Annotated in this window: 37 protein-coding genes and 1 tRNA gene; 17 read left to right on the plus strand and 21 right to left on the minus strand. The window is 39.4% G+C overall.

All coding sequences use genetic code 11. The annotated features are described in order from the left end of the window. Positions 1-177: 177 nt before the first annotated feature. Positions 178-1596: a sodium:alanine symporter family protein gene (locus tag J8L97_RS13340; protein ID WP_211050347.1), complete on the plus strand. Its 1419-nt coding sequence runs from the start codon at positions 178-180 to the stop codon at positions 1594-1596. Positions 1597-1713: 117 nt separating this feature from the next. Then, positions 1714-1790: transfer RNA gene (locus J8L97_RS13345), tRNA-Pro, on the plus strand. A gap of 471 nt (positions 1791-2261) precedes the next feature. On the opposite strand, the gene J8L97_RS13350 is transcribed toward J8L97_RS13345, so the two are convergent. The 4 genes from J8L97_RS13350 to J8L97_RS13365 form a co-directional block, all read right to left on the minus strand. Next, positions 2262-2789, minus strand: a complete 528-nt coding sequence (locus tag J8L97_RS13350) for an endonuclease V (RefSeq protein ID WP_211050349.1) — start codon at positions 2787-2789, stop codon at positions 2262-2264. Continuing rightward, positions 2768-3181 (minus strand): hypothetical protein, encoded by a 414-nt coding sequence (locus J8L97_RS13355; RefSeq protein ID WP_211050352.1) that lies wholly within the window; start codon positions 3179-3181, stop codon positions 2768-2770. The genes J8L97_RS13350 and J8L97_RS13355 overlap by 22 nt, the downstream gene beginning before the upstream one ends. 396 nt (positions 3182-3577) lie before the next feature. After that, a complete protein-coding gene (locus J8L97_RS13360) occupies positions 3578-4876 on the minus strand; it encodes a hypothetical protein (protein WP_211050355.1) in 1299 nt (432 codons plus the stop codon). 164 nt (positions 4877-5040) lie between these two features. Then, complete coding sequence (locus J8L97_RS13365) at positions 5041-5277, minus strand: helix-turn-helix domain-containing protein (RefSeq protein ID WP_138597627.1); 237 nt, start codon at positions 5275-5277, stop codon at positions 5041-5043. Positions 5278-5630: 353 nt separating this feature from the next. On the opposite strand from J8L97_RS13365, the gene J8L97_RS13370 reads away from it, so the two are divergent. Both J8L97_RS13370 and J8L97_RS13375 read left to right on the plus strand, forming a co-directional pair. After that, positions 5631-6221, plus strand: a complete 591-nt coding sequence (locus J8L97_RS13370) for a hypothetical protein (RefSeq protein WP_211050357.1) — start codon at positions 5631-5633, stop codon at positions 6219-6221. A 27-nt stretch (positions 6222-6248) separates the two neighbouring features. Continuing rightward, entirely contained in the window at positions 6249-7286 is a 1038-nt protein-coding gene (locus tag J8L97_RS13375) for a hypothetical protein (RefSeq protein ID WP_211050359.1), read from the plus strand. Between the two features lie 84 nt (positions 7287-7370). On the opposite strand, the gene J8L97_RS13380 is transcribed toward J8L97_RS13375, so the two are convergent. Next, the gene (locus J8L97_RS13380) at positions 7371-7562 is read right to left on the minus strand and encodes a hypothetical protein (RefSeq protein WP_211050361.1); all 192 of its coding nucleotides are present in this window, start codon (positions 7560-7562) and stop codon (positions 7371-7373) included. Between the two features lie 95 nt (positions 7563-7657). Between J8L97_RS13380 and J8L97_RS13385 the strand changes: the two genes are divergently transcribed. From J8L97_RS13385 to J8L97_RS13400, 4 genes are all read left to right on the plus strand, one after another. Further along, positions 7658-7927 (plus strand): helix-turn-helix domain-containing protein, encoded by a 270-nt coding sequence (locus J8L97_RS13385; RefSeq protein WP_211050363.1) that lies wholly within the window; start codon positions 7658-7660, stop codon positions 7925-7927. 26 nt (positions 7928-7953) lie between these two features. After that, on the plus strand, positions 7954-8382 hold the full coding sequence (locus J8L97_RS13390; protein ID WP_211050365.1) for a hypothetical protein: 429 nt from the start codon (positions 7954-7956) through the stop codon (positions 8380-8382). A 650-nt stretch (positions 8383-9032) separates the two neighbouring features. Then, the gene (locus tag J8L97_RS13395) at positions 9033-9254 is read left to right on the plus strand and encodes a hypothetical protein (protein ID WP_211050367.1); all 222 of its coding nucleotides are present in this window, start codon (positions 9033-9035) and stop codon (positions 9252-9254) included. Then, on the plus strand, positions 9247-10128 hold the full coding sequence (locus J8L97_RS13400) for a site-specific integrase (protein ID WP_211050370.1): 882 nt from the start codon (positions 9247-9249) through the stop codon (positions 10126-10128). The genes J8L97_RS13395 and J8L97_RS13400 overlap by 8 nt, the downstream gene beginning before the upstream one ends. A gap of 15 nt (positions 10129-10143) precedes the next feature. On the opposite strand, the gene J8L97_RS13405 is transcribed toward J8L97_RS13400, so the two are convergent. The 4 genes from J8L97_RS13405 to J8L97_RS13420 all read right to left on the minus strand — a co-directional run bounded on the left by J8L97_RS13405 (position 10144) and on the right by J8L97_RS13420 (position 16455). Continuing rightward, the gene (locus J8L97_RS13405) at positions 10144-12006 is read right to left on the minus strand and encodes an ATP-binding protein (RefSeq protein ID WP_211050372.1); all 1863 of its coding nucleotides are present in this window, start codon (positions 12004-12006) and stop codon (positions 10144-10146) included. A 54-nt stretch (positions 12007-12060) separates the two neighbouring features. After that, the gene (locus J8L97_RS13410; RefSeq protein ID WP_211050374.1) at positions 12061-13590 is read right to left on the minus strand and encodes a DNA cytosine methyltransferase; all 1530 of its coding nucleotides are present in this window, start codon (positions 13588-13590) and stop codon (positions 12061-12063) included. A 168-nt stretch (positions 13591-13758) separates the two neighbouring features. Next, positions 13759-15018, minus strand: a complete 1260-nt coding sequence (locus tag J8L97_RS13415) for a site-specific integrase (protein WP_211050376.1) — start codon at positions 15016-15018, stop codon at positions 13759-13761. A 1026-nt stretch (positions 15019-16044) separates the two neighbouring features. Beyond that, positions 16045-16455 carry a hypothetical protein gene (locus tag J8L97_RS13420; protein WP_247688672.1) on the minus strand — a complete coding sequence of 137 codons (411 nt, stop codon included), beginning with the start codon at positions 16453-16455 and terminating at the stop codon, positions 16045-16047. Between the two features lie 428 nt (positions 16456-16883). Between J8L97_RS13420 and J8L97_RS13425 the strand changes: the two genes are divergently transcribed. Then, positions 16884-17042, plus strand: coding sequence for a hypothetical protein (locus tag J8L97_RS13425; RefSeq protein ID WP_211050378.1), 159 nt, complete (start codon positions 16884-16886; stop codon positions 17040-17042). A gap of 63 nt (positions 17043-17105) precedes the next feature. Here J8L97_RS13425 and J8L97_RS13430 read toward each other — a convergent pair whose 3' ends face one another. Both J8L97_RS13430 and J8L97_RS13435 read right to left on the minus strand, forming a co-directional pair. Then, on the minus strand, positions 17106-17708 hold the full coding sequence (locus tag J8L97_RS13430) for a hypothetical protein (protein WP_192507014.1): 603 nt from the start codon (positions 17706-17708) through the stop codon (positions 17106-17108). Continuing rightward, complete coding sequence (locus J8L97_RS13435; RefSeq protein WP_192507013.1) at positions 17692-17868, minus strand: hypothetical protein; 177 nt, start codon at positions 17866-17868, stop codon at positions 17692-17694. Before J8L97_RS13435 ends, J8L97_RS13430 begins: the two co-directional genes overlap by 17 nt. 195 nt (positions 17869-18063) lie before the next feature. Between J8L97_RS13435 and J8L97_RS13440 the strand changes: the two genes are divergently transcribed. Then, positions 18064-18378 (plus strand): cupin domain-containing protein, encoded by a 315-nt coding sequence (locus J8L97_RS13440; RefSeq protein WP_192507012.1) that lies wholly within the window; start codon positions 18064-18066, stop codon positions 18376-18378. 42 nt (positions 18379-18420) lie between these two features. Here the strand turns inward: J8L97_RS13440 and J8L97_RS13445 are convergent, their stop codons facing one another. Then, positions 18421-18813, minus strand: a complete 393-nt coding sequence (locus tag J8L97_RS13445; protein WP_211050379.1) for a hypothetical protein — start codon at positions 18811-18813, stop codon at positions 18421-18423. A gap of 500 nt (positions 18814-19313) precedes the next feature. On the opposite strand from J8L97_RS13445, the gene J8L97_RS13450 reads away from it, so the two are divergent. Both J8L97_RS13450 and J8L97_RS13455 read left to right on the plus strand, forming a co-directional pair. After that, positions 19314-19724, plus strand: a complete 411-nt coding sequence (locus J8L97_RS13450) for a hypothetical protein (protein ID WP_211050380.1) — start codon at positions 19314-19316, stop codon at positions 19722-19724. A 66-nt stretch (positions 19725-19790) separates the two neighbouring features. Next, complete coding sequence (locus tag J8L97_RS13455) at positions 19791-20705, plus strand: M14 family metallocarboxypeptidase (RefSeq protein WP_211050381.1); 915 nt, start codon at positions 19791-19793, stop codon at positions 20703-20705. 37 nt (positions 20706-20742) lie between these two features. Here the strand turns inward: J8L97_RS13455 and J8L97_RS13460 are convergent, their stop codons facing one another. Next, positions 20743-21333 (minus strand): CBS domain-containing protein, encoded by a 591-nt coding sequence (locus J8L97_RS13460; RefSeq protein ID WP_210997120.1) that lies wholly within the window; start codon positions 21331-21333, stop codon positions 20743-20745. A 411-nt stretch (positions 21334-21744) separates the two neighbouring features. Here J8L97_RS13460 and J8L97_RS13465 point away from each other — a divergent pair, with 411 nt between their 5' ends. After that, entirely contained in the window at positions 21745-22701 is a 957-nt protein-coding gene (locus J8L97_RS13465; protein WP_192507007.1) for an FHA domain-containing protein, read from the plus strand. 30 nt (positions 22702-22731) lie between these two features. Here the strand turns inward: J8L97_RS13465 and J8L97_RS13470 are convergent, their stop codons facing one another. Then, positions 22732-23250, minus strand: a complete 519-nt coding sequence (locus tag J8L97_RS13470; RefSeq protein ID WP_211050382.1) for a DUF962 domain-containing protein — start codon at positions 23248-23250, stop codon at positions 22732-22734. A gap of 162 nt (positions 23251-23412) precedes the next feature. Here J8L97_RS13470 and J8L97_RS13475 point away from each other — a divergent pair, with 162 nt between their 5' ends. Beyond that, complete coding sequence (locus J8L97_RS13475) at positions 23413-24708, plus strand: amidohydrolase (protein WP_211050383.1); 1296 nt, start codon at positions 23413-23415, stop codon at positions 24706-24708. A 387-nt stretch (positions 24709-25095) separates the two neighbouring features. Here the strand turns inward: J8L97_RS13475 and recD are convergent, their stop codons facing one another. From recD to J8L97_RS13505, 6 genes are all read right to left on the minus strand, one after another. Further along, positions 25096-26961: an exodeoxyribonuclease V subunit alpha gene (recD, locus tag J8L97_RS13480; RefSeq protein ID WP_247688673.1), complete on the minus strand. Its 1866-nt coding sequence runs from the start codon at positions 26959-26961 to the stop codon at positions 25096-25098. 47 nt (positions 26962-27008) lie between these two features. Next, positions 27009-30542, minus strand: coding sequence for an exodeoxyribonuclease V subunit beta (gene recB, locus J8L97_RS13485; RefSeq protein ID WP_211050386.1), 3534 nt, complete (start codon positions 30540-30542; stop codon positions 27009-27011). Next, on the minus strand, positions 30529-33786 hold the full coding sequence (gene recC, locus J8L97_RS13490) for an exodeoxyribonuclease V subunit gamma (RefSeq protein WP_211050389.1): 3258 nt from the start codon (positions 33784-33786) through the stop codon (positions 30529-30531). Before recC ends, recB begins: the two co-directional genes overlap by 14 nt. A gap of 108 nt (positions 33787-33894) precedes the next feature. Beyond that, the gene (locus tag J8L97_RS13495; protein WP_211050391.1) at positions 33895-34920 is read right to left on the minus strand and encodes a GGDEF domain-containing protein; all 1026 of its coding nucleotides are present in this window, start codon (positions 34918-34920) and stop codon (positions 33895-33897) included. Between the two features lie 133 nt (positions 34921-35053). Then, positions 35054-37051, minus strand: coding sequence for an EAL domain-containing protein (locus J8L97_RS13500; RefSeq protein ID WP_247682572.1), 1998 nt, complete (start codon positions 37049-37051; stop codon positions 35054-35056). 111 nt (positions 37052-37162) lie between these two features. Beyond that, complete coding sequence (locus tag J8L97_RS13505; RefSeq protein WP_211050393.1) at positions 37163-38206, minus strand: alkene reductase; 1044 nt, start codon at positions 38204-38206, stop codon at positions 37163-37165. Positions 38207-38356: 150 nt separating this feature from the next. Here J8L97_RS13505 and J8L97_RS13510 point away from each other — a divergent pair, with 150 nt between their 5' ends. After that, positions 38357-38938 (plus strand): TetR/AcrR family transcriptional regulator, encoded by a 582-nt coding sequence (locus tag J8L97_RS13510; RefSeq protein WP_211050395.1) that lies wholly within the window; start codon positions 38357-38359, stop codon positions 38936-38938. A 197-nt stretch (positions 38939-39135) separates the two neighbouring features. Here J8L97_RS13510 and J8L97_RS13515 read toward each other — a convergent pair whose 3' ends face one another. Next, the gene (locus tag J8L97_RS13515; protein ID WP_211050397.1) at positions 39136-39705 is read right to left on the minus strand and encodes a hypothetical protein; all 570 of its coding nucleotides are present in this window, start codon (positions 39703-39705) and stop codon (positions 39136-39138) included. Between the two features lie 404 nt (positions 39706-40109). Between J8L97_RS13515 and J8L97_RS13520 the strand changes: the two genes are divergently transcribed. Then, a complete protein-coding gene (locus tag J8L97_RS13520; protein WP_211050399.1) occupies positions 40110-41741 on the plus strand; it encodes a trypsin-like serine protease in 1632 nt (543 codons plus the stop codon). Between the two features lie 86 nt (positions 41742-41827). Then, entirely contained in the window at positions 41828-43027 is a 1200-nt protein-coding gene (locus J8L97_RS13525; RefSeq protein WP_211050401.1) for a hypothetical protein, read from the plus strand. Positions 43028-43188 lie beyond the last annotated feature (161 nt).

Genomic DNA, 43188 nt, shown 5'->3' on the forward strand with positions numbered 1-43188 from the left:
CATTCATTATTTTTCAAATTTAGAAACATACAGGCATACGCACCACAAGCGCACAAGTTACCCACAAAAAGCTGTGCATAACTTTAGATTTGACCTCGCATGATACGACTTTAATTAAAGAATGTGCTAGATTACGCCCCCTGATTTATTCGTTCATATAGAAGTAGGCTTTGTTTTATGGCTGATGTATTAAACTTTGTTAGTGGGTTGCTTTGGAGTCATGTACTTATATACCTATTAATAGCAGCAGGTTTTTTCTTTACCTTTCGTTTGGGTTTTATCCAGTTTCGTCAATTTCCTTATATGGTTAAAGTCATGGCAAATAGCCGTACGGGAGCTGGTGAAGGAATTTCCTCTTTTCAGGCGTTTTGTACCTCATTAGCCGCTCGCGTTGGTACCGGTAATATGGCGGGTGTCGCTGTAGCGCTCTATCTAGGTGGCGCGGGTGCCATTTTCTGGATGTGGCTAATAGCATTAATAGGTATGGCCACCAGTTTTGCAGAAAGCACACTCGCACAACTATATAAAACAAAAGACAGCGATGGTAACTTTCGAGGTGGCCCTGCTTATTATATGGAATATGGTTTAGGCAAACGATGGATGGGCATTCTTTTCTCTTTGTGTTTAATCTTAGCTTTTGGTTTAGTCTTTAATGCAGTACAAGCAAATTCAATTGCCGCAGCATTCGAAGTCGCATTTGACATACCTAAGCATATAGTTGGTGTACTGTTAGTTATTGGCTCTGCTTTTATCATTTTCGGTGGCTTAAAAACTATCTCGCGTTTCGCCGAACTTGTTGTGCCACTGATGGCGTTAGCTTACTTGCTTGTTGCACTGTATGTTTGCTTTATTAACTATGATTTATTACCTGCAGTATTCAAGCAGATCATCTACAGTGCACTCGGGTTTGAGCAAGCTGGTGCCGGTGCTATTGGTTATGCCGTGATGCAGGCGATGATCCAAGGGATCAAACGTGGACTCTTCTCAAATGAAGCTGGTATGGGGAGTGCCGCCAATGCAGCAGCAACCGCCTCACCAAACCCAAACCACCCAGCCTCTCAAGGGTATGTACAAATGCTTGGTGTGTTTGTTGATACTATTATTATCTGCTCAGCAACGGCTGCTCTTATTTTACTGTCAAACCAGTTAGTACCAGAGTCAGGCGTTACAGGCATTGCATTAACTCAAGCAGCCTTGGTGCAACACGTGGGTGAATGGGGTGCGATTTTTATCGCTATTGCGATTTTGTTCTTTGCATTTACCTCAATTGTCGCCAACTATTCTTATGCTGAAACCAACCTCATGTTTTTAAACACCAAGTATAAACATAGTATGTTGATTTTCAGAGCCTGTGTATTAGGTATGGTAATGTTTGGTGCAATAGGTGAGCTTGGTTTAATTTGGACAATGGCAGACATATCGATGGGTATGATGGCTATAGTAAACGTTGCAGCATTATTTATGCTCTCTGGATTTGTGATTTGGTTATATAAAGACTATTGCAGCCAATTAAAAGCTGGCGTGATCCCTGTTTTTAATCCTGACAACCATCCAGAAATGAAGAAAACCCTACCTCAAGGTATTTGGAAAAAGTAAAACTGATGAATAATTGCCTGCTTAGTGGGCAATTACTTCTTTTGCGCTCAATTAATGTTCAAACAAACCAGTTACTTATTGCCTTTTAAATTTTTATAAGTATAGTTAAACGCAAGTCGGTATGTGGCGCAGCTTGGTAGCGCACTGTCATGGGGTGTCAGGGGTCGCAGGTTCAAATCCTGCCATACCGACCAGCTTTTCTTTACCCTACTCAATAAGTTATATCATTTTCTCGTCTTATTTTTCGCACTCGGTTTCTTCTATAGTTAACTTTATATCGCATATTTATCTTAACTTAATTTCTATTTTTTGAGTTAGATTAGGGGTTGATTGGGGGGGATATATAGGAAGACAGCTAATGGCACCTTTGTTACCTTCCTCATGATAGAATTTTATAAAAGCTTTTCAGATAAATAAGTTATAATAGACGGGCAATGAATCATGGCAGATCATATATGACCTTATGCTTTTAGCAATTAGATTAGTATTTTGCCTAACAGGTACATTCGAGCTAGGAGCAGACAGCCACTCTAGCGCGTTTTTGGACAGAAACGTGTTAGAGTACTTATTCTGTAACGCCTTGATAACTGGCAAATTTTACTGGGTTGATTTATGCGCGCAGAGCGCAAATGCATAAAGCGATACAGTAAAATTTGTCCGATTAATCAATTTGTTAACTTTCTTCTACACGCTGTATCCGCTAGCTTTAATAAACTAGGAATTCGATTTTTACCATGCATTGATTTTATATACCCCTTAGCAACATCAAGCTCTACGCCGACGGTAGTTACATATAGTGGCTTTGAGCTTTTCCCACGCAATAGATTTGTATTGTATGGGGTATCTTTATATGGCTTTTTTGCTACTCCGATGATTTTAGTTTCTCCGTTTAAAGCATCATATAAATATTTACCTAATCCAGGACAACTTTTTTCTCCTAAGCTAACATAGCCGTCAATCACAATAACACTTGGTTTTAGCTTGTGTTCTTCTATAAGTGATAATATACACGGTAGTTCTCGTCGATAGAACTCTCCAGATTTATACTCACTTACCTTATTGATTTCAGTGTATAAGATTTTTTCAGCCTTCTCTTCGAACCACTCTTTAAAAAGCACTCCGGCAACTAATGCGCCTTGCTCACCATAATCAACATCTACAGCTAAAATCATTAAAAATTTACCTTTTCCCAATTCCCACCTTCATTCATTCTAAACACGGCATCCCACTCAGTATTTACAATCTGCCCCCAATACCTAAAACAAACTTCAGATTCTTTTAGTTTTATGAATGCCAATTCAAGCATAAAATTCTCAACACCAAATTTTGATTTAGATGCTTCTTTTTCACACGACTCTTGAACTAGGTTATCTAGAAGGTTGATGTTTTCTATTACTTTTTTAGCTAAGTTAAAGTAATTTTCAGGAATATTGCCTTTTATTTCGGGAAAATAAATTTCGAATTCATGCTCAATACACTCGAAAGCAATGAAATAGTCATCACTTAAGCATTCGACATTTTTCGTTCCAAGTGCATCAAGCAATGCTGCGGGCTTAAATCTATTTTTTGGGAAATGATTGGTCATAATTAGAAAGTTAACATGTTTATAGCGAGCTAATTACGCGTTTTTCAACCACAACGTAGCTCGTTTTACTTATTAGATTACTTTTAACAAACTTGTTAACTAATTGCCAGTGTTATTAAAATTTAGTAGCTATCGCTTTTACCTCAGGATAAAGACGAGCGATTGGGTCGTTTTCCTGACTATAGGAGCAACTCATTAAAACTGGACATAAAATCATCACTGAAAAGTAGTATTCTAATGTCCAAAGCTCGCTCTTTTGAAGCATTCGCCTAAGCACATTTTGGGGCATAAACGAGTTCGCTTCAAGGTCCGCTCATGGAGCTTTTGCGATTTTCAGGTTTGATTAAATACTATTAATCTCTTCTGGCAGACCAAGTTAAGACTTACTTAAATAAATTACACCTTTCGTTGGTTTGAAAATTCCGGTATTTCCCTTTGGCAAAGCCAGTACCTCTTCACCGTTCGTAATCCTAGCCTTGCATTTTCCGCAACTTGCCTTTGAGTTGGCTTTTTACCAGTGTCATTAAGCAGCTCTTTATATACACTCTCAACAAGCTCTTGGGTGCTCTGCCTCTTCTTAGTAGCCGTATTTTTGGCCGCTTTTTTCTGCCTTTGCTTTATTTCGTCACTTGATAGCTTAACTTTGGGCTTCGTACACAAGTATTCAGGACGGTAGTCAAGTAAGTCTTCTAGGTATTCAGCTAGTGTTTCTTTTTTGTATTTGTAGAAAGTGCTTTTTGCCGTTTTTGTCAGTCCGTCTAACTCTTCGAATGAAAAACCTATCAGCTCATCATTTATTTTTACCAGCTTTTCAAAAGCAGTGTCTTTATTTAAATGTTGCAAGGCAACAAATAGAATGAATGCTGTTTTATCACGTTTGCCTTTAGGAACCTTGCCTTGCTTACGAAAATGAATTTGAAGGGTGTTTATACATTTGAGCCACCAATCCTTAATGTTGTGACCGTAACGCCTTTGAGTTTGTTGTTTGGGCTTATTGCTTTTAGGTTCATTTGGCAACCTAACAACTCTCAATTCTTTTTCTAGTCTCAAACTATCTCTTAATGACTCCAAATTGAGATAGTTCAGTAGCTCTTCAAATTGGTACTTAGGGCCACCGCCAAAAAACCTTGCTTGTAAACCCGTTCGCCCATGAACAGAGCCTGGTATACGCAGATTTCCATAAGCCCTTCTTGATGCGGTTGTGTCGATGTAACATAATGCGCGTATGCTTTGTAAACTTTCAATTAATATATCTGCTATCGCTTTCCACAGTTTTTTATTAATTTGAGAAGCGTCAACAGGAGCGTAAATCCAGTATAAGTGAATCCCGCCAGAACCCGAGCAAACATAACCAGTAAATGGTGGTATCTTATTCTTTTGTAAAATTTGAATAACTTTTTCAATTAAGTCATGTTCAAGCTCTCGCACCTTGCTTGCGTCAACTTTTTCAGTAATATCAATATCAATCCAATTAGCCCTGAAAATAGCCAAATTTATCGCTCGTGGCCAACTATAAAACTCGTTTGGACTATAGTAGTTATTAACCGCCTCGCTTTTGCTGTTCAATACACCTTGAACATACCTAGTTGTTTTTCTTTTAAAAGCTTTTAAATCTGTGACCTTACCGGACTTTCGGTTTCCCAATAAAAAGATCTTTTTACCTGATTCGTGGTTATGACTAAAAAGTGCCCTCACATATTTAGGTGAATGAAAATCTATTAACTCGTGAAAGTCTTTTGGTGAGGCAATAGCGTACTCTGGCCACAACAAAGGTGGCCTTTCTTGTAAGGCAAGCATATAATTTGAAGATGCAAAGTGCGGTTGGGGTATCGCCGGTCAAGCAACCCCTTTCGCCTTCTTTACATCTTCACCCCTTCAAAACGAGCAAGCCATTGCTCAACGGTTTCCCGTATGAACAAACGTGATTTGCCCAACTTTATTGAAGGTGGTGCTAAACGCTGTACCTGGTAGCTTTCTGGGTTTTCACCAGCTTTGATCGCTTTTGATTGAGCGCTAATTCGGTTGTGGATTGTACGAGGTGATAATTGTAATAGCTCAGCTAAGTCTTTAACTGAAATGGTTTGATATGATGACATGACAGCCCTCCAATACGTTTAAAGGAGCGAAGGGCATTATTCTTTAATTGCTTCATTACCTGAACATTGCATAAGCAACATCCACTTCCTCTTTACGTATTGAAGGCAGCCATAAAGGCGCCTGTTTTCAGTCACCAAAGTGACTCCCTTCGCAGGAACGCAGCAAATGTGCGCATTTGTGAATATAAATGATTGAGTGTGAGGTATCAAGAGGTTGAGAGTAACTTTTTCGCTAGTAATTTACTGGTCTTCTAATTTAAGATAACCGGGTAAATAATTGGATAAAAATAAATATAAGCAGGCAGTGCACTTTAAAGATATTCAGCCCTAAGTGTGCGCTACGTAAGGAAACCATGAAACAAAATCTACATTGGCGCTATTATCTCTCGCTAGAATCAGATGTATACGCTTTGTCGCGCTACATACACTTTGCCCCTGACAATTTCAAAACATACTCCATAGAGCTGGCCAAACTCTATCTTGCAATTTGTGCTGAAGTTGAGGTGGTACTCAAAGAGATATGTGATATATGCCCCGCCAAAAAGGGGAGAAATGCAAATATCAATATTTATCGTCATTGGATAGTAGAAAATCAACGAGGGCTGATAGCGGAGGAAGTGCAGTCCTTTGAGTTCGAATTGCAATACATCCCATGGAAAACATTTGAAGAGGGTAAATCCCCTGCTTGGTGGTCGAACTATAACAGCGTAAAGCATGAACGCAGAGAACACTTCCCCAAAGCAAACCTCGGTAACGTATTAGAGTCTCTCGCGGGGCTTTATATTGCGAATCTATACCTAGAAAGAGAGTTATTAGAACGATCTGGCTACAGTCACTTTCCCAAGAGTATTGGTGAAATATACTCGGGGCTTCCTCTCGGCCAAAAACTATTTCAACCTTTTGGACTACCAGCAGACTTAATGAACTGGGTTAGCCCACAATAAGCAACGATACTTAACGTGGAAAAAGTAATGGATATTAATAAGTTAAAGGAATACTTTTATAACAACTTGGGCACCATATTTTGGTCATCAATATTACTACTTGGTGGGTCGATTTTTACCATCTACTATGCCCATATCCGCTACATGCCAAGTTTTGATTTTCAATCTTCGACGATGCTCTTCGGAGCAAGTGCAGTTACAGCTTTTTTGTTGTTTTTAATAATCATAGTGGTTTTTATCTTACCTGGTGAATATTGGTATCGAGTCTTCGGGAAAAGGGTTCAGGAAAGTACACACTATAAAAACAAAAGTGAAAATTACAAAAAAGCCTTTTGCGCAAGTTTGTTCCTATTCCCACAAGCGACTATGTTCACAGCTTTGTTTCTCGTTAAGGAACCACATTGGGAAAGCCTTTTTGAAATAGGCATTATGTTATTGGCCATAATGACTTACATTTCTACAAAAATCGCTTCTCTTTTTGAAGTTCCTAAAAAAGGTCAAAATAAGTTGGTTGAGACGATAGAATACTGCTGGACATCATTTATAAGCATTGTAGCGTCATTATATCCCCTGCTGTTACTTACTTCATTATCAGAGGGGGCTGTTGATTTACAATTAAATGAAATGACCATTATCGCAATTGTTACAATATTAGGTATAAATACGATAGTCGCGATGAGACCGAATAGGATTTCTGCATTTATATTCTATGGAATTATTTCATCATGTACCCTATTAATTGTCTTATTCAGTTTCAATGCAATCACCACAATCCCCAAAGAAGTAATAAAGCTCTATGGATTTGGTAACTTTGAAGTCAAAACCCTAACATTGAAAAAAGAAGCATGTAACTATTTAAAAGCCCAAAACCTGCACGCTTTTAGCAAATCAATCGATTTCTGCATCTATAAAGACGTTATTATCTTATCTAGCCTAGGTGAAAACTACTTCATAAAAATTGGAGAGCTAGAACACATAGTTGCCAAAGATCTTGTCTTATCCTGGTCTAAAGAGAGAAAACCAAATAAAACACAGGCTGAAAACGATGAACTTGCAAAGGAGTAGCATCTTTTGTCTAGCTTAAAGAGGCTAAAGGGCTAAACCAATCCATATTTCAGCCCTCTTTACAACTTAAAGAAGATATAACTTTTAATAATAAAACTCTCCTCTATCGTCAGCCTCCCGGGCTTCTTGCTCAGTATATTCGTCACCACAAAAGTTTACGTTACCCATTCCATCACTGTGCTCATCAATAAACTTGTCTTGGTCTGATTTTTTATCGTCATCGATCATGACTTCAAGCGCTATTAACGCGGTTGCTTTCAATACTTTTAAAAACATAGTTTAACCTCTCACATTAAAACTAAGGATTCCTGAGTATCAGAATACCATTAAAGCTAAGAGACTCTTAGTTTTCAAGCATTAATTAATTTCCGATGAAAACAAATGACGAGTCGCCCTTTCCAAAGCGCTTAAAAGAAGCACGAAAGAGGAAAGGTTTATCTCAAAAACAGTTAGGTATTTTTGCAGGAATGGACGAGTTCTCAGCGTCTGCAAGAATGAACCAGTATGAAAAAGGTGTTCATTCGCCTGATTTTAAAACAGTCAAAGCACTCGCTAAAGTTTTAGACGTACCAACTGCCTTTTTGTTTTGTGAAGAGGATGAACTTGCGATACAAATAACCCAGTACCGTGATAATTTATAGCCTACTAAAATTGATGCTGCCATCTGATGAAAAAACTTGCTTTAACAATATTATCCGTGTTTTCTATTAACTCATTCGCATGTGAGAACATATCGATATATCGTTTGATAGCAAACCCCAAGTTATTTGACGGGAAATGCATCGAAACAGTTGGTGTCATAAAGGTCGATTTTGAAAGTTGGAAGCTATTTACCGACCGAGATAGCTATGAGTATTATGTTATTGAAAATTCAATTGATCATAACTTTTATCCCGACTATCAATCTGAAAAAAATACAGATGAAGTGATAGCCGGTTTTACTCAAGCATATGAAGGTAAATTGGTCAGATATAAAGGTGTGTTTAAAGCGGGCAAAGCCAACGGTAAATTAGCAAGTCCAACTGGGAGTTTTACAGCTCACGAAGCTATTACAATTCTGTTGAAATATGGTGTTCCAACCATGAAGGAAAAGTAAAGACAAACACGATTTGCTTTTGTCGTGAGTTTACGTTTTCCTATTCACGCGACGAAACCAAACCGTAAAAAATACAACCAACCCCAAAAAAGTAAGTTACTGACGATCACCGGTCCCATTTTTCTAGCTCCAAAAAAATCACAGCTTTAAGTTTGATTGAGTTTTTGTACGCCTGCAAATTTGCTAAAAACCAAGCCCTTTTTAACCGAGGCATCATGAGCAATTTCCTCCTCTTTTAAAAGGGGCTACGCCCCCCGCTATGTCGAAGCGATAAATCGCTCGCGTCATAGCGGGGGGCTTGGTTTTGTTGAGCTTATGCGCAGATTTTTATTTGCAGATTGAAAGCGGCCTTATTTAACGCTAACCTAAACTTGATTTAGCCCTTTGGGCATTGAAGAAAAACGGCGCTGCTCAGCTGCCGACAACACGTAGTGAGGACCCTCACTGCTTTAATATTTATGTCATGCCGCGCCACATTTATGGCGCTTTTCAAATTCGGCGCTTCGTTGCTGCCGCTTCCACGTATCTGAAGTTTTTATTTTAGGCGAGATCAGTCCGAGCCTTGCGCTGTTGCGCTTAACTGGGGCGAATAGGCTTTAATGCCGCTGAGCAACTTTGTTGCCAGTTAATCTTACAACCAAGGAACAAGCATGACTTTTAACCCAAATACTGAAGTCGCTTTATTAAAAGCGCAAACAAAACTACGTGCCCGTAAACGTCATAAATCATCCAAGCTCGACAAGTATCGCACTCACCTTTGCAAACTATATGACGAGGGTGCAACTAAAGCTGAGTTACAACGCTGGCTAGCCATGAAAGGTATCGTTGTACAATGGACGACTGTTAAGCGGTGGCTCGATAAAAATGCCTAAATTTGCTAAAGCCAGCGCACAAGCCAAAAACGTTATCAAAGGGCTGACCAAAGCAAAACATATACGCTCTTTAGGCACAGCTAGAAACTACGAACAGGCGCTAAAAACAGTTGCTAGCTGGTCAAAGGATATTGGTATAAACGGCATTCAATCTATGACGACTGAGCAAGCTCGAACGTATCTTGATTACCGCGCTGAAATCGTTGGCCAAAAAGCCTTAGATATGGAACGCCAAGCTATACAGACCATGATGCAATTAAATGGTAAGTTAGCGCCTAAACAACCCCTTTATCGTGTAAAGTCATCACTAGATGAAATTAAGCGCTCCCGCGTTTATACCTCAAACCAAGCTGAGGCTATTTCACATCGGCAAACAGCAAAGCATCAACTCGCTACACAAATCGCCTATGCAGCAGGACTGCGCGCCCATGAGTTACTAACACTTGCCAAAGCTAGTGAGCGATGTCCAGACAGACGCCCTGCCCTAGCTTCAAAATGGCATGGTCGAAGCGGCGAGCTATATACCGTGAAAGGTAAAGGCGGCTTAATTCGCCATGTGCTTATTCCAACTACACTCGCCCATAGGCTAGAACTACAACGTTTAGTGCAACCGATAACCGTTGTAGACAGACAAATTAACTACTTTCAGCGTTACGATATCGCTGGCGGTAAAAAGTGGTCTGATTCTTTCTCTAAAGCCTCTAACCGCGCACTGTTATTTTCGACTGGCGCACATGGTCTTAGACATAGTTATGCTCAAGAACGAATGGTTGAGTTAAAAATCTTGGGGTATAAATATGAAACGGCCTTAGAGACCGTTTCGCAAGAGATGGGGCACTTTAGGCCTGAGATTACAGAAGTTTATTTGATCTAAATTGATTTAGCACTTCTAGCTATTAAACTCTTTATAAGCACCCATGAACTCCTTATGGTACTCTTTAGACTGCTCCAGTAGTTCACGATAAGTTTTTACAAATACTGAACCTTGCTGAAAATAAGTAGCTTCTTTTTCTTGGAACATATAATCGTCAGAGTTTTTCTCCCCTCCGACAACAAAACAAACTACCTTTGAAAACCCTGTTGCTGAAGCATATTTGTGTTTCAAAAATGCCCCATATTGATATGCTTGTTCCAACGCTTTTAAGTCTACTTTATAGGTGCTTCTCTTTATTTCGATTACGTAAAGTATCTCGCCAAGAGCATTGCTACATAAAAAATCTATTCGCTTATTACTTTCATCCAACTCATCTTCAGGGAAAGATTCTTTCAATAATGAAGAGTATGTAACCTCATCCTTAAACTCCAATATACGAGGGTCCAACAACCATGAGAACTTTTTGAAAAAATCATGTAGAGTAGGCACTTCCCTAGTATTTGTCGTCAAGTATCGCTCAAATTGGTTAATCACTTCAACTCGAGCTATTGCCAAATCACGGTATTGCTTTGCCTCTATAGTCTTCCAATCATCCATCAAACGCAATAACATAGGTATATCATCACCAGTTTCAGAAATATCGGCTATTTTAGAGGCGTATTCTTTATAAGCTTTATTGTCAAACTTCCCCATTACAGAACTGATGAGTTCCGCAGATTCAGTAACATCGATATTAGTGTTTTCAAGGATCGGATTTATTATTTTTTCTCCAAGCTCTTTCTCGAATGTTGGAAGTTTATCTTTCCAGCTATTTAAGTTAATTTGATGTTTGGCTTCTACAGCATCTAGTTTTGCAGCTGCCTTTTTAGGACGCCATTCCCTGCCTACCAACCTGATTATTTTTTGAAGATATGTTTGCAGTTCCCTTGTTTCTTCATGCTCCCAATTTAACGAATGTCTATCTGTTGATATCACGTCATCATCAAAGTCATCGATAAAATCAACTTCTAGGTACCCTGTGACATAACTGTGAAAAAGATCATTATCTCGAGCACCATAAAAGCTTGCTACATTAACAATTTTCCCTCTCGATGTGAGATAAATGCCCCTCATTTCAGTATCTTTTACCGGTGTTTTGAGGGTGATCACAGAGCCTTTCATTTTCTGCCAATGAGTATAGTTTTCATCATACTTACTATCAGGAAAAGTCCACTCAAACTCAGTGTTAAGAGTTTGAAACTTTAAGTCATTTGTGATGTGGACCTCAGTTTCTGGATCACCATTTTTTGTAATTCGTGTATCCATTTCGCTAAAGATAATAAACTTCTTAGATAAACTAAGAGCAATGTCATCAAGATTGAAACTGCTTTTCCTTCGAATTTGTTTCAACTTGATTATTGTTCCAGGTGGAATTGCTGTTGGCTCGTTGAATGCGATAAGTTCAGGAGAATACTCATTACCTCGGCTATCTTTTATTTCTTGAAGATTCATAATGAAATGATTTTTTAAACCATTTTTTATCGAAACGACTTCTATTTCATCACAAATACCAAATACAGAAAGCTTTCCTAATCCCTTCTTACCAATAACAGGTCTACCTTTAGAGCTAGTCTGCTGTAGAGTTTCACGACGTCGATTTCTACCGATAACGAGATATTTATTGTTTAATTCATCAAAGGTCATTCCCTCTCCATCATCTACATAGATGATTTCTTTACTTTCATCACTTTCTACAAAGTCGATAGTTACGGTGTCTGCATCGGCATCCCAAGAGTTACTGAGTAATTCTGATAAAACACTAGGGAGCTTTGAATAAAGTGAAACACCCAAATGCTCAATAGTATTTGGGTCAAATTTAAGAATGAGAGTATCTGCCATGCTAATCCTGTAGCTAGTTTATTTGTATTGGCGCCAGTCTACTCTAGAAGAGAGTTAACTTTCAAGTAACCTCATAACGACTTTTCCTATCTGCTGTGCTAAATAAGGTGGCACGGCATTTCCGACCTGAACATACTGCTGAGTTCTCGTACCTTCGAACAAGTAGTTATCTGGAAATGTTTGTAATCGAGCAGCTTCACGTACTGTTAGGCTACGACATTGCTGAGGGTCATAATGAATAAAATAATGTCCATCTTTCGAGATATGGCTTGTTACTGTGGTCGATGGTTTGCTTGCTGCTTGAGTTCTAAAACGGTCCGCATGCGCTCCTGTATTCCAGTTCTCATGAGCTGGCGCTAACTCAGGAGGGTAATCTCTCGATTTTGGAGAGATACCTTTACTGAGTCTAGTATATGCCGCACTATATGCATAACGAAGTAGATCACTTTCCATATGCCCTCGAGTTTCATGGTTTAACACGCAAGTCGGTTGGTTATTTCTATACCATTCAACCAAATACTCGGGCATCGCTACTGGATGATTAACAGGAAGAGAAGCACTTCTCGGTAGGTTCTTTAGTGGTTTTAAATCTAAATTACCCGCCTCGGAAAATTGCCTTTTGAGTAACCTTTTCACTCGCGTAGCATTTTTTGAAACTTGTTTCTCCCACTCTTTTACATCGTCTTTACGCTTAGAAAAGCCACTTCTTAATACAGGTAAATCAGCAATCACTTGCTCTACTATGACTTGCTGTTCTCGTGGCATTAACGTTCTTGGCACTCTTGAAATATCTTCACGAACACCGAGTAGAATAACGCGGTGACGAGCTTGAGGAACTCCGTAGTTTTCTGACCTAATTAGATAGTCACATGGGTCATCATATGAAGGGTTATTTGGGTATTCAGCTTCGGCTACCAATGAAAACACTTTGTATCTAGGACTAGCAATTTTTGTCACTCGACCAGGAGCTCTTAGATCTTTTAAAATTCTAGGGAACATGATCTCGCCATCGACTTTAGCAGATAAAATACCACGCACATTTTCCATTACGAAAACGTCTGGCTGAGCGATAGAAATCACCTTTAAATATTCTTTATACAGAAAGTGTCGATGATCTTTTTCAGCTTTGTAATCCAAAATACCAGCATTACGAGAACGTCCAGCCAATGAGTATGCTTGGCAAGGAGGGCCACCAATAACAACTTTAGGGCGGTTACCATGAGCTGCCACAAGTTCACGAATACGTTCGTGAATAACAGTGTTATGCTCACCTAATGCATGAGGTGTAAACAAGGCTTCTTGCTGTGCTTCCTGCGCCTCACTAGGGAAACGTTCAAACAATTCGTTTCGTGTGATTTGCCCGTTTAAATATGCATTATAACTATCTGAGCCATTTTCTCGTTCACAGATTTTTCGATAAAAAGCTCGTGTCGTAAGCGTTCTATGAGCTGAAGGTTCTTTTTCTACAGACATGCCAATTTGAAAAGGCTTGTTGCCATTTTCATGCACACAAGAAGATACGCCTTCACCCAGCCCACCTGGGCCAGCGAACAAATCAATTACGAGAATTTCACCAGTTTCCATTACTACAAATACAATCAATTAAAAGCTAGGCAATCATACCAGGCTTGATCCTCCTTACAATCTATTTCTTCCATTAATGCCCGTTAATTTTAAATAAAAGTAATAGTTGTTTGCTTAGTAGCCAGCCTAACTAGCAAAAGCTAGTTGATCACATTTTCGGTAAAGAGGTCATTCGTTAATAAGCTTGTCTCCCCAAGCCATAAGTGCTTTACTTCTTTTCTCCATATACTCCTGTAAGTTATAAACCTTTTGCATCCCTTGTAACTGGTGGTTAAGTATCTTCTCAACCACTATCGGATCAGCGCCAATATCATCATCACCAAGCCGTGTAGCCATTGTTCGGCGAAGGTCATGGGGCACAAACTTAGGTACTCCTAACTCTTTCTGCTTGCGATTGACAGCCCTTGAGAGTGAGTGTCTGTCAATGGGTTTTTCACTTGGTTCTGCATGTATACATGTCGTGCTTGGGAAAACATATTTTGAACCTAAATGACAAAATGAAGCGCGTAGTTCATCAAGCATAATCAGCATATTTTGAGTAATTGGCACCTTGTGTATTCGTTCACCGCGTTTGTTTTGCTTTACTCGTTCGGCAGGAATGGTCCACATCATTTTATCAAAGTCGAATTCTTGCCACTGCGCACCCGTAACCTCTATCGGCCTACAGCCGGTAAGAACAATAAACTTTAGCGCATAGAGCACTTGGGTGCTTACACCGAGTTTAGGTAAGCGCTCAAACACTTGTATCAGCTCTTCAAATTCAAGAGCGCGTGTACGCGGTTTTTCAATACCACCAACGCTCTTTTTCTTACCAGTACTTATAGGGTTGCCCTGCATTAAATCGCGTTCAACGGCGAAGTCGAACATCTGTTTAAGAATTGAAAGGGTTTTATTCGCCTGAGTGCCTGCACCTCTGTCGGTAATTGGGTCTAATACTTTGCTTAAAATGTCTCGGCGGGTAATGTCTTTTAATTTAACGCCCCCTATCGCTGGTAGCACGTCTTTTTCAAACATACGCTCAATTTCTATTGGGTCTTTACGATTAACCTTGATATAGCGCTCTAGGAACTCTGTAGCTAATTCTTGTACCGTTGGCGCTTCAGCTTCTTGTTTTTGAGCTTTGGTTCTTTCTTTTTGTTCAAGGAATACATCAATACCGCGCGCTACATCACCAATATATTGTTTTGCTAGCTCACGAGCTTTAACAACGCTCAAGGCTGGCGCACGGCCTAATGCTAAACGTCTTTCTTTTGAACCTCGACCACCTAATCGATAATAAAGGTAGTAAACTAAAGAACGCTTTCCCTCTTTGTTAGGCTTGCCAACATTAAGATAAAAACCTGATAGCTCAGTATCTGTTATTCGGGTGATCTCTAATGGAATATTTTTGATCACCGACTCTGTTAATTTTACTTTAATTGACGCCATTTATCGCACACCTAACACATAGCTAATAAATTTATCGCACAGTTATCGCACCAACTGGTTTTAACTCACGATTCATCACGTTGCTTCATTATGTATAATTTACAGTGTAATTATTAGCAACGGCAATAAGTTAGGCTTTATTTAGATACATCACGATAGGTCACGTTTGGGCATGGTTGTACACGTTTGAACACAGTTAATTTTTATGGGGTGTCAGGGGTCGCAGGTTCAAATCCTGCCATACCGACCAATCTTTCTTCTCCAATTCAAACACTTAAGTCACTTTCATAACTTCCTAATCTACACCTAGTGCAAAATACGTTCAAAACCTCAGTCATAAAACACTTCAATATACACAGCAGTCAGGTTGACTCAAAAGCAATTAAGTTACCTGCAGTAAGTAATGTATATTTTCCATCCGCTTATATAGACCTCCATGAGTCAGGGGAGGCTTCGGAAAAAGGTAACATTGGTAACCTTTTCTAAATAAACTCTTTAACCAACTGATTTTACTGTGCTTTTATAAAAGCAAAAAAGGTAACATTTATGGTAACTAAAGAGTAACTATGTTACCTTTTTAAATAGTAATATCTTCATTATTAAAATCTCATAAATTTCAAGTACATAACCAAATGTTACCTTTTAGGTTACCTAAAATTACCTTTTAATGGTTACCTTTTTTCTATTTAAAATCAGAATGTTAAGCCTTACAAAACCACCACATAACCAATGTTACCTTTTTCCGAAGGCCTCCCCTGTTCACTGGAAGAACCATCTAGCTTTTGCTTGCTGTATAGGCTTCTTACTTTTGCGTTTTTTTGCGTTGCTAATTGGCCATCAATACGGGTCTACAGCCCCAGCTATTGCTTATAATTGAGGACTTGCATAACTGCATTATTTTCAACGCATAAAGCGCGCAGACGTGGCGTGGGTATAACGGCGCGCGCTGGGTGAGAATCCCAATAGATTACAGACACAAAAAAACCACCCGTAGGTGGTCATGCTTGCTTACTGGATCCTTATCAGTTATTCAGCATTGGTTGCCAACTTATAATCTCTAAATCGTATGATCTCTTCACCAGCCCAATCGTTTATTGATAACAGCGACAATCTAATACACTCCATTTCATTGGCGTCGAATACTTCAGCTGCTTTTGCTGCGTCACCAAACCCGCCAACATTACCAGGCACAATCCCCATCAATTGCGGTGGTACTCTATGAGAGCCCAACTGATCATCACGGCTCATATTTTTAATTGTTAAGAATTCATCCTTAGCTGCCACTTCAGACACGGGTATTAACTTCATACCGTCTTTATCTCCCCCAGGTGAGTGTAAAAACAGATTTCTAAAGTTACCAGAGCCCTTACTATCTTTAAGTGCCTTTCTTAATGTTGTTACGTCTTTTTCATCTACCGTTGCATCTGTTAGCCACATTATAAAACCTGCATGGCTGCCGTTCTCATAGTAACGGCGCCTAAATAATGTAGCGCTTTCGTTTAACAAAACTTGGTATGAAATAGAAACATGTAAGCTGTGAAATACACGATAAGGTTATACGTACACTAAATATTTAAAATTACTTTATATTTAAAAAATTCATTCTGGATCTTACATTAGTATTAAATCTTTCTTAATGAGTATTATCCATAAACTGAAAATCTTAGTCCGCATTTGCAATACACACAGCCCTAGTAAGTACTTATTCACAATGAATATATAGATCAGTAAGCGAATTTTTTGGTCTGTATATTTAATGAAATAGCTTGAATAATGCTTTTTTAAGCTGATATCAATACTATTACAGTTGAATATTTCAACTGTATGAAATAAATAAGACTAATAAAATTTTTCAAGGAAATGATATGAAGCTTAATTTAAAAAAAGCACCACTCAAAAACTTATCAACAAAAAATAGTCTACCAAACGACGCTACACTACAGATTGCTGGTGGTGCAAGTCGTCGTGCATGTCGACCTCCCGTATCTGAAACGGGCGGGCCATTTTGGGCATGTGAGTGCTAATAATTAAAACTAACGTACAGTATATTTAGTGATGCTGTACTATTTTGAATCTGTTTTGGGCCTCTAGGGGCATGTCTTACTTGAGTCAGTTAATCGACAATCATTCATTGGTAAAATAACGTACTCTTCACCACCAATCATAAACTGAATGAGTTTGCCATAGTTAGAACTCGGTTTGGCAACTGAAAACAATACTGAAAAAATAAAGATCGACATAGCAAAGAGCGCCGAGCCTAATGCTCCCTTTAATACCACCGAAAACCAGCCATCAGTACTTTCCTTGATTGTATCTTGGATCAATTGGCTTTCTTTTTTTACTGTTTTAGAAACAACATCATCCTTCAACTCATTATATAAGTCAGCGATACGCTGCTCTGCGTAGTGCTCTGCAAATGATAAAAAGGTTGCCTCCGCATCATTTACCAATTTTTTTAGTTTGGCGTCATGATAATTGAGTAGGAAATTTGCCACCATTTCAGGGGGCACACTGGTATCATTATGGACTTGTCTGTAATGCTCTTTCCATTGGTATTTTTCTAGTTTGTAGTCTGCATAAGCCAGCATTCCAATAAGTCGATATTTCGAATCTTCATTGGTACTAATCACTAACTTTTCAAATATCGGATTGTATTGTGGGTGGGAGGTGGTATTAGCCTGTGAGACCATGTACTAAAAGCTCCTGCTCTATTTGCTTCTTGCGACCATTCCTTACTTTCAAAGCAGCTTCAAACGCATCATCAGCGCCATTAATACGAACTTTTTTCATAACACCATTTACACGAACAAACCGACTCGTAATGATATTATTATTAATTATACTATTCATAGCACCCCCCCATAAAACCTAGCAACATAGTAACAAATCAATACCTCGATACTCAAGGTAAAGTCACACTTTGTTTAAATCTAGCACAAGAAGCGAATTACGCGCTCTTTCTCATAAATTCCCAACTTATATTGGAATTCTTACGCATGTATTGATATTTTATCTAGTATTCACAGGTGTTACGCAACATATATTATGAACAACTTATTATCTCAGTTACCCATCAACACAACCAAAGAGCACTTTGAAGAGCTCATTGCGACAAAACAGACCCGCATCGAACGTATTGTATCTTTTGGGCAAACGTCGCCCAATAGTGGCTGGTACAATCAAACTGAACATGAATGGGTCATGGTGCTAGAAGGTTCTGGCACAATTGAATTCGAGTGTGGACAGTCTGTCACCTTAAACAAGGGCGACTACCTAAATATTCCAGCACATACAAAACACAAAGTAAGCCATACAGCACTAAACCAAGCGACAGTTTGGCTCGCTGTTTTCTACGCTTGACATGTAAACAATCACAACTCAAATTTAATTCGTACCCATATTTTAAACTTGCTCTTCAAGTAGAGACATTGCCGCCAATTCATTGCTATCTATTTTTCCATCTGCTGCAATGACTTTATGGGCAAGCTTAACAGCAAGCTCACGCATTGGTTTGTCAACGATGTGCTTCATTCTATGTTGAATAAATGCCTCGATATCATCATTTTTAACCGCTAAAATACACTTTCCGGTCATATCTACAATATAGTTATCAAGTTTTACAGATGAGTTCCAACTTAATGTTTCAGCCCATTTTTTAACAACTGCGAGTTCGGTGTCAGAAATAACGCCGTCAACTCCCACAAAGAGTAACGCCAAATCCAATAGAGACTCTTTCTGCAATTGCTCTACACAAATACCACTGTCAAAATGACTTAATAGCTGCTCAAATTTCATTTGATTTCCTTTCTATAAGGTCGTTGATACCTCTTTACCTTATTTGAAAGTGAGAAGCTTGTCACGTTTGATTATTTCATGTTTGAAAAATAGCAACGTCAATTAATTTTCATACGGCACATGAATTCAGATTCATCAAATAAAACTCATATAATACAACTATATACTGTAATAAAGTCATAATATGAGTTTCTTATAACAAATTATCACTCTTAATTATTTATCGTTTTAGTTTAAATTCATGTTAAATACTTGTTCTTTTAATGAAATTTATTAACAGAAGAAATGTTGATTCATTAAATGCAACATATCTTAGCTAAGATTAATGTCGATAATTCTAAAATAAAACCAAGCCCTTTGTTTTATACTGAAAAATATGGCTAAACTCCCCCCCAATTAAAATTTCACTATTTTTTACTAACTTCATATTTCATCCATTTTGTTTCAATATCTTGCACAACCTCAACAAAAAGGCCCATTAAAATAGGAATAAGTGTTCAATGAAAGAACTCAAATTACAAGTGAATTTCGCATTCTATTGCATCGTAGGCATTCTCTCTTTTTCAATATATATCATATCGTTAAATTTATCAGGTGGTACATTAAGCCTTTTATTCAAAGGACAAATGGTACTTTCTATTATCGTAATAATGATCGCTACTATCAATTTCACTTTAGCAATAACAGGGCAAAGACATGTTCTTTTTTGCAATAATGGCTTGTCCTATGTAAACATCTTTGGCGCTCAACGATATATTCCATCTGAAACAATTACACATGTTAAAGTAAAAACCAGATTGGGGATTAAAGTAACCAAAGTATCTACAGATAATAAGTCTATTTACTTATTAGGGTTTAAACCTGCGAAAAATCAAAAAATCAAATTAAAACAACTTGGTTATTTAGCCTAGATTATTTGCCTAAGCACGATAAAGCCAATAGGATCAGTCACAATAATAACTTTAAAGAGACATCACATGTCACAACCTTATTCTATTGGCACAGTCGGTACCCCCTGGGGCACTTCAGAAAAACAGTCGTGGTTACAAGCGCAATCCATGAAACGCAGCTACGATGCAGATGTTGTTACCAAAATATCAGAATTAAGCGCTAGATTTAACGTGTCACAATACGGTTCGTTATCCTACGAACACCGTGTATTTGACCTATTTGCTATTCAATCACCAAACTGGGCTACAGACAAAAAAATCATTTTAATCACCGGTGGTGTCCATGGCTATGAAACCAGTGGTGTGCACGGTGCGCTAGAGTTTCTGGAACAGTACGGTAATCATTATAGTGAAACATTTAACCTCATTGTCCTCCCCTGTCTAAGCCCTTGGGGTTACGAAACAATTAATCGTTGGAACCCAGACGCGATAGACCCTAATAGATCATTTTTTAATGGCAGCCCTGCACAAGAATCAAAGCTGGCAGCTGACTATCTAGCACAATTTCAAAATAATATTATTTGCCATATCGACTTGCACGAGACAACAGATACAGATAACTCCGAATTTCGCCCTGCTTTAGCTGCTCGAGATGGTATAACAAATCACAATTGGAATATTCCTGATGGATTTTATTTAGTTGGTCACACTCAAAAACCAGAACCCAGCTTTCAAAAATCCATCATTGATGAAGTTGCTAAAGTAACGCATATTGCACCTGCGGATGAAAATAAACAGCTAATTGGCGTGCCTATTGAGCAAGAAGGTGTTATTAACTACGACGGTACCAAACTTGGATTGTGTATGGGTGTCACAGATGCCCCCTATGTGACAACCACCGAAGCATACCCAGATAGCCTGAAAGCAACACCCCAATCGTGTATTGATGGACAAGTAGCTGCAATAAAAGGTGCACTGAATTTCTTAGTTAATCTACGTTAATCTACTTGCTGATTTAGGTTGGGTTTCCAGCCTGAATCTAAGCAATCATTTCTTGATGGGCATAGATTATCGAGAATATATCTTTAAATGAATGCGCTTTTTGTAAAATATTAATCGGAATATGCAGCGATCTCGCAATGTCACTGGCGGAAATCATCCCCCGTAACCCTCCTTCCTCATCCACTAACAGCACATGTTGATGACCTAACTCTTTTAATGTTTCTATTACATCACCAATTTTTGCTGTTTGCACCATTGAGTACGACATTGCTTGTAAATCTGATTTTTGCGTCATCAAATCCTCAACGGTTAAATCACTTCTAGCTTGGTTTCGTTGTTGGGCAACACTGAGCACTTTTCTTCCCGTCAAATCTTTGGAATTAATTACTCCTAAAAATGTATCATCATGATCTACAACTAATTTCGAGCGGACATGGCCATTTACCATCATATACAGAGCATGATCAATATCCACATCTTTAAGTACGACCTGAGGTACTCTACGCGTGAAGTCAGTGATCACTTTAACCGCACTGCTTGACAACTCTAAACGCTGAGAATCAAACTGATCACAAAATAGATATTTTCCTTCAAGCTTTACGGTCTCTAATTTATTATACTCACCCATAAAAACCTCTTTTATTTTCACATTAAACAACGCTCTTAAAAATATGGTTCACCAGCAGCAATAGTGCAAGGAGGGCAATATTTAAACGGTGTAATCTTGTGTAATAGCAAAGTAATAAAAAACATTCTAAAATCATGATCGTTCAATCGAATTTATGCCCAAATTCGATTGGTAAAAAAACAATGCAATTCAGTATTATGATTTTTACCGCGAACATGCTCATTAACCACTGTTAACTCAGAGATTAATTAGCAGCTTCCCTCAATGATGGGACCCACTTTCAATGTGGGTCTTTTTTAAAATCACCTAAGGGACTCTACTAATATGTTTTTAAATGAAAAATATTGTAGAATATCAAATTAACTTATAGTCCGAATAAACGTGGTGTAGACGAACATTTAAGGAATATGAATGGCTTACCTCATAGATGAACACAAATTAGAAAAGATATACCTGAAGAGCTACCACACAATTGGACGCTACAAGTTTAATGTTGATACGTTAATTGACCAACCAGGTGTTTCTCGACATCATGCAATAATTGAGTTAGCACAAGGGAAGTGGCTCATTCGAGATGTAAGTACCAATGGTATATGGATTAATGACAAAAAAGTAGATAAAAACCTACCTTATCAGCTATGTGAAAATGACAAAATTGACTTTGCAGCACAAGGACAAAACTCATATGTTGTGGCCAATCTCAGCGATGATTGCCAATACTTAGTGTCACAAACCAATAGCAAACAGGTCATTGAGGTAAAAGACCAGGCGTTACTGCCTAATTCGGACGACCCTACACATATTATCTATTTTGACAATGTATTAAATTATTGGTTTTTAGAAGATCTGAATACCAATGATCGCCAAGCATTAATTGATGGTGGCTTAGTAAGCGCCTTTAACGATCAATGGCTCTTTTATTCAGCTAGTACGGCCGCTATGACGAAGCATCTTGATAATCAACCCACAGTCAAACCTTGTGGCTTAACCTTCAACGTCAGTCAAGATGAGGAAAGTACACAACTTTCTGTAGAACTAAGTGGTGAGAGTGTTGATTTGGGCACTCGTACCCATCACTATTTACTGCTATTACTTGCTAGAACACGGATACAAGACAAACGTGCCGGTAACGACTTGGATGAACAGGGTTGGCTATACCGTGAAGAATTAGTCAAAGCACTTGGTGTGCAAATGAATCATATGAATATCATGGTACATAGAGCAAGAAAGCAGCTCTGTGATGCCGGTGGTGAGGTAAACCCAGAGCTTGCGTATTTAATTGAAACAAGTAATGGGCGAGTTCGCTTAAATAGCCAAGATATTACGATCATCAAAGGCCGTAAATTAGAAACTCGCATCACCATTTAAAATTCAATATGCACTAAATAGTGCATAAGCTTATGAGCCTCCTCGGTAAGGGCCTGAAATTGATATTATTTCTTTTTCAAGCTCTTTAAATAAGCCTAATTTAAAGAGCATTTCCACAACAACAAATAAAGGTCCTATTACTAACCCCATTAAATCATCTACAAAAGCAGGCTTTTTACCTTCAAAGTAATGACCAACAAATTGAATCCCCCAACCAACAATAAAAAATAGAAAACCTAAAGTATAAAACAAAAATAGACCGTCACTTAATAGATAAAAGTAATACTCTGCGACAATATACCCACAGAACAATAAAGCAGACATGATAATACCGAGTACGATATTTAGTTTTAAATAAAAAAGACTCACTATGATAGAGATACACAAAGCAGGTGTTAACACTATGCTTTGCAAGGATAAAATGGGAACATATAATAGCCAAATAACCGCCAATACAATTAAAGGCACACCCACAAAGTGGGTCGCTATATTTCTCACATCACGATGGTAGTGTGCATACTGGCTTAGATGTTCTAAAAGAGTTTTCATTGTTATTGTGCTTTTGAGTTAATACTTTAATTCGTTAAACCATACATCGTTGAATTTGTCAATTGTGGCTTTAACGCAAATTACTTGAATTACGCTCAACTCACTGTAAGTTAATAAAAGTTTCGTATTTAAAATGACAAGAATAACAATAGGAATATTTATATGTGGTCATTATTAACGGTCATTTTCTTAGCCCTGTTAACAGGTTTCATTAACACAACACACGCGAGTGAGCTTAAATCAATAGAAAAGATTAATAATGATGTCATCACATGGCGTCGTCATCTACATCAATACCCAGAACTGAGTAATCGTGAGTATAAAACCGCCAAGTACATTGAAGACCATCTAAGAAACCTAGGCTTAGAAGTCAAAACCAATATTGCACACACCGGTGTTACTGCGATCCTACACGGTAAAAATAAAGGGCCACTTATTGCGCTACGAGCCGATATGGATGCCTTACCCATTACCGAGCTTGTGATGCTCCCTTTTGCATCAAAACAAACGACACAATACCGTGGGCAAACAGTGGGGGTTATGCATGCATGTGGTCATGATGCACATGTCGCTATTTTAATGGGTGTAGCCAGCCGGTTAGCTGCGCAAAAAGATCACCTGTCTGGTTCTGTTATGTTTATATTCCAACCCGCAGAGGAAGGTGCTCCTGGCGACGAAGAAGGTGGTGCAGAGCTCATGCTCAAAGAAGGCATTTTCGCTGAAAATAAACCGGATGCTATATTTGGCCTTCATGTCACGAATAGACTAAATACCGGCACAATTGGCTACCGAAGTGGCCCTCTCATGGCCAGTGAAGACTCATTCACAATTAAAGTACAAGGAATACAAACACACGGCTCTCGCCCATGGAATGGGGTTGATCCTATTGTAACCTCTGCGCAAATAATCATGGCGACTCAAACGATTGCGTCAAGACAAATCAATGTTACCAAAGCGCCTTCTGTTATTTCATTCGGCGCCATTAATGGAGGGATCCGCTCTAATATTATTCCTGATCATGTTGAGCTGGTCGGCACCATTCGCAGCTTTGACCAGGGCATGCGTAAAGACATTAAAAAGCGATTGACGAATACTGCTCGGTTAGTCGCTGAATCTGCGGGTGCTGTCGCTCATACACATATCGACCATGGCTACCCCGTAACAATTAACGACCCAAAACTCACAGCACAGATGTTACCGACATTACAAAAAGCCGTCGGTGACAAAAATGTCATCGAAATGGATTTAATTACCGGTGCTGAAGATTTTTCTTACTATGCATTAGAAACCGCTGGGTTATTCTTTTTCTTGGGAATAACCCCTAAAGAACAGGACCCCACGCTCTCTGCAAGTAACCATTCTCCGCACTTTTATATTGACGAAAAAGCACTCTCCATAGGCGTTGAATCTTTAACTAATTTAGCAACTGACTATTTAAAAAATAATTCACGCTATTGATGCCGGTACAATAAATAACCTCAGCTCTGGATAAGCGAATTTGCCCAATAAAGCTATTTTTCTCACTCTCGGTGTTGCTTTCATTTGTAATAGCCCGCTATTACTGCATAAAAGCGCCTTGATATTGAACAAAATATCATCATTGGATTGTACGTAAGTTTGTTTTCAAAACATTTTCTATTCCAAAACCCTTATCCAAACCTGAGGTTAAATACAGAAAAATACCGCCACGCACAACTAGAGCATGGCGGTAATTATAAAACCACTGGGCAGTGGATCCGGGGGCAAGGGGTTCAGATAAACACTCATTGCACAATCTAATTCGTCACAGTGACTTACCGTTAAATGTAGAACACACATCAGAAAAAACAAGTTTGCATCATTAATTTAACGAGCTAGCAACCTCTCACGTAAGCCCGAACACCGAGAAACAGACTTAGCCATTGCCATATGCAGCACCTTTGGCTGAGCGATCAACTCAAACTTATGCTTTGCACGCGTTATTCCAGTATAAACAAGCTGCCGATTTATACCTCTAGAGGCCCGTTGCTTTGGCGGCAATATCATGGCTGTATGGCTAAATTCAGACCCTTGAGATTTATGTATCGTCATCACAAATACACTACTATGATTCGGTAACCTTGCAGGATAAAATGAACGATGCTCGCCTTGTTCGTCAATAAAAACCGCTTTCAATTGCCCTTCCTCATCGGGTAGTAAAATTCCAATATCTCCGTTAAACAATTTTAGCTGGTAATCATTTTTCGTGATCATTATCGGTAAACCAGCATAATAACGGCCGCTAGGATTAATAAGACCTTGAGAGGATAGCTGTTGCTCAATACGCTTATTTAATGTTTTAACGCCATATGGCCCTTCCTTTACAGCTGCTAGTAATTGATACTGACCAAACGCATGGTGAATATCCACAGGGCTGGCACCTTGATGCATGAGTTCTAGGTATGTGCGATATTGCATTGCTGCACGTATGATTAATGCCGTATATTCGTGCGTGTTTAAATCAAACAGTGCTAAATCTTGATACCCTTGCTCTATAGTATGCGACAATTGCGCCCGACTATTATTGTTCACCGAAAACGCGAGCTGACCAATGCCGCTATGACTATCGAATCGATGGCTTGTTTGTAAAAATGCAATACTATCGGCCAAGCAAAATTCACTCTCTCGTGGATGTAAATACGTTTGCCCCTCAAAGCACAATTCATTTAACTGAGCAGTCAATGATTCACTATAAGGAGGCTGCTCCCCTAGTGTAAGCCCTTGGCACAAATCACTTAGCACGCTTCCCGTATCCACTGATGTTAGCTGGTCCTTATCGCCCAATAAAATGAGTCGTGCATGTGCAGGGATTGCTCGAACCAATTTAGCCAGCAAAGACAAATCAACCATCGATGCTTCATCCACAATCAAAACATCTAAGTGCAATTGATTATCTGCGTTAAACCGGTAGCGATTACTATTTGGAATAACACCCAATAGCCGATGAATTGTTTGCGCATGCTCTGGGATCAAGTTACTCACCTCAGGCATCAAGTTCAGTTTTGCTTTAGCGCCTAGTATTGACTCACTTAAACGCGCGGCAGCTTTTCCAGTTGGCGCAACCAGCTTAATTGTTAAGGGTGCTTGGTGGTATAGTGACTGTAAAATCGCTAGTAACTTAGTAACTGTGGTTGTTTTACCTGTACCAGGTCCCCCGGTTAATACACAAAAACCTTGTGTAGCAGCCATCGCACAGGCTACTTTTTGCCAATCAACTTCACCTGTTGATAAGTTTGTCACCCCAAAATAGTCAGTTAATAGTGCTATTAATCGGCTAGAGTCTACTGAAATTTTCTGAGCTTGCATTTGCTTAAAGCGCTCAGCTAAAGTCTCTTCATAATTTGCCAACCGGCTCAAATACAATCGTTGTGCGAACAATTGTAATGGTTTGCCTTCTCCAACAGCATGATGATTTACTAAACCTTGCCATATTTTCGTTCCTGTAGAGCACGCCCATGGGGTCATTGGTATTGTTTCATCCATGAGCTCCATCACGAGAGAAAAAGGGTTATTCCAATCAATATCTGTAAATGCCAAACAACTGTGCTGATTTTGCTCTGCCTGCAGTAACAATAAAATCAAATAAAAAATATCATTTGTCTCGTTTTTATTCAGTAGCTTTGCGAGTGCAATATCACTATGGCGAATTCGCCCCTGTGCAATTAAACAGTTCAGATAGAGACCATGGTCCATAACACATTCAGGCTCGCCACCTGCGGAAAATAAGTCTAACTGGCTCATCACAAAGTTCCTTCTGAAAACAATGCATCTAATGACATTAATTGCGGTATCGTTAATTTATTAAAGAATACGCCCGACGCATCTGGTAAAGCCCTTAAAAATAAATAATACACACCACCTAAATGCACATTAGGGTCATAATCTGGAAGACGCTGTTGTAACAGCCGATGTAATGCAACAGAATAAATAAGATACTGTAAGTGATATTGATGCGCGTCCATTGCGGAGCGTAAGTTGTCTTTTTGATAATCTAAAGCACTATCTCCCAAGTAATTCGATTTATAGTCCAATATAAAATACTGCCCATTATGGATAAATATTAAATCAATAAACCCTTTGAGTAAGCCTTTAACCTGTTCAAACTGTAAATGACTGCTTTGCCCTGTTATTTCTAACAGTAACTTATTAAGCATTGGAGCATTCAGTGGGGCCAGAGGTAAATAAAACTCCATTTCCACCAAACAATCCGCAGGAGTCAAAGCGGCTAAGTTAAGATTCGTTTCTTCATTTAATGTGCATTCTAAACATGCAGAGATCCATTGCTCCGTTGTTTTTTGCCACTGTTCATCGATTCTATACTTCAATAAGCTTTGTTCCACTGCGTCTGATAAGGAGATTTGAGCAGAATTCGAAGGCGACTCTGGCTGTGTAAAATCAATCAACTCAAAAATTTCATGCAAACAACTACCGGGTTTGGCACCTTTGGGAAAGCTATAGGCAGACGCTTCAATCATTGCGTGTTGCTCAGGTAAATCAAGCTGATGATTCTCATCTAACGCGCCTAATGGCCGCTCATCATTGTGTGCTTGATAGCTTAGTTGACTAAAACTGGTCGCTCGCCATTGCCTGTCTATTTTGGTTTTTACGTTTTTAACATGTAGCGCGTTGTGCTGTTCAACCTGAACGCCTATTTTTTCAATATCCTCTGTACCATCAATAAAATCACATGCCATATCTGGATGTGCTGTACAAAACTGCACTAATTGCTCGTGCCACTGCTGAGCGTTTACAAATGGCTGTGTACCAAACAATACAAAACCGAGCCCAGTGTGATTTATGCCTGGTTTTTTGGTCCGCCCGGCTGCAATATTAAACAGGCCAATATCACAATGATGTATTGCACGTGTAACAGCAACATAAAGTAAACGTATATCTTCAGCAAGACGTTCTTTTTCGGCCAGGGCGCGTTGCTCATCGTCAGGTAATACACTGTATACAAGCTTTTGATTGTCATGATAAACCACATCGCTAGCCTCTCTGTATGTGGTTGCAAAAGGCATATACACGATGGGGTATTCCAACCCTTTCGACGCATGCATAGTGACAATTTTCACTAAGTCAGCATCACTTTCTAGTCTAACTTGTGCAGCGTCTTGTTGTGCGTCGCTACATTGTGCTGAAAACCAACGTAATACACGCAATGTGCCGTCTAATTCAATTTGCTTTTGCTGCAACAATTCCGATAGATGACGATAATCTGTTAGCCACCGCTCAACGAGGTAGTCATTACTTTTCCACAATCTAGGCAGTTGATTATCCATAAGCAGCTGCTCTAACATTGCCATTGCCCCCTGCTTATGCCAAATACGCTGTAACTGGGCAAACTGATCTAAATAACATTGCCATGCAGTTTCTTGCTCACGGAGTTCATAAATCTCCTGATGATGTAAGGAAAACAGTGGGCTTGCTAATACCCCTCGTAACGCAGCTTCATCGTAGCTACCATGTAACACGGTTAAAAACTGTAAGAGCGCTAAAGCAATGGGTTGTTTAAAAATACTGTCTCTCGCTAAATACACACTGGCGATAGCATGGTGTTGCAAGGCCGATTTGATAATACTCGCTTCAGCTCTATCTCGTACCAGTATACAAATATCACTTGCTTTAACCGCGACATCACCAATATTAGCCTCCCCCTGTGCTGCTTGGGTTAGTAGCAACGTGATTTTTTTAGCAAATATAGAACTTAGCGACTTTAAAGCAACCGCTTTGCTGGTCGTCGCGCTGTCGTCTTTTAAGACACTAAACGTCAGCGCATTGTGCGCTTTCCCCAACACCATTAAACGATTTGACTCACTCTTTCCCTTTGCGGCAACTTTCACAAATGGAATGGATTGATTAAAAATAAAACTATGCTCATGGGCGGAAAAAATACCATTAATCGCGGTAACCACGCCTTGTGCAGATCGGTAGTTCGTAGAGAGGGTATATTTTGCTTGCTCACTGACTCGTTCTTTTGCCGCCATATAAGTGAATATATCTGCGCCCCTGAAACCATAAATCGCTTGTTTAGGATCTCCTATCATGGTCAACGTGGTGTTATCTTGATCTTGGTAAATACGATTGAAAATACCATATTGCGTGGGGTCAGTATCTTGAAACTCATCAATCATAGAGACCGGATATAAGGTTGCAATTTTAGTGCGTAATATGTCTCCTTGCTCTGCCAACAACGCATCGTATAAATTACTCAATAAGTCATCTGGCGTAATTAAACCATGCTTTAGTTTATGCGCACGAAGTAACTCTTTCACCGCTTTACTAGCATGTTGTAATATTGCCAAAGGTAACCCTTGACTTAATTGCGTATGTAACCGAGCCATGCGACTAAACTCAGTCAACATTGAATGATTGATTAACTGACCATTTTTTTTGTAATACTGCGAGTCTTGTAATGTCTCTTCGGCCCACAAATTAAATGAATGCTTCGCTGTGCCGAATTCAAAATACCACGACTCATTATCACAATAATCTCGTAATGCATTGATATTTGCAGCCCGGCCAGGGGCTTTATTTTTTGCTAAATCAGAACCAGTTAGTACACTAAAAAAATCACTCGTCAATAACTTTTTCTTAAAAGAAACTGCCCGTGATTGATAGTCCTTACGACAATTAAGTACCGCTTGTAAATCAAATTCAGGCGTAACACTTGCGCTTCCCTTGTTCAGTATTTTCATTACTCTAGAGACCAAAGCATGGGGGCTTGAAAAGTGCTCTAACACAGCAGATGTGGTGTCTTTATCTAATGGATAAACAAACCCTCGCCAATAGTCCTTTACCGCCTCAATAATCAATTCAGATTCATCTAAAATGAATTCAAGATTAAATGCGACTTTAGACTCAAAAGCATGTTGCTTCAACATGCGTTGGCAAAAACCATGAATGGTGAATATAGCCGCTTCATCCATAGATTTAGCCGCGGCATCTAACAATGCAAAAGCTGCATGCTGATCACTCACTTGTGCAAGTATTGCTGTTATCAACTCATCTTCACAGGGAGCACCTAACAATGCATCACGGGCGGTAATAATACGATTACGCACACGCTCTTTAATTTCTTGCGTTGCTGCTTCGGTGAAAGTCACAACCAAAATTTGATCAACACTTAACGCCATTTGCGTATGATCTATTTGTAGCCCGAGCAAACAGCGTAAATATAACCCCGTTATGGTATACGTTTTTCCGGTGCCAGCACTCGCTTCAATTAAACTCTGTCCAAATAATGGCATCGTTTGAGGATTAAGTATCTTCATACTTTTTCTCCTGTGCAAGTTCAATAATTGCGCTCAGCAATTGCTGACTCAATTGACTAAACTCTACTTCTACATCAAATAAATTTGAAAAGTTCAGCGCTACATATGGGTTCTCACATTCACCAAAACCAACATACTGCCCACCAGCAAATTTATTAGCTGCTTTATGTATGTCTTTCGAACTCACAAATTCATATCCAGAATTAGGAAAAAATGGCACGGGCTCAGTTAAAGCATGCTGATAAAAATCAAACCACTGTTGTACATAGTTATAAGCGACTTCTTCCTTTATTGGAGAAAATACAACTTGCTCATCTAACCCGTAAATATATGTGCTCACCGCTTCACCTTGACACTGCGCAATACAGTGCATTAAAAAGCCTCGGATCTTATCTTTCGCTTTGATACTCGCGCTGCGATAAAACACCTGCTTGTTGCCATACAAAGCATCCAACCAGCCTAATAAAATACAATTTGATATCGTGAGTTTTACCTCTACAGGCGCTCTGTGGTCTTTTAATAAAGGTTTAATTTGATTAACCATGGGCGCAATTCGTCGATTCAACTGCTCTAATTGAATTGCCCCTACATGCGCCTGTGGTAGATTACCACGCTGTAATAATTGCTTATCATTAATTGTTTGCTCTGCCAATGACAAAGCTAACAACTCATCCAAATAATAATACCGGTCTAAGGTGTCAAGTAAAAAGGGCTCTTCATCCTTATCTTGCATCATAAGCTGGGGTAATCGAAGACCCAAACTTTGCTGATAAAATGCTTCTTGCGGATTCATAACAGTGCGTAAAAATTGAAGCAATTCAACTTCACCTTGCACAGCAATATTGAGCGGTTCTGGCACCTGTTTAGACAAAGGTTCTTGATTGACCAACCAGACAGGGTTATAGCTTTGCAATGGGTTATCATTGCAATAATAACTTGGGTGAAAAGGTTGCAGTGGCGATTTATATAACAAATGTTGTGACGGCTTTGTCGTATTATCTTCATAGCAAAAGCTCCGATCTAAATACTCAAATAGCTCACTGACTAAAACCGATGGCATTTGTGGCTCATTATTAAAACATGACCGGCCAACATAGCTTAAATATAACGATTCTCTCGCACTTAATAAGGCTTCTAAAAACAAATAACGATCGTCTAACTTACGTGAACGATCTCCTTTTTGACGATGTGAATAAGGTACAAGGTCAAATCCAATAGGCTGTACTGAGCGAGGGTAATCTGCGTCAGTAAGGCCCAATAAACACACGACTTTGAAAGGTACTGCGCGCATTGGCATTAGGGTACAAAAATTAACTGGCCCCACTAAAAATCGTTGACCAACGCCCTTCTCTTGTACCCCCTGCTTGACCAAGTAACTGATCACTTGGGCAGAAACAGTGTCTTGCATATCAAGATTATCATCATGTTTACCCAAATCATCAATCACCTTTTCAAGTGTGAGTAAGTCCCAACTTTGTTCAGCTTCCTGATGATAAAATTCCGTGACCATATCTCGCAACACTTGCGCTTTACTGTTCAATCGGGTGCGTTGTGACAAGAGTGCTTTATACTTCGATAAACTTTCAACAAAATGAATTAATTTACTGAGTGTATTAACCGCCATGCCTTCAACTTGATCAGCTGGAAAAATATGATTAAATTCAGCGTGTTCATCTGCACTAGTTATTCCGAGTAATAAACGATGAAGCCCATGTTGCCAAGTATTTAACACCATTGCAGGCAATTCATGCTCTTGCTTGTGGTCCGCATCGAGCCCCCACTTAACACCCACTTGATCTAACCAATACTTAAGTTGGTCAAATTCACTATTTTCAAGACCAAACTGTTCTGCTATCGGAGTGACGGCCAATAAATCGATGATGTCTGACACGCCAAAACGGCTAAATGGTAAATTAACCAGCGTAATGAACGAGCTCAAAATAGGCTTTTCTTGCTCAATAGCTAAATCAGCCAAAGCGTAAGGAATAAATCGCTCACCACCAGCCCCGCCAAATACCGCTTCGATGTAAGGACTATAGGTACCGACATCCGGCATCATAACTATAATATCTTTGGGTGATAATACGGGATCTTGTTCAAACAACCTGAGCAGGTGATCATGCAAACATTCGACCTCTCTCAGCGGAGTATGGCAATTTTGTAATAAAATAGAGCGATCATCAATTGCAATGGGCAATTTACCTTCGTCATTAATAAACCACGCTTTATCATCAGTCAACGACTCTCCTTTAAAAGCCAGTTGGTACACTTCACCTTGGACTTTACCCAGTAATGTTTCATCAAAGTCATCCACAAACCCATCAAGCCACTGCGCGTCTAATTGTATAAGTTGTTCAAAATAATCTCGTCCTAACTTTCCCCATGAAGATAATAGTGGGTTACCGATAAAGTAATACTCACCTTGCTGTGCGTCTACTTCTGGCTTTTTAGCATATTTCGCCTCAATTTTCGCTTGTGTTTTTTCATCGACCAAATCTCCCCAATAGTGCTCACTGGGGTTAAAGAAAAATAACAAAATCGTTGTTTTAGTTGCTAGCGCCTGAAAAATTTCTAACTGACTGGTTGCCATTGCAGAAAGGCCAAAAATACTGATCCTTTCCGGTAAATCTTCTGGTTTAGCACTAGCTAGTGCAGCCACAAGCTGAGTATGCATATTCGCGCGATGGTAGTCACTTTGTTGTAAGCTTTTGGTATGACTCACTAAACGACGCCATAAATCTGGCTGCCATAATGCAATATTGACGTCTACATCTATCAATGTATCCACGCCTGAGTCCCAGATGCTAAGCCATTGCGGCCGATACATTAAATATTGGTCATAAACATCGGCGATTTTTTCACACAAGGAAAATAATTTTAGGCCATGTTCATCATCTTCTAAATATTGTGATAACTCTTGATAACGCGTATCAGGCAGGCATGCCGGTAAAATAGTGACGAGCTTCCACGTCATATTTAATTTGTTATAGGGTGACTCGCTTGGCACATTCGGTAAAAATTGTTGATACAGTTGCCAAATAAAGCTCGAAGGTAATGGAAAGTCGATCTGCGCAGCCACCCCCAACGCCTGACTCATGCCAATTTTAAGCCATTGAGACATACCTGGTGACTGCACTAACACAATCTCTTTTTTAAACGGAGAACTCAGAGGTGCTGTTTTAAGTACCGTATGGAATTGCGTTTGCAGCGCTTCCATACGGTTTGATTGAATTACATGCAACATTGTGTGCCAAACCTAAATCATAAGCTGCATTCACGATGCAATATCAAGCAGCTATATTTGTTTATTCATTTGGCACAGTTTATGTTATTTATAAGCGCTTAGATAGCTCTAGAACAAGTCTATATCACTGCCTTCTTGATGTGTTTCAATAAGCTTATTTGCGATCAGTTCTTCATAAAAGCATAACTTATCGCGTCCATTTTCTTTCGCGTAATACAGTGCTTTATCCGCATTTTCTAGCACGGTTATTGGAAAATCATAGGGGCTAATACGCGACATACCAACACTTATTGTCAACTTTTTTACAAATGGAAAATGCGTGCTGCGCACCACTTCCATAAACTCACTAAGCTTTTTATTGATAGACTCATAATCTGTCGGCTCAAACACCATCACAAACTCTTCACCACCAAATCGAAACAACAAATCACTAGAACGAAAAAACTGGCGCATTTTTTGTGCTAACAGTAACAACACTTCATCCCCGCATACATGGCCGTAGTTATCATTTACCTTTTTAAAGTGATCAATATCTACCATTGCAAGCCAAGAAGTAGCCCCTTGATGTTGATTTCGCAAGTCACTTTGCCACACCGTCTTATGCTGTTTAATAACTTGCTTTTCCATTAATTGCTTGAGCTTTTTCTCAAACGTTTGCCTATTCAATAAGCCAGTTAATTTATCCCTTTCATTTTCATGTAAAATGGTCAAATAATTTTCAAATATGCGGCAAAATGCATTCAAAAGTACTTGATCTGAACTTTTTAAACCATTACTAATAATGGCAATCGCACCAATGGGTTTTTCCAATAACGTAATAGGTAACCAACGACGTTCAACGCCATCTGTCGATTGTACCGTAATGATACACGCAGACTGCAGACACGACACCAGCTCGGGTTTAGGGGAACGTACCACTTCTCGTTCGTCCCATTCATACTCTCTATCTGTCAATACTCTTAGTGATAGGCTTCTTTCAATTGCTAATTCACCTTGTATCTGAAGGTCTTTGTACACAGCAACTTCTTGACAACCGATAAACTCTTGAATCGTCGAAATGAGGCTATATTCCAAAGAGTCGACGTCTCTTGTTTTGGTGATTTTAATCACCGAATTAAGTAATTCTTCTTGCATATACTGCCTGCTAAAATACGATTAGCACTGGTAAACAGTACCGTTTGTGTACGTTATAAACAACCCGCCAACCACATGCAATACTTTTTTATGGTAAACCACAAATGAAGCTCTGCTTTCATTGCCTTACATTTCATACCATTTTGAAATCATTAAAGTAATTTAATACATGCTCTTTCGGGATTGCTTTTTCATAATACCACCCTTGAACAACCTCTATCTTGAGTCCTTTGACAAAGTTCAGCTGTGGCTGTGACTCAACGCCCTCAGCCACTAGTTGCTTATTCATTTGATGGAGTAGTTGTACCACTGCACTATAAAACTCTCGCCCTTGCTCTGTGGCTACCTTATCTAAAAAAGCTTTATCCAACTTCACTTGCTCTATCGGCAAATCAGCGAGCATAGATAAACTGGAATACCCAGTACCAAAATCATCAATGACGGTTGCTATTTCATGCTGCTTCAAGCGGTTGATATTGGTAATGACACTTGACTTGTCGTTAAAGTAACTCGATTCAACCACTTCAATTTTTAACTGCTTAGGAAAGTCTTTAAAACGATCACAAATATACAAAACCGATTTATCATCACTGATAAGTGTTGGGTTCACATTAATGCTGATCACCGGCCAATATTCTTGTGATGCAAAATGCTCTAGATCAGCGGCAGCTTGCTCAATCACCCATGAGTCTATAATCGACGTTTGCCCATGTTTTACCAATACATCAATAAAATAGGGCCCAACAATCGTGCCGTCTGATTTTCTTAATCTAAGGAGTGCCTCGTAACCGACAATTCCCCCCGTTACTTGGCTAATTTGCGGTTGGTAGTACAACAATAACTGCCCTTGCGCCAGTTCCTTTAACACTTTGTTCAATGCTTTTGAAGAACGCTCTTTTGCTCTTTGCGTCTGTATAAATTGAGACTCACTAGCAGAGCGTAGTTGCTCCGAAATATTTAACTGCTCACTTAACTGATTAAGGGCTTTTTGATAATGTATTTGTTCACTGTGCCATTTTAAGAAGGGGTAATAAATACATGCATTTACGATAAGTAACATCAGTTGTAATATTACTCCAGATATACCCCCACTTACCTGATACCCACTAATTAAGGTAGGCGTCATCCAACTTATTTCTAGGTTATTGGTATTCACCCAACCCCACTCCAACACATTAAATGCAATAAAAAAATTAATGGCTGGAGCAAGTATAAATGGGATAAGTAACACTGGGTTGAGAAATATCGGTAATGCAAAAAGGATGATCTCGCAAAAATTGAATGCTGTAAAAGGGATTGATAACTGTGCAACATTGCGCTCATGAGTGCCTTTTTTCAACCAGAAAGACGCAACAATTAAGCCGGCAAAACAACCTGTACCACCAATCAATACAAAGGTGTCATAAAATGTTTTTGCCGATAAATTAGCCACCACATTTTCTGCTAAAAATGACTCCTCAAAGAGCATACTAAACGTATTGTCGCCATGAACGCCAAAAAACCAAAACGTATGAGAGGCCATCATTCTTTGGAATGTGAGCTCAGCGACCGAGGCCTGAGATATATCGGGTGCCAACCATAGACTAATTAAATGTCCCAAATCTCCTAACAACGGGGTCCAGACATAAAAACTAAAAAACACCAAAGTAAAAGGGAGAATCACTAAAAATTTTTCGCGTAAAAACCGACTCAACGCGCTAAATTGTCGCCTTGGTTGCGGCAAGGTGCGCATTAAGTAGATAAACAGTAAACTACTTATACTGGGTAGAATAATGGCATATGCTGTCGATGTACTGCTCAAGGTAAATTCACCTTTGTTCAGCTGTAAAAACTCACCATGAACAGCAAAACATAATACCGCTAATAATGCGCCTACAATACCGCTTTGAGCATAATTTTTGGTCAAGAAAAAGCCAATAGAAATACTGACAACAACAGGAAAAAACAACAAAATAATTTGCGCACTATGACTAACTACATGTGCAATTTGGCTATCTTTTGATACTAGATTGAATGTCAGTGCACTATTTAATGCCAATATCGCTAACGCACTACTCACAAAATAGGGAATTAGTGCAATAAATGCTTCACGTAGCGATAATAAATATCGTCCATGAAGTAGTTTTGTCATTTTCTTTTGCAGTGAATGAAGTGGCAACTGGACACACTCTTACGCTATTTTACTTAAGTATATGTCCAGATTGATTAACGTGCCCACATATTGCGTAAGAGCACAGTGTTGTTAAACGAGTTCTTGTAGCATGCTTTCTTCATAAGCCACAAGTGTTTCATTGTTTTTTACACGGTGTACATAATCTGGGTTTGCAATCATAGGACGTCCAATTGCAACCAAATCAAAGCGATCATCAGCCATTGCTTTGGCCCCTGTTTCAGCTGTATATCCGCCTACTCCTACCAATGTGCCGGTATAAATACTCCGCACATAATCCGATGCATGACCGCCCAAGTAATCAAACGTCATCGAATCGTCAAAAATACCAATATGAACAAAAGCCAAATCACGCGAGTTAAGTTCTCTGAGTAAATAATCAAACACCGCGCGGTCATCATTATGGCTTTGCATTAAAAAATATGCCCCTGGTGATAGCCTTAGCGCAACTCGATCCGCACCAATTTTGTCAGCCACCGCATCGACTACTTCAAGTGCGAATCGCGCCATATTTTCTGGTGTACCACCATATTTATCATCCCGTTGATTTGCAGCATAGTGTAGAAATTGGTCAATTAAATATCCATTCGCGCCATGAATTTCCACACCATCAAACCCAGCTGCCATTGCATTACTTGCAGCTTGCGCATAATCTGTCACCAATTGCGCTATTTCTTCAGTTGACGCAGCTCTTGGGGTTTGAAAAGTAAGCTCTCGCATACGTGGCACCGAGCCTTCAATACCAATACTTGAAGCGCTCAACACATCCCCCTCACCAAAAAAGTATGGATGAGCAACACGACCAACATGCCAAAGCTGTGCAAAAATTTTACCTCCTGCATTATGTACTGACGTTGTTACTTTTTTCCAGCCTGCGATTTGTTCATCAGTAAACAAACCTGGGGTATTGGGGTATCCTTGACCATCGGGACGAATAATAGTCGCTTCTGAAATAATAAGTCCAGTATCGGCGCGACGCGTATAGTAGGCAGCCATTTCCTCTGTCGGTACCAATTTATCATCTGCCATACAACGCGTTAGCGGGGCCATCAAAATACGATTGCTTAACGTAATTGAGTTATTCAGTTTATAAGGGGTAAATAATGCATCTGTCATTGTGTTTCTCCAAACGTCTTGAGTTTTTGAATGGTTGTTCAATATGGAATTTAATATAATCACCCTTGAATGATCATTCAAGAGTGATTTTTGAATAAGTAATCAAATTAAGTTATGATAAACGCTATTATTAAGTAATATTTAGATGATATGAGAAGCGCAGAGTTCGATAAAGAATACGTATTACGTCAAGCTATGACGACATTTATGCAATATGGCTATAACAAAACCAGTATGCAAATGTTAACCAAAGCCACAGGTTTACACCCAGGTTCCATTTACTGCGCATTTAAAAATAAAAAAGGCTTGTTGCTCGGTGCAATACAACAATATCAACACGATAGAAATCGTCAATTTGAAACGCTTTTTTCGCAACATAGCAACACCCGTGATGCGCTACATGCTTTACTTGAAGTCATTGTAGAAGAATGCTTAAACGGAGAATCTGGACAAGTGTGTTTGTTAACCAAAACATTGACTGAACTCGTAGGCCAAGACCATGAAGTATCAACTGTTTTAGCAAAAAACCTTAATTCATTCGAAAATAGTTTAGCGTCAATTATCAATACCGGCATCCAAAATAAAGAAGTTACAGCACACCCTGATGCGCAAGAACGTGCTCAATTTTTAGCAATGGGTATTTACGGTATACGTACTTACACAGCAACAAGAAGAGACAAAGTGATTTTAGAGCAACTCAGTGAGCAACTGTTACGTACCGTACTCACGTAACCCATAATACGGGTGAACAACAAAGTAAACTGCATAGAAAAACGTAAATTTGGTCTGCTACTCAAAGACTGTCTCATAGTGCCCAAAAATGGCTTCAGTCAAAAACCTAAATGTAACTTAATCAATAAAATTTGCGGTCGTAAAAGCAACCGCACTGTGAGTGTTTAATCTTTATTTATATATTATCGGCCGTGGATTTACGTGTTTATGAACGTAACGTATATACCTATAATCATCAGTCCCCATAATAAAGAACCGAGTATCAGCCACACATAATTTAACGCAGTGAGTTTACTGTTTGATGCCCCATTAACATCTTCACCGGCATAATTCGCCAACGACTGCGCTTGGTACAAAACCCAGCATGATATCGGATACATCAGCAGCCCTAAACATAGTGTGATCGGATTACCATAACCATGATCAGACAATTGACTACTAATATTACTGCCAATTACAACCACCACGTATATCGTTGCGAAATGGTTAAAACTTTTAGGTGCATTTCCCGTTTTCTGCTCATATTTCATTTCAAAAAGAGCGAATAAAGCGTGGGTAAAAAATATAGAAAAAATTCCCCGCGCAATAGGCCACATATCATCATTGGTACTTTTTTTATACTCATTCCAATGCTTAAAAAACCAATACACACCGTACATTCCCATTGTCGCTATGAATAAAATTAAGAACTTTCTCTGTGAGACGACATAAAATTTGATTTCATCTGATTCATTTTCAGATACCGACGATGCGTTGTTCAATTCCATTACTACTCCTCATAACCTAATCGACCATAGACGCTGACTGTGTCTTCAGGGGATCTTTCAACATTTAAATTGCAATATCACCCATTATGCCATAAACGCACAACACCAGCTGACTGTTAAACTTAATTAACCCTACACCTAACGATACGACAGATGAAACCACGCCAATAAATTGATGATTTCGTCTTTAAACTCATTCTGTTTGAATTTCATTCGATTTAGTCGCTACCCCCTATTGTAAATAATTGGTTACATATAGAGCTCTGTTCTTGCTGCTTATTTCGCTTTGTATCCTTCCAAATAAACAGGTCTGACCATGAGTGAATTATCAGCTCCCTATTGCATCCAAGGTGTATCTCAGATTATTTCTAGATTACTCAATAATGAGAATCTAAGGATATAACATGAAAATTACACTTTCTGCACTGGCAGTATTTACCTCACTTTTGAGCGCTGGTATTAGCGCCTCAGAATTGGATATAACGCCAAATATCGTTGGTGGTAGTGAAACACCGGCATACTCTAGACCCTACCAAGTTGCGCTGTTGATGAATGGTCGTCAAGGCTGTGGCGGCACTCTGCTAAGCCGAGATTGGGTACTCACCGCTGCGCATTGTTTAGACAGTGCTTCAACCAGTAACCTGACTGTGAAAGTGGGCGCGCACTCCCTGTCACAAAATGATGGTCAAGTGTTGCGGGTATCTCAGATCATTAATCATGAACAATGGCGTGGTGCCAATGGGATTCGTTCAGGTTACGACATTGCCGTTTTACGATTAGCTTCGCCGGCTGATGCCAAATATACGCCAGCTAAGCTTCCAACCGCCGACATAGAGCAACAGTACGCAAATATCGGTAACTCTGTAACCGTATCTGGATGGGGGTTAACCTCAAACAGAGGCCGTCCAAGTGATCGACTACTTGAAGTTGCATTGCCAGTGATCAGCAATGCCAGTTGTTCAAGCCAACTCAACTATAATATCCCAAGTTCGGTAATATGTGGCGGTGGCCAAGGTGGGAAGTCCGCTTGTAACGGCGACAGTGGCGGGCCCTATGCCGTGCGTGTTGGTAACGATTTTTACAGTATTGGTACAGTTAGCTGGGGCATTGGCTGTAGTGGCGCAACTGCATTTACAAGAACCACCAGCTATTTAAATTGGATACAAGACAAAACAGGCCTGATAGACCCAGTTGACGCACTACCGGTTGCTGACTTTGATGTTCAAGTCAGTCAACTCACTGCACAGTTTAATGATCGTTCTAGCGACGATAACGGAATCATCGCACACGCGTGGTCATTTGGCGATCAACAAGGGGGGACTTCAAATGCCGCCAGTCCTAGCTACCAGTTTTCTCAAGCAGGTAATTACACTGTCAGCCTAACTGTGACTGATACTGCCCAGCAAACACATACAACCTCTAAATTAGTAGAGATAGGTGTCATGACAACCCCGTGTAATGGTGTTCAAGCATGGGATGCAGCACAATCTTACGCACTGGGTGATAAAGTCAGTTATGAAGGCTTTGAATATGAAGCAACATGGTGGTCACAAGGAGCAGCACCAGATCTATATAGCCAAGTATGGAAGAAGGGTAAAGCCTGCTCTGTTACCACAGATCCGCTGCCGAGCGCTGACTTTTCCGTTACAACATCTAAATTGAACGCCACATTTACCAATTTAAGTCGTGACAATGGTCAAATTGTTGCTAGCAATTGGTCATTTGGAGATGGTAACAGCAGTACCGAATTTTCTCCAACCCACAGCTACCGAGCCCCTGGAAGCTATCAAGTGACACTTAATGTTACTGATGACCAAGGCCAAGTGAGTCAACATGTTGAGACGGTCACGGTAACGAATGGCGATACTTCTGGTTGTAATGGTATTCAACCATGGTCGCCTTCAACGGTATATACCGCTGGCGATAAAGTGACGCTGAATAACACGGTATATCAGGCAAATTGGTGGGTACAAGGTGAAAACCCTGAGGAATCAGGTCCGTGGGGCGCATGGAGTGACGTTGGAAAATGCCTATAAAATTTTTATAAGTTCTCAACCTGACTTTTAAAAAGCCTAAGTCCCATGTAATCTGAACAGTATGATAAATCGAACTGCTTAATATCATGGGACTTAATCAATTAACTTCTTCAGAACTTATGCGTCTTGGAGAGCGAATAAAAAGTGCTTTAAAACTCGTACTCACTGAGTTATCACCGCATGTACATAGCATAAATAGTATGACGCAATTTCTAAGCTATCATCGCTCAAACAGTCAACGTATTTTTAATGCGCAAAAGTCTACCGACGGGCATCAGGTACTTTGTGCATTGCCGGGGGTTAAAGCATTTGAAGAGTTTATTGATAAATCCAAACCGTACATCAGCACCGTAACGTATGAGAAGCTAAGTAAAGCACATTTACTCTATGCGCAAGCCATAGCATGCCATGCGACAAGCCATGCGGATCTCAAACGACAACTGGATGCCATGCACACCAAACATGCGCCATCAAAAAGTGATAACCGCGCGCAAGTATACTACGCAGCAAAGTCTTTACTTGGTTTTAGCGTCGAACATGTATGTTGCAGTTATATTCTGACCGTTAACCAAACTAACCCAAACTTTCTACAAGAAGTTGCTATGATCAGTAAGTTAGGGATATCAAGAACACAGGAAGCAGCCCCTTTTGTGCAATTTTATAGTCACCCTCATCCAAGTGACTTTAACAAGCCAGCTCTCATAACACATGCCTCTCGGATCATACCCAACGAATTTAGCATGGGGATTGTTGAACGTTACTCATCGTCTGGTTTATATGATGCTTATAGTAGTTACTCCGTGAGTAACTCAGGCATGGTCTTTGACGATATTCCAAACAATGATACGACCGATGCAACGTTTATTTTTAATAACCCAGATGAGCTCGTCAACCCTCTCACACACAGCAGTCAATGCACATCAACCAGTATTTCAATTAAAAATCCAGCAAAAAAACTCACATTATTGGTCTTTGTCGACAAAAAAATTAACGCCACGAGCAATGTTAAAGTGGGCTGCTATCATGGCAATCAAAAAGTCGATGAGGGTAAACTCAATGCGGCTGATATGTGGACTGAGCGACTACCTGACTTTCCACAGCTTCAAGTCGTCTCGTTGGAGTCCCCACAAAATTATATAACCGAACATCCTGAGCTAGCAGAGAAAATTGGCTTTTTATTGAACTATAGTGAACTAGATGATACGCATTTTGCTTGCTACGCGATGGAGGTTGAGTTTCCCATTTGGTCGTCAACTTATCGTATTTATTTTGAGCACAGTGAGTAACAATCACGACCTTAAAACACGAACTACCTTTTGGGTGTGCTAATTGCCTATTCATTTAATGTCATTTGGTATAAAACAGGCCGTTAATATATTAAAACATGGGCCAAGTAGCCTTTGTTGAGTAACATAACCTCAGGTTTGGATAAGGATTTTGGAATAGG

The organism is Pseudoalteromonas sp. MMG012 (assembly GCF_018100875.1).
GTDB classification, from domain to species: domain Bacteria; phylum Pseudomonadota; class Gammaproteobacteria; order Enterobacterales; family Alteromonadaceae; genus Pseudoalteromonas; species Pseudoalteromonas aurantia.

Bases quoted from the DNA above. Each gene is read 5' to 3' on its own strand.
- J8L97_RS13340 (WP_211050347.1), top strand. From the start codon at position 178: ATGGCTGATGTATTAAACTTTGTTAGTGGGTTGCTTTGGAGTCATGTA.
- J8L97_RS13355 (WP_211050352.1), bottom strand. From the start codon at position 3,181: ATGACCAATCATTTCCCAAAAAATAGATTTAAGCCCGCAGCATTGCTT.
- J8L97_RS13365 (WP_138597627.1), bottom strand. From the start codon at position 5,277: ATGTCATCATATCAAACCATTTCAGTTAAAGACTTAGCTGAGCTATTA.
- J8L97_RS13370 (WP_211050357.1), top strand. From the start codon at position 5,631: ATGAAACAAAATCTACATTGGCGCTATTATCTCTCGCTAGAATCAGAT.
- J8L97_RS13375 (WP_211050359.1), top strand. From the start codon at position 6,249: ATGGATATTAATAAGTTAAAGGAATACTTTTATAACAACTTGGGCACC.
- J8L97_RS13380 (WP_211050361.1), bottom strand. From the start codon at position 7,562: ATGTTTTTAAAAGTATTGAAAGCAACCGCGTTAATAGCGCTTGAAGTC.
- J8L97_RS13385 (WP_211050363.1), top strand. From the start codon at position 7,658: ATGAAAACAAATGACGAGTCGCCCTTTCCAAAGCGCTTAAAAGAAGCA.
- J8L97_RS13390 (WP_211050365.1), top strand. From the start codon at position 7,954: ATGAAAAAACTTGCTTTAACAATATTATCCGTGTTTTCTATTAACTCA.
- J8L97_RS13395 (WP_211050367.1), top strand. From the start codon at position 9,033: ATGACTTTTAACCCAAATACTGAAGTCGCTTTATTAAAAGCGCAAACA.
- J8L97_RS13400 (WP_211050370.1), top strand. From the start codon at position 9,247: ATGCCTAAATTTGCTAAAGCCAGCGCACAAGCCAAAAACGTTATCAAA.
- J8L97_RS13405 (WP_211050372.1), bottom strand. From the start codon at position 12,006: ATGGCAGATACTCTCATTCTTAAATTTGACCCAAATACTATTGAGCAT.
- J8L97_RS13410 (WP_211050374.1), bottom strand. From the start codon at position 13,590: ATGGAAACTGGTGAAATTCTCGTAATTGATTTGTTCGCTGGCCCAGGT.
- J8L97_RS13415 (WP_211050376.1), bottom strand. From the start codon at position 15,018: ATGGCGTCAATTAAAGTAAAATTAACAGAGTCGGTGATCAAAAATATT.
- J8L97_RS13420 (WP_247688672.1), bottom strand. From the start codon at position 16,455: ATGTGGCTAACAGATGCAACGGTAGATGAAAAAGACGTAACAACATTA.
- J8L97_RS13425 (WP_211050378.1), top strand. From the start codon at position 16,884: ATGAAGCTTAATTTAAAAAAAGCACCACTCAAAAACTTATCAACAAAA.
- J8L97_RS13430 (WP_192507014.1), bottom strand. From the start codon at position 17,708: ATGGTCTCACAGGCTAATACCACCTCCCACCCACAATACAATCCGATA.
- J8L97_RS13435 (WP_192507013.1), bottom strand. From the start codon at position 17,868: ATGAATAGTATAATTAATAATAATATCATTACGAGTCGGTTTGTTCGT.
- J8L97_RS13440 (WP_192507012.1), top strand. From the start codon at position 18,064: ATGAACAACTTATTATCTCAGTTACCCATCAACACAACCAAAGAGCAC.
- J8L97_RS13445 (WP_211050379.1), bottom strand. From the start codon at position 18,813: ATGAAATTTGAGCAGCTATTAAGTCATTTTGACAGTGGTATTTGTGTA.
- J8L97_RS13450 (WP_211050380.1), top strand. From the start codon at position 19,314: ATGAAAGAACTCAAATTACAAGTGAATTTCGCATTCTATTGCATCGTA.
- J8L97_RS13455 (WP_211050381.1), top strand. From the start codon at position 19,791: ATGTCACAACCTTATTCTATTGGCACAGTCGGTACCCCCTGGGGCACT.
- J8L97_RS13460 (WP_210997120.1), bottom strand. From the start codon at position 21,333: ATGGGTGAGTATAATAAATTAGAGACCGTAAAGCTTGAAGGAAAATAT.
- J8L97_RS13465 (WP_192507007.1), top strand. From the start codon at position 21,745: ATGGCTTACCTCATAGATGAACACAAATTAGAAAAGATATACCTGAAG.
- J8L97_RS13470 (WP_211050382.1), bottom strand. From the start codon at position 23,250: ATGAAAACTCTTTTAGAACATCTAAGCCAGTATGCACACTACCATCGT.
- J8L97_RS13475 (WP_211050383.1), top strand. From the start codon at position 23,413: ATGTGGTCATTATTAACGGTCATTTTCTTAGCCCTGTTAACAGGTTTC.
- recD (WP_247688673.1), bottom strand. From the start codon at position 26,961: ATGGACCATGGTCTCTATCTGAACTGTTTAATTGCACAGGGGCGAATT.
- recB (WP_211050386.1), bottom strand. From the start codon at position 30,542: ATGAAGATACTTAATCCTCAAACGATGCCATTATTTGGACAGAGTTTA.
- recC (WP_211050389.1), bottom strand. From the start codon at position 33,786: ATGTTGCATGTAATTCAATCAAACCGTATGGAAGCGCTGCAAACGCAA.
- J8L97_RS13495 (WP_211050391.1), bottom strand. From the start codon at position 34,920: ATGCAAGAAGAATTACTTAATTCGGTGATTAAAATCACCAAAACAAGA.
- J8L97_RS13500 (WP_247682572.1), bottom strand. From the start codon at position 37,051: ATGACAAAACTACTTCATGGACGATATTTATTATCGCTACGTGAAGCA.
- J8L97_RS13505 (WP_211050393.1), bottom strand. From the start codon at position 38,206: ATGACAGATGCATTATTTACCCCTTATAAACTGAATAACTCAATTACG.
- J8L97_RS13510 (WP_211050395.1), top strand. From the start codon at position 38,357: ATGAGAAGCGCAGAGTTCGATAAAGAATACGTATTACGTCAAGCTATG.
- J8L97_RS13515 (WP_211050397.1), bottom strand. From the start codon at position 39,705: ATGGAATTGAACAACGCATCGTCGGTATCTGAAAATGAATCAGATGAA.
- J8L97_RS13520 (WP_211050399.1), top strand. From the start codon at position 40,110: ATGAAAATTACACTTTCTGCACTGGCAGTATTTACCTCACTTTTGAGC.
- J8L97_RS13525 (WP_211050401.1), top strand. From the start codon at position 41,828: ATGGGACTTAATCAATTAACTTCTTCAGAACTTATGCGTCTTGGAGAG.